The organism is Brevundimonas sp. KH_025 (genome assembly GCF_057839885.1).
In genome coordinates this window covers 2720172-2776991 of record NZ_CM174501.1, presented here as the reverse complement: position 1 = coordinate 2776991, position 56820 = coordinate 2720172, and the positions used below count along the sequence as shown (strand labels likewise).

At 69.1% G+C, this 56820-nt stretch carries 47 protein-coding genes and 1 tRNA gene (2 of these 48 running past the window's edge); 15 read left to right on the top strand and 33 right to left on the bottom strand.

Features of this window, described 5'->3' with window-relative positions; translation table 11 throughout:
* Window positions 1-1184, top strand: partial view of a phosphoenolpyruvate carboxylase gene (gene ppc / locus AC3IS2_RS13715; protein ID WP_489198339.1) — the end only. The gene continues 1513 nt to the left of window position 1, outside the view; the window shows 1184 of its 2697 coding nt (coding positions 1514-2697); the start codon falls outside the window, past its left edge; it ends in the stop codon at window positions 1182-1184.
* Here ppc and corA read toward each other — a convergent pair whose 3' ends face one another.
* Both corA and AC3IS2_RS13705 read right to left on the bottom strand, forming a co-directional pair.
* Window positions 1185-2150 carry a magnesium/cobalt transporter CorA gene (corA, locus tag AC3IS2_RS13710; RefSeq protein ID WP_489198338.1) on the bottom strand — a complete coding sequence of 322 codons (966 nt, stop codon included), beginning with the start codon at window positions 2148-2150 and terminating at the stop codon, window positions 1185-1187. It abuts the gene before it with no gap.
* A 214-nt stretch (window positions 2151-2364) separates the two neighbouring features.
* On the bottom strand, window positions 2365-4464 hold the full coding sequence (locus AC3IS2_RS13705; protein WP_489198337.1) for a M3 family metallopeptidase: 2100 nt from the start codon (window positions 4462-4464) through the stop codon (window positions 2365-2367).
* Between the two features lie 207 nt (window positions 4465-4671).
* On the opposite strand from AC3IS2_RS13705, the gene AC3IS2_RS13700 reads away from it, so the two are divergent.
* A complete protein-coding gene (locus AC3IS2_RS13700) occupies window positions 4672-5535 on the top strand; it encodes a glutamate racemase (protein ID WP_489198336.1) in 864 nt (287 codons plus the stop codon).
* Here AC3IS2_RS13700 and AC3IS2_RS13695 read toward each other — a convergent pair whose 3' ends face one another.
* Window positions 5536-6036 carry an S-type pyocin family protein gene (locus AC3IS2_RS13695; RefSeq protein ID WP_489198335.1) on the bottom strand — a complete coding sequence of 167 codons (501 nt, stop codon included), beginning with the start codon at window positions 6034-6036 and terminating at the stop codon, window positions 5536-5538.
* A 135-nt stretch (window positions 6037-6171) separates the two neighbouring features.
* On the opposite strand from AC3IS2_RS13695, the gene coaBC reads away from it, so the two are divergent.
* Both coaBC and dut read left to right on the top strand, forming a co-directional pair.
* A complete protein-coding gene (coaBC, locus tag AC3IS2_RS13690; RefSeq protein ID WP_489198334.1) occupies window positions 6172-7395 on the top strand; it encodes a bifunctional phosphopantothenoylcysteine decarboxylase/phosphopantothenate--cysteine ligase CoaBC in 1224 nt (407 codons plus the stop codon).
* A gap of 11 nt (window positions 7396-7406) precedes the next feature.
* A complete protein-coding gene (gene dut / locus AC3IS2_RS13685) occupies window positions 7407-7856 on the top strand; it encodes a dUTP diphosphatase (protein ID WP_489198333.1) in 450 nt (149 codons plus the stop codon).
* A 21-nt stretch (window positions 7857-7877) separates the two neighbouring features.
* Here dut and AC3IS2_RS13680 read toward each other — a convergent pair whose 3' ends face one another.
* Window positions 7878-8432, bottom strand: a complete 555-nt coding sequence (locus AC3IS2_RS13680) for an ActR/PrrA/RegA family redox response regulator transcription factor (RefSeq protein ID WP_489198332.1) — start codon at window positions 8430-8432, stop codon at window positions 7878-7880.
* Between the two features lie 80 nt (window positions 8433-8512).
* A complete protein-coding gene (locus AC3IS2_RS13675) occupies window positions 8513-10015 on the bottom strand; it encodes an ActS/PrrB/RegB family redox-sensitive histidine kinase (RefSeq protein ID WP_489198331.1) in 1503 nt (500 codons plus the stop codon).
* A gap of 64 nt (window positions 10016-10079) precedes the next feature.
* On the opposite strand from AC3IS2_RS13675, the gene AC3IS2_RS13670 reads away from it, so the two are divergent.
* The 3 genes from AC3IS2_RS13670 to AC3IS2_RS13660 all read left to right on the top strand — a co-directional run bounded on the left by AC3IS2_RS13670 (window position 10080) and on the right by AC3IS2_RS13660 (window position 12757).
* Window positions 10080-10700 (top strand): SCO family protein, encoded by a 621-nt coding sequence (locus tag AC3IS2_RS13670; protein ID WP_489198330.1) that lies wholly within the window; start codon window positions 10080-10082, stop codon window positions 10698-10700.
* Between the two features lie 97 nt (window positions 10701-10797).
* On the top strand, window positions 10798-12078 hold the full coding sequence (locus tag AC3IS2_RS13665; protein ID WP_489198329.1) for a polyhydroxyalkanoate depolymerase: 1281 nt from the start codon (window positions 10798-10800) through the stop codon (window positions 12076-12078).
* Window positions 12044-12757 (top strand): M48 family metallopeptidase, encoded by a 714-nt coding sequence (locus AC3IS2_RS13660; RefSeq protein ID WP_489198328.1) that lies wholly within the window; start codon window positions 12044-12046, stop codon window positions 12755-12757. The genes AC3IS2_RS13665 and AC3IS2_RS13660 overlap by 35 nt, the downstream gene beginning before the upstream one ends.
* A 168-nt stretch (window positions 12758-12925) precedes the next feature.
* Here AC3IS2_RS13660 and AC3IS2_RS13655 read toward each other — a convergent pair whose 3' ends face one another.
* Entirely contained in the window at window positions 12926-15028 is a 2103-nt protein-coding gene (locus AC3IS2_RS13655; RefSeq protein WP_489198327.1) for a PBP1A family penicillin-binding protein, read from the bottom strand.
* 86 nt (window positions 15029-15114) lie between these two features.
* Window positions 15115-16053: an alpha/beta fold hydrolase gene (locus tag AC3IS2_RS13650; protein WP_489198326.1), complete on the bottom strand. Its 939-nt coding sequence runs from the start codon at window positions 16051-16053 to the stop codon at window positions 15115-15117.
* 120 nt (window positions 16054-16173) lie between these two features.
* On the opposite strand from AC3IS2_RS13650, the gene AC3IS2_RS13645 reads away from it, so the two are divergent.
* Window positions 16174-17316 carry a Rieske 2Fe-2S domain-containing protein gene (locus AC3IS2_RS13645; protein ID WP_489198325.1) on the top strand — a complete coding sequence of 381 codons (1143 nt, stop codon included), beginning with the start codon at window positions 16174-16176 and terminating at the stop codon, window positions 17314-17316.
* A gap of 171 nt (window positions 17317-17487) precedes the next feature.
* On the opposite strand, the gene AC3IS2_RS13640 is transcribed toward AC3IS2_RS13645, so the two are convergent.
* Both AC3IS2_RS13640 and AC3IS2_RS13635 read right to left on the bottom strand, forming a co-directional pair.
* Window positions 17488-18147: a TetR/AcrR family transcriptional regulator gene (locus tag AC3IS2_RS13640; protein ID WP_489198324.1), complete on the bottom strand. Its 660-nt coding sequence runs from the start codon at window positions 18145-18147 to the stop codon at window positions 17488-17490.
* 237 nt (window positions 18148-18384) lie between these two features.
* Window positions 18385-20262, bottom strand: a complete 1878-nt coding sequence (locus AC3IS2_RS13635; RefSeq protein WP_489198323.1) for a cation:proton antiporter domain-containing protein — start codon at window positions 20260-20262, stop codon at window positions 18385-18387.
* Between the two features lie 276 nt (window positions 20263-20538).
* Here AC3IS2_RS13635 and AC3IS2_RS13630 point away from each other — a divergent pair, with 276 nt between their 5' ends.
* Entirely contained in the window at window positions 20539-22677 is a 2139-nt protein-coding gene (locus AC3IS2_RS13630; protein ID WP_489198322.1) for a M13 family metallopeptidase, read from the top strand.
* A 373-nt stretch (window positions 22678-23050) separates the two neighbouring features.
* On the opposite strand, the gene hisS is transcribed toward AC3IS2_RS13630, so the two are convergent.
* From hisS to AC3IS2_RS13605, 5 genes are all read right to left on the bottom strand, one after another.
* Window positions 23051-24544 (bottom strand): histidine--tRNA ligase, encoded by a 1494-nt coding sequence (gene hisS / locus AC3IS2_RS13625; protein WP_489198321.1) that lies wholly within the window; start codon window positions 24542-24544, stop codon window positions 23051-23053.
* A gap of 72 nt (window positions 24545-24616) precedes the next feature.
* Window positions 24617-25840, bottom strand: coding sequence for a DUF418 domain-containing protein (locus AC3IS2_RS13620; RefSeq protein ID WP_489198320.1), 1224 nt, complete (start codon window positions 25838-25840; stop codon window positions 24617-24619).
* A 76-nt stretch (window positions 25841-25916) separates the two neighbouring features.
* Entirely contained in the window at window positions 25917-26477 is a 561-nt protein-coding gene (locus AC3IS2_RS13615) for a hypothetical protein (RefSeq protein WP_489198319.1), read from the bottom strand.
* Window positions 26477-27355: a 3-hydroxybutyryl-CoA dehydrogenase gene (locus AC3IS2_RS13610; protein ID WP_489198318.1), complete on the bottom strand. Its 879-nt coding sequence runs from the start codon at window positions 27353-27355 to the stop codon at window positions 26477-26479. The genes AC3IS2_RS13615 and AC3IS2_RS13610 overlap by 1 nt, the downstream gene beginning before the upstream one ends.
* 132 nt (window positions 27356-27487) lie before the next feature.
* Window positions 27488-27817 (bottom strand): YggT family protein, encoded by a 330-nt coding sequence (locus AC3IS2_RS13605; protein ID WP_489198317.1) that lies wholly within the window; start codon window positions 27815-27817, stop codon window positions 27488-27490.
* Window positions 27818-27939: 122 nt separating this feature from the next.
* Here AC3IS2_RS13605 and AC3IS2_RS13600 point away from each other — a divergent pair.
* Window positions 27940-28015, top strand: a tRNA-Ala gene (locus tag AC3IS2_RS13600).
* Between the two features lie 54 nt (window positions 28016-28069).
* On the opposite strand, the gene AC3IS2_RS13595 is transcribed toward AC3IS2_RS13600, so the two are convergent.
* The 3 genes from AC3IS2_RS13595 to AC3IS2_RS13585 all read right to left on the bottom strand — a co-directional run bounded on the left by AC3IS2_RS13595 (window position 28070) and on the right by AC3IS2_RS13585 (window position 33374).
* Window positions 28070-29092 carry an NAD-dependent epimerase gene (locus tag AC3IS2_RS13595; protein ID WP_489198316.1) on the bottom strand — a complete coding sequence of 341 codons (1023 nt, stop codon included), beginning with the start codon at window positions 29090-29092 and terminating at the stop codon, window positions 28070-28072.
* Between the two features lie 46 nt (window positions 29093-29138).
* Window positions 29139-31025 (bottom strand): M20/M25/M40 family metallo-hydrolase, encoded by a 1887-nt coding sequence (locus AC3IS2_RS13590; RefSeq protein ID WP_489198315.1) that lies wholly within the window; start codon window positions 31023-31025, stop codon window positions 29139-29141.
* A gap of 114 nt (window positions 31026-31139) precedes the next feature.
* Complete coding sequence (locus tag AC3IS2_RS13585) at window positions 31140-33374, bottom strand: TonB-dependent receptor (protein ID WP_489198314.1); 2235 nt, start codon at window positions 33372-33374, stop codon at window positions 31140-31142.
* Between the two features lie 261 nt (window positions 33375-33635).
* Between AC3IS2_RS13585 and AC3IS2_RS13580 the strand changes: the two genes are divergently transcribed.
* Window positions 33636-35015, top strand: a complete 1380-nt coding sequence (locus AC3IS2_RS13580; RefSeq protein ID WP_489198313.1) for a metallophosphoesterase — start codon at window positions 33636-33638, stop codon at window positions 35013-35015.
* Here AC3IS2_RS13580 and AC3IS2_RS13575 read toward each other — a convergent pair.
* The 3 genes from AC3IS2_RS13575 to chpT all read right to left on the bottom strand — a co-directional run bounded on the left by AC3IS2_RS13575 (window position 34992) and on the right by chpT (window position 36962).
* A complete protein-coding gene (locus tag AC3IS2_RS13575) occupies window positions 34992-35807 on the bottom strand; it encodes a CheR family methyltransferase (protein WP_489198312.1) in 816 nt (271 codons plus the stop codon). The genes AC3IS2_RS13580 and AC3IS2_RS13575 overlap by 24 nt on opposite strands.
* The gene (locus AC3IS2_RS13570; protein ID WP_489198311.1) at window positions 35804-36187 is read right to left on the bottom strand and encodes a response regulator; all 384 of its coding nucleotides are present in this window, start codon (window positions 36185-36187) and stop codon (window positions 35804-35806) included. Before AC3IS2_RS13570 ends, AC3IS2_RS13575 begins: the two co-directional genes overlap by 4 nt.
* A gap of 88 nt (window positions 36188-36275) precedes the next feature.
* Window positions 36276-36962 (bottom strand): histidine phosphotransferase ChpT, encoded by a 687-nt coding sequence (chpT, locus tag AC3IS2_RS13565; protein ID WP_489198310.1) that lies wholly within the window; start codon window positions 36960-36962, stop codon window positions 36276-36278.
* 88 nt (window positions 36963-37050) lie between these two features.
* Here chpT and cysQ point away from each other — a divergent pair, with 88 nt between their 5' ends.
* Window positions 37051-37836 (top strand): 3'(2'),5'-bisphosphate nucleotidase CysQ, encoded by a 786-nt coding sequence (gene cysQ / locus AC3IS2_RS13560; RefSeq protein ID WP_489198309.1) that lies wholly within the window; start codon window positions 37051-37053, stop codon window positions 37834-37836.
* Window positions 37837-37847: 11 nt separating this feature from the next.
* On the opposite strand, the gene AC3IS2_RS13555 is transcribed toward cysQ, so the two are convergent.
* From AC3IS2_RS13555 to map, 5 genes are all read right to left on the bottom strand, one after another.
* The gene (locus AC3IS2_RS13555; protein WP_489198308.1) at window positions 37848-38765 is read right to left on the bottom strand and encodes an aldo/keto reductase; all 918 of its coding nucleotides are present in this window, start codon (window positions 38763-38765) and stop codon (window positions 37848-37850) included.
* A gap of 3 nt (window positions 38766-38768) precedes the next feature.
* Entirely contained in the window at window positions 38769-39011 is a 243-nt protein-coding gene (locus tag AC3IS2_RS13550) for a BolA/IbaG family iron-sulfur metabolism protein (RefSeq protein ID WP_114818382.1), read from the bottom strand.
* A gap of 64 nt (window positions 39012-39075) precedes the next feature.
* Entirely contained in the window at window positions 39076-39600 is a 525-nt protein-coding gene (locus tag AC3IS2_RS13545; RefSeq protein ID WP_489198307.1) for a GNAT family N-acetyltransferase, read from the bottom strand.
* On the bottom strand, window positions 39597-40328 hold the full coding sequence (gene radC / locus AC3IS2_RS13540) for a RadC family protein (protein ID WP_489198306.1): 732 nt from the start codon (window positions 40326-40328) through the stop codon (window positions 39597-39599). The genes AC3IS2_RS13545 and radC overlap by 4 nt, the downstream gene beginning before the upstream one ends.
* 26 nt (window positions 40329-40354) lie before the next feature.
* Complete coding sequence (map, locus tag AC3IS2_RS13535) at window positions 40355-41176, bottom strand: type I methionyl aminopeptidase (RefSeq protein ID WP_489198305.1); 822 nt, start codon at window positions 41174-41176, stop codon at window positions 40355-40357.
* A 142-nt stretch (window positions 41177-41318) separates the two neighbouring features.
* Here map and AC3IS2_RS13530 point away from each other — a divergent pair, with 142 nt between their 5' ends.
* Window positions 41319-42077, top strand: coding sequence for a competence/damage-inducible protein A (locus AC3IS2_RS13530; protein WP_489198304.1), 759 nt, complete (start codon window positions 41319-41321; stop codon window positions 42075-42077).
* A 181-nt stretch (window positions 42078-42258) separates the two neighbouring features.
* The gene (locus AC3IS2_RS13525) at window positions 42259-43563 is read left to right on the top strand and encodes an OmpP1/FadL family transporter (RefSeq protein WP_489198303.1); all 1305 of its coding nucleotides are present in this window, start codon (window positions 42259-42261) and stop codon (window positions 43561-43563) included.
* A gap of 77 nt (window positions 43564-43640) precedes the next feature.
* Here AC3IS2_RS13525 and AC3IS2_RS13520 read toward each other — a convergent pair whose 3' ends face one another.
* The 3 genes from AC3IS2_RS13520 to AC3IS2_RS13510 form a co-directional block, all read right to left on the bottom strand.
* Window positions 43641-44249, bottom strand: coding sequence for a DUF998 domain-containing protein (locus AC3IS2_RS13520; protein ID WP_489198302.1), 609 nt, complete (start codon window positions 44247-44249; stop codon window positions 43641-43643).
* Window positions 44250-44415: 166 nt separating this feature from the next.
* The gene (locus AC3IS2_RS13515) at window positions 44416-45906 is read right to left on the bottom strand and encodes a DEAD/DEAH box helicase (RefSeq protein ID WP_489200157.1); all 1491 of its coding nucleotides are present in this window, start codon (window positions 45904-45906) and stop codon (window positions 44416-44418) included.
* 338 nt (window positions 45907-46244) lie between these two features.
* On the bottom strand, window positions 46245-46895 hold the full coding sequence (locus AC3IS2_RS13510; RefSeq protein ID WP_489198301.1) for a DUF1345 domain-containing protein: 651 nt from the start codon (window positions 46893-46895) through the stop codon (window positions 46245-46247).
* Window positions 46896-46987: 92 nt separating this feature from the next.
* Here AC3IS2_RS13510 and ku point away from each other — a divergent pair, with 92 nt between their 5' ends.
* Complete coding sequence (gene ku, locus AC3IS2_RS13505; protein WP_489198300.1) at window positions 46988-47809, top strand: non-homologous end joining protein Ku; 822 nt, start codon at window positions 46988-46990, stop codon at window positions 47807-47809.
* On the opposite strand, the gene AC3IS2_RS13500 is transcribed toward ku, so the two are convergent.
* From AC3IS2_RS13500 to gltB, 5 genes are all read right to left on the bottom strand, one after another.
* Window positions 47806-48267, bottom strand: a complete 462-nt coding sequence (locus tag AC3IS2_RS13500; RefSeq protein ID WP_489198299.1) for a cysteine hydrolase family protein — start codon at window positions 48265-48267, stop codon at window positions 47806-47808. The genes ku and AC3IS2_RS13500 overlap by 4 nt on opposite strands.
* Before the next feature lie 8 nt (window positions 48268-48275).
* A complete protein-coding gene (locus AC3IS2_RS13495) occupies window positions 48276-48458 on the bottom strand; it encodes a DUF3606 domain-containing protein (RefSeq protein ID WP_047413801.1) in 183 nt (60 codons plus the stop codon).
* Window positions 48459-48528: 70 nt separating this feature from the next.
* Window positions 48529-51072: a DNA ligase D gene (gene ligD / locus AC3IS2_RS13490; RefSeq protein ID WP_489198298.1), complete on the bottom strand. Its 2544-nt coding sequence runs from the start codon at window positions 51070-51072 to the stop codon at window positions 48529-48531.
* 70 nt (window positions 51073-51142) lie between these two features.
* Complete coding sequence (locus tag AC3IS2_RS13485; RefSeq protein WP_489198297.1) at window positions 51143-52468, bottom strand: ammonium transporter; 1326 nt, start codon at window positions 52466-52468, stop codon at window positions 51143-51145.
* A gap of 36 nt (window positions 52469-52504) precedes the next feature.
* Window positions 52505-56820, bottom strand: the 3' portion of a protein-coding gene (gltB, locus tag AC3IS2_RS13480; RefSeq protein ID WP_489198296.1) for a glutamate synthase large subunit. The gene runs 196 nt beyond the window's last position; only the last 4316 of its 4512 coding nucleotides appear in the window; the start codon falls outside the window, past its right edge — the gene reads right to left on this strand; the stop codon is at window positions 52505-52507.

Genomic DNA, 56820 nt, shown 5'->3' with positions numbered 1-56820 from the left:
TCGGCCTCTACGACCCCGCCGATCCCGCCGCCTGTCCCATCCAGGCCGCGCCGCTGTTCGAGACCATCGAAGACCTGCGCGCCTCGCAGCCGACGCTGGAGCGGGTGCTGGCCGAGCCGTCGGCCCGCGCCGTCGCTGTCGCGCGCGGGGTGCAGGAGGTCATGATCGGCTACTCCGACAGCAACAAGGACGGCTCTTACCTGACCTCGGGCTGGGAACTGCACGAGGCCTCGCGCGCCCTGCTGGACGTGACCCGCGCGGCGGGGGTCCGTCTGCAGCTGTTCCACGGTCGCGGCGGCGCCGTCGGGCGCGGCGGCGGGTCATCCTTCTCGGCCGTTCTGGGCCAGCCCGCGGGGACGGTGGCCGGGCGCATCCGCGTCACCGAACAGGGCGAGGTCATCGCCAACAAGTACGGCGAGCCGGAGGTGGCGCAGCGGAACCTCGACGCCCTGACCTGCGGGACCCTGCTGGCCTCGCTGGGGCCGCAGACCGACGCCGGCTACAGCGCCGAGCACGGCGCCACGGCGGCGCGGCTGTCGGCCGCCTCGATGAAATCCTATCGCGCCCTAGTCTATGAGACGCCGGGCTTCGTCGACTATTTCCGCGCCGCCACCCCCATCGCCGAGATCGCCGACCTGAAGATCGGTTCGCGCCCGGCCAGCCGTTCGACCTCGACCGCCATCGAGGATCTGCGCGCCATTCCCTGGGTGTTCAGTTGGTCGCAGTCGCGGGTCATGCTGCCCGGCTGGTTCGGCTTCGGCTCGGCGGTCCAGGGCGAGGACCCCGCCGAACTGCGCGACATGGCGGCCGCCTGGCCCTTCTTCCGCACCGTGGTCCAGAACATGGAGATGGTGATGGCCAAGGCCGACATGGCCATCGCCCTGCGCTACTCAAGGCTGGTTCCGGACGCGGCGCTTGCCGAGCGCATCTACGGCGCCATCCACGCGGAGTGGGACCGCACCCGGTCCGCCGTCCTGTCGATCACCGGCCACGACGACCTGCTGGGCGGCCAGCCCGAACTGGACCGGCTGATCCGCCAGCGGATGCCCTATGTCGAGCCGCTGAACCACGTGCAGATCGAGCTGATCCGCCGTCGGCGGGCCGGCGATGACGACCCGCGCGTCCGCAACGGCATCCTGCTGGCCATCAACGGGGTGGCGGCGGGCCTCAGGAACAGCGGCTGATCACAGCCACCGGGTCCGCTTGAAGGTGACGTAGAGGCCGACGCAGATGGCGGCGATCAGCCCCAGCACCATTGGGTAGCCATAGGTCCAGCGCAGTTCCGGCATGTAGTCGAAATTCATGCCGTAGATCCCCGCCACCGCCGTCGGCGTGGCCAGGATGGCGGCCCAGGCGGCCAGCTTGCGGGTGATGACGCCCTGACGCTGCTGCTCCAGCAGGTTGGAGACTTCGAACACCGTCGACAGGATGTCGCGCAGCGACGCCGCCCGGCTGGAGACGCGCCGCACATGGTCGGCCACGTCGCGGAAATAGGGGCGGACCTCGCGGTCGATGCAGGGCAGGTCCAGCGACTGCAGCTTGTTGGCCACCTCCTCCATCGGGCCGAGCACGCGGCTGAACTTCAGCAGTTCGCGGCGCAGCTGGAACAGGCGTTTGATGTCGGCGCGCGACAGGAAGCTGTCCAGCGCCCGCTGCTCCATCTCCAGCACGCTGTCCTCGATGTCATCGACGATGGGCACATAGGCGTCGACGATGAAGTCCAGCACCCCGTGCAGGATGAAGTCGGCGCCGTGTTTCAACTGCAGCGGCGAGGCTTCCAGCTGGGCGCGCAGCTGGGTGTGGGCGCGGGCCGAGCCGTGGCGAATGGTGATGACGTAGCGCGGCCCCACGAAGACGTGGGTCTCGCCGTACCAGATGGCGTCGTCGGCCTTCTGGGCGGTGCGGGCGACGATGAACAGCTCGCTGCCATAGACCTCGATCTTGGGCATCTGATGCGCCGACAGCGCATCCTCGACCGCCAGAGGATGCAGGCGGAAGCGCCGCACCAGCCCTTCGAACTCGTCGGTCGTGGGTTCGTAGAGACCGATCCACAGATACTCGCCGGGCTTGAGGTGCAGCCCTTCATCGGTCAGCGGCGCTTCGCGAACGCGCTGGCCGTCCTTGTAGACATAGGAGGCGACGACCGGCATGCGAACTCATCCTTGTTGGGCCGCGGTCAGAAGGCTCCGCCTTGGCTGCTTCGCGCCGCCCTTCGGGTCTCGACCCGACGCGGCCCGCGACACGGCCAAGGCTACGCCACCTCAGCCGGAATAGAAAAGGGCCCAGCGGATCGCTCCACCAGGCCCTCTCCAACTTTATCGCCCAACGGGCCTCAAGTAGCCCGAAGGGCGGTAGGCCCACCTCTTACGAAGTGGGGAAGCCGCGCACCTTGAGCAGGGCCGTCACGTCTGGGTTGCGGCCGCGGAACTGGCGATAGGCGTCGCCGCGGTCCGTGGTGTTGCCGGGCGCCAGGATGATCGACTTGAAGCGGCCGCCGATGTCCGGGTTGAAGACGTCGCCCGACTCCTCGAAGTAGGCCCAGGTGTCCGCGTCCATCACTTCCGACCACAGGTAGGAGTAGTAGCCGGCCGAGTAGGCGTCCGAGGTGAAGAGGTGGTTGAACTGCGGCAGGCGGTGCCGCATCACCATCTCCTTGGGCATGCCCAGACGCTCCAGCGAGGCCTTCTCGAAGGCGGCGATATCGGTCGGCGGCGTGGCCTGGGTGTGCAGGTCCATGTCGACCATGGCCGAGGACAGGTAGCTGACCGTGGCGTAGCCCTGGTTGAAGGTCGAGGAGGCCTCGATCTTGTCCACCAGCGCCTGCGGCATCGGCTGCTTGGTCTCGACGTGCTTCATGTAGCCGTCGAGGATCGGGCGGCTCAGCACCCAGTGCTCGTGCACCTGCGACGGATATTCCACGAAGTCGCGCGGCGTGTTGCCGAACGAGGGATAGGTCACGACCGACGAGAAGTAGTGCAGGGCGTGGCCGAACTCGTGGAACAGGGTCTCGGCGTCGTCCAGCGAGATCAGCAGGGGTTGACCGTCCTCGGCCTTGACGAAGTTGTTGTTGTTCGAGGCCAGGATCGGCTTGGCGCCGGTCAGGGTCGAGAAGGACCGATAGGTGGTCATCCAGGCGCCCGAACGCTTGCCCGGACGGGCGAAGTCGTCGGCGTAATAGAGGCCGATCAGCTTGCCGCTGGCCTTGTCCGTGACCTCATAGGTGGTCACGTCCGGCTCGAAGGTCGAGACCGCGCCCTTGGCCAGTCGGGTGAAGACGAAGCCGTACAGGCGCTCGGCCATGTAGAAGGAGGCCGCGCGCACCGCGTGCAGTTCGAAGTAGGGCTTCAGCTCGTTCTGATCGAGGTCGTACTTGGCCTTGCGGACCTTCTCGGCGAAGTAGAGGTAGTCCCAAGGCTCGATGTCGAAGCCGGCGATCGCCTTCATGTCGGCGACCTCTTCGGCGACGCGGGCCTTGGCCGGGGCCCAGACGCGCTGCATCAGCTCGGACGCCGCGGCCGGGGTCTTGGCCATGGTGTCCTGCATCCGCCATTCGGCGTGGTTGCCGAAGCCCAGCAGCTTGGCGCGCTGCTGACGCAGGGCGACGATCTGGGCGATGGTCGCCTTGGTGTCGTTGGCGTCGCCGTTGTCGCCGCGCTTGACGAACTTCTTCCAGACCTGCTCGCGCAGGGCGCGATCGTCGGCGAAGGTCAGGAAGGGATCGACGCTGGAGCGGGTGTTGACGATGGCCCAGCCCTGGACGTTGCGGGTGCGGGCGGCGGCGGCGGCGGCCGCCTTGTTCGAGGCGGGCAGGCCCTTCACGCCGGCTTCGCTGGCGATGACGGTCCAGGTGTTCTCGTCGGCCACCACCTTCTGGCCGAAGCCAGTGAAGGCGTTCGACAGGGCGGTGTTGATGCGGCCCAGTTCGGCCTTGCCGGCGGCGTTCAGGGCGGCGCCGTTGCGCACGAAGGCGTCGCGGCTGCGCTCGGCCAGACGCTTCTGCTGGGCGTTCAGGCCCGCGGCGTCGGCGCCGTCGGCCACGGCCTTGATGCGGGCGAACAGCTTCTCGTTGAAGGTGATTTCATCCGAGGCGGCCGACAGGATCGGCGACAGCTCGGTCTCCAGCACGTCCCACTGCTCGCCGCCGATGTTCGACGTCATGACGCTGAAGACGTTCATGGCGCGGTCCAGCGGTTCGCCGACCAGCTCCATCGCCACCAGGGTGTTGGCGAAGGTCGGGGCCTCGGCGTTGTTCGCGATGGCGGCCACGTCGGCGCGTTGCAGCTCGATGCCTTCCAGGATGGCTTGGCGCATCTTGGGCGCGCTCACCTTGTCCCACGGGGGCACGCCCTCATAGGGGCCGGTCCAGGGCTGCAGCAGTTCGGCGCGCGGCGCGGTCGTCGGCAGGACGGCGCGGCCGATGCGGGCTTCGTCGGCGGTCGAGAGGGCCGCAGCCGATCCGGTCATTCCGTTCTCCATGGCGCCGGCGGAGGCGCAGCCCGTCAGGGCGAAGAGGCTCGCGCCTCCGATGAGAAGATGGCGTCTGTGCATCCGGTTCTCCCAACCTTTGAGCAGTGTCGCGCGACCCTAGGCGCGCTTGGCCGGGCCGTCACATGAAGCCGATGTAATCCTAACTATTGGACGACGGAACCCCGGCGGTCTAAAGCCCGCCTCATGGCGATAGGCGTTTTTGACTCCGGCGTGGGCGGACTGACGGTCCACCGCGAACTCACGACCCGCTTTCCGACGCGGGACTTCATCTATCTGGGCGATCAGGCCCACGCCCCCTATGGCGGGCGCGGCGGCGAGGACATCGTCGAACTGACGCGCGCGGGCTGCGAGCGTTTGTTCGAGGCGGGGGCCTCGGTCGTCGTCCTGGCCTGCAACACGGCCTCGGCCATCGCCCTGCGCCGCCTGCAGCAGACCTGGATTCCGGGCATGCGCGAAAAGCTGGGCCGGCCGGTCAACGTCCTGGGCATCATCGTCCCGACCATCGAGGCGGCCACCGGCCTGCCCTGGTCCTATGAGGCCGAGCGCAACGGACGGCTGGAAGGCGAGAAGAAGCAGGCGATCGACGTCACCGGCGTCTTCTGCACCGCCGCCACGGCCATGAGCCGGGTCTATGAGATCGAGATCGACAAGCGCCGCGAGGACCTGGCCGTCTTCACCGAGCCCTGCCCCGGCCTGGCCGGCCTGATCGAACTGGGCGCCCCGGCCGAGGAACTGAAGGTGGTGGTCGACGACCACGTCGACGCCCTGCGCCGCCGCATCGGCCGCCACCCGGACAAGGCCATCCTGGGCTGCACCCATTATGAGATCGTCGCCGACCTGTTCGCCGACGCCCTGCCGGCCGGGGTCCAGGTCATCAGCCAGCCGACCGCCGTGGCCGACTCGCTGGAACGCTATTTCGAGCGCCACCCGGAATATGAGCTGGGCTCGTCGGGCCGCCGCGACTTCCTGACCACCGGAACGCCGGGGCCGCAATCGGACCTGATCGCCCGCTTCTGGGGCGCGCCCCTGACCTTCACCGCCGCCTGACTATTCGGCGGAGCGCGCGCGTCGCTGGCCGAAGGTCGGGGCCCGTTCCTTCTGCTGCGCCCAATAGGCCGGGCCGTCGTCGGGCTTGAACATGGTGCGCGGCACGCCGTTGCGGTCCGTCACGGCGAAGGTGTTGGTCGAGGCCTGGTAATAGAGGGTGTCGCCGTTCGGGCGCTTGACCGTCTCGGTCCCGCGCGGCGCCGCCTCGGTGAAGGTCCGCACCTTCTGCAGATAGTCGTCCGCCGACTTGGCGCCGAAGGCCGCGCCGTTGCGCTCATACAGGCGCTGGACCTTGGCGTCGGCGGTTTCGCGCCGGTTGGCCGTGACCGGGGGCTTGACCTCGGGCGCCGCCTCAAGGGCCTCGCTTTCGGGCGCCGCCGCCGAGATCAGGGCGACCGGCTCGGCCGCCGCCCGTTCACGGGTCTCCACCGCCGAGCCGCCGCTGTCGCAAGCCCCCAGAACCAGCGCCGCGAGCGCCGCCGTCGCCATCTGAATCCGCATGGGTCGTCCCTCCCTGAAAAGCCCGCCGAACGCAGTTAGGCATAAACTATTTGTTCTGGCAATGTTCCAGAATCGCGACATGCCGAAACGCGGCTTTGTCTCGACGGCGTCATGCGGCGCCGCTACAGATTCCCCATGACCGCATCCTCGCTTTCCGGCCGCAAGGTCCTGCTGATCGTCGGCGGCGGCATCGCCGCCTACAAGGCGCTGGAGCTGATCCGCCTGCTGAGGAAGGCCGACGCCGAGGTGATGACGGTGCTGACCAAGGCCGGGGCCGAGTTCGTCACCCCCATGTCGCTGGCGGCCCTGACTGGCCGTCCGGTGCGCCAGGACCTGTTCATGCCCGAGGACGAGACGGCCATGGGCCATATCGAGCTGTCGCGCTGGGCCGATCTGGTGGTGGTGGCGCCGGCGACGGCGGGGCTGATCGCCAAGGCGGCCAACGGCCTGGCCGACGATCTGGCCTCGACCACGCTTCTGGCCACCGACAAGAAGGTGCTGCTGGCCCCGGCCATGAACGTGCGGATGTGGCTGCACCCCGCGGTGAGGGCCAATGTCGAGCGGCTCAAGGGCTTCGACGGCTTTCACGGCGTGGCGGTGGTCGGTCCCGACGACGGGGAGATGGCCTGCGGCGAGTTCGGCCCGGGCCGCATGGCCGAGCCGCCCGTCATCTTTGACGAGATCGCCCGTCTGCTGGCCGGACCTGACGGCCGCCCGCTGACGGGCAGGACCGCCGTCGTCACCGCCGGACCCACGTTTGAACCGATCGACCCGGTGCGCGGCCTGACCAACCGCTCCAGCGGCAAGCAGGGCTACGCCGTCGCCGCAGCCCTGGCCGAACTGGGCGCCGAGGTGACCCTGATCTCCGGCCCGGTGGCGCTCGACGCCCCGGTCGGCGTCACCCGCGTCTGGGTCGAGGCCGCGACCGAGATGAAGGCCGCCGTCGAGGCCCGCCTGCCCGCAGACATCGCCGTGATGAGCGCCGCCGTCGCCGACTGGCGCGTCGACGGGATCGCCTCGGGCAAGATCAAGAAGAAGCCGGGCGGCCCGCCGTCGCTGGCCCTGATCGAGAACCCCGACATCCTGGCCGGCGTCTCGGCCCCCGGTCCGAAGCGTCCGAAACTGGTGGTCGGCTTCGCCGCCGAGACCAGCGATCTGGAAGCCAACGCCCGCGCCAAGCTGTCGAAGAAGGGCTGTGACTGGATCGTCGGCAACGACGTCTCGGGCGAGGTCTTCGGCTCGGACGGCAACGCCGTGACCCTGTTCACCCAGGGCGGCGCCGAACCCTGGCCGCGCCAGTCCAAGACCGAGGTGGCGAGAAAGCTCGCCCACCGCATCGCCGATCACTTCAAGGCCTGAGAGATCCCTTCATGACCACCGTCCGCGTCGAACGCCTGCCCCACGCCGAGGGCCTGGCCCTTCCCGCCTATGAGACGACGGGATCGGCGGGCATGGACCTGCGCGCGGCCCTGCCCGAGTTCGAGCCGGTGATCCTGGCGCCGGGCGAGCGCAAGCTGATCCCGACGGGCCTGAAGATCGCGCTGGAGCCGGGCTATGAAGCCCAGGTGCGGCCCCGTTCGGGTCTGGCGCTGAAGCACGGCGTCACCTGCCTGAACTCGCCCGGCACCATCGACAGCGACTATCGCGGCGAGGTCGGGGTCATCCTGATCAACCACGGCCAGATCGCCTTCGAGATCAATCGCGGCGAACGTATCGCCCAGATGGTGATTGCGCCCTACGCCCAGGCCGTCATGGCCGAGGTCGAGGCCCTGGACGAAACCGCGCGCGGCGCGGGCGGCTTCGGCTCGACCGGAAAATAGGCCGGCCCGTCGGGCGGGCGCCTATCGAGGCGCCCGCTTGGCCAGGATGCGCTGCAGGGTGCGGCGGTGCATGCCCAGGCGGCGCGCCGTCTCCGAGACGTTGTGGTCGCACAGCTCATAGACGCGCTGGATATGCTCCCAGCGCACCCGGTCGGCGCTCATCGGGTTTTCCGGCGGCTCGGGGGCTTCGCCGGTCGAGAGCAGGGCCTTGACCACGTCGTCGGCGTCGGCGGGTTTCTGCATATAGTCGACGGCGCCGGCCTTGACCGCCGCGACGGCGGTGGCGATGGCGCCGTAGCCGGTCAGCATGACGATGCGGGCGTCCTCGCGGCGTTCGCGGATGGCCTCGACCACCTTCAGGCCGTTGCCGTCCTCCAGCCGCATGTCCAGCACGGCGAAGGCGGGGGCCGCCACGCGCAGGGCGTCGCTGGCCTCGGCCACCGAACCGGCCAGGGTCACGGCGAAGCCGCGTGTCTCCAGCGCCCGGCCGAGGCGGGTGCGCAAGGCCTGGTCGTCGTCCAGCAGCAGCAGGGTCTTGTCGGGCAGGGCCGCGATCTGGGTCTCTAGGTCGGACATGAAATTCTCCTGACGCTCAGGTCGTGCCTCTGCGAGGCATGGTCAAGGTCGAAGCTCTCGACTGCGACATCAGGTTCCACCTACGACGCGCGCGGTTCAAGGGCGGGGTCGGCGACTTCCAGGGCCTGTCGCGGCCAGCGGACGGTGACGCGGGCGCCCCGGGGCTGGCCCTTTTCGCCATGGCCGGCGCCGACCGAGACCTTGCCGCCGCTGCGCTCCAGCAGGGTGCGGGCGATGAAGAAGCCCAGGCCCATGCCGCCCTGGCTGGGGGCGATGGGGGCCGTGATCGGCGGCGGCGCGGCCTTGCGCCCCTTGCCGCGCGGCGCGGCGGGAGAGGCGGCGGCCGCGATCTGGGCCGCCAGCGCCCGGCGCGCCTTGGCCTGAGGCCGGCTGGTGACATAGGGCTCGCCCAGACGCGGCAGGATCTCGGAGGCGAAGCCGGGGCCGTCGTCGACGATGTCGATCTCGATCCAGCCGGCGTCGACCACGGCTGTGACCCCCACCCGGCTGTTGGCGAAGTCGGCGGCGTTCTCGATCAGGGTCGACAGGCCGTGGATGACCTCGGGCAGGCGGTGGACGCGCGGCAGGGGCTGGCCGGGCGGGGCCTTCACCGCCGTCTGGAAGTCCAGATCAAAGCCCCGGTGCGGCTCGACCACCTCCTCCAGCAGGGCCTTCAGGTCGACGTCGGCGTAGAGGGCGTCGCCTTCTTCCGGCTGGGCCGACAGCTGTTTCAGGATGTCGCGGCAGCGCTCGGCCTGTTGCAGCATCAGGGCGGCGTCCTCGGCGACAGGACTGTCGGGCGGCGAGGCGCGCAGCAGCTCCTTGGCCACCACCTGAATGGTCGCCAGCGGCGTGCCCAGCTCATGGGCGGCGGCGGCGGCCAGACCGCCCAGCGCCGCCAGCCTCTGCTCGCGCTGCAGCACGTCCTGGGTCGTGGCCAGGGCCAGCTCCAGCTTCTCGGCGTCGGCGGCCACCTTCCACGCATAGCCAGAGGTGAACAGAACGCCTGTGGCCAGCGCCAGCCCCATGCCGAAGCGATAGAGGCCCGGCAGGACCAGATGTTCATGCAGACGCCACGGCAGGGGCAGGGACCAGGAAAAGAGGACGACCAGGGCGATCAGGGCCATGACGCCCAGCACCAGGGCCTGACGCGAGGGCAGGGAGGCGGCCGCGATGGTCACGGGCGCCACCAGCAGCAGGCAGAAGGGGTTGTCCAGCCCGCCGGTCAGGGCCAGCAGGGTGGCCAACTGCAGGATGTCGAAGCCCAGCTGCGCCGCCGTCTGGCGCCCGTCGGGCAGGCCGCCGTCGATGCGTCGCGCCCGCGCCATGGTGGCCAGGTTCATCACCACCCCGGCGCCGATCACGGTCAGGCATTCCCACAAAGGCAGGGGGAAGTGCAGGGCGAAATAGGCGGTCAGGATGGCCGAGGTCTGGCCGAGGATGGCCAGCCAGCGCAGCACGATCAGGGTCCGCAGCGACAGGCCGCGTCCGCGCCGGGGCTGCTCGCGCAGGGCCTCCATCGCGCCGGGGCGACCGGCGACCTTGACCGCCTGCGACAGGGAGGGGGCTTCTGTGCTGCTCACGCCTCTTCTATAGACCGCGACGCTGGCGGCTGCACACCCGTCGCCAGAACCCGAGGAGAAGTCGATGCCGCGTCGTCCCGTCATTCTGTTCGCCGCCGCCTGCGCGGTCATCGCCCTGGCCCTGGGCCTGATCACCATGGTCGTGGTCAAGGGACGCGAGCAGTCGGCTCAGGTGGCCGAGACCGGCACGGGTCAACCGACGGTCGGCGGCCCCTTCACCCTGACCAATCAGGACGGACAGGTGGTCGACCAGACGATCCTGAACGGCAAGTGGACCCTGGTCTTCTTCGGCTTCACCTACTGCCCCGACTACTGCCCGACCACCCTCGGTGTTCTGAACGCCGTGCAGGAACGGATGGGCGACAAGGCCAAGGACCTGCAGATCGTCTTCGTCAGCATCGACCCCGAGCGCGACACGCCCAAGCTGCTGAAGGATTATCTGTCGTCGGACGGCTTCCCTGACGGCGTCATCGGCCTGACCGGCACGCCGGAACAGACGGCCCAGGTCGCCAAGGCCTACCGCGCCTTCTATCAGAAGGTCGGCGAGGGCGAGGCCTATACGATGAACCACAGCCTGACCGTCTATCTGATGGGGCCGGATGGGAAGTTCCGCAGCGCCGTGGCCCACGACCTGGGGCCGGACAAGACCGCCAAGCTGATCGAACGGGCGATGGAGCGCGGCTGATCACCTTTCCCTGATCGGGCGCGACCTTGGTCTGTTTTGCGTCGGAATGCGTTATATGCTGCACTGCCGCATCGGCGGGGGCCGCAGTCGGGGTTTCATGCTCTACGCATTTCACGAGCTCGCCTATCATTCGGCGGCGCCGTTCCGGATCGGGGCCCAGATGGCCCGCCAATTCTGGACGTCGCCGTTCAATCCGGCCTCGGACACGGCCATCGGCCGCACGGCCTATGCCTCGGCCGAGGTGTTCGAGAGCCTGACGCGGCGCTACGGCAAGCCCGCCTGGGGGCTTGAGACGCTGGACATCGACGGCCAGTCGGTGCGCACGACCGAACAGGTCGTCTGGTCTTCGCCCTGGTGCAAGCTGGTGCGGTTCGCACGCCATGCAGGCGATCTGAAACGGGCGGGCAAGCCGACGGCGGCGCCGGCCGTCCTGATCGTCGCGCCCCTGTCGGGCCACTACGCCACCCTGCTGCGCGGCACGGTCGAGGGCTTCCTTCAGGACCACGACGTCTATGTCGCCGACTGGGAGAATGCCCGCCAGGTGCCGATGCTGGAAGGCCGCTTCGACTTCTACGACTACATCGACCACGTCCGGGCGATGCTGACCGCCATCGGCCCGCGCGCCCATGTCGTCGGCGTCTGCCAGCCAGGCCCGCCGGTGCTGGCGGCCTGCGCCGTCATGGCCGCCGAGAACGACCCGAACCGGCCCGCCTCCATGACCTTCATGGGTTCGCCCATCGACGCCCGCCTGTCGCCGACGGCGACCAACCAGCTGGCCGAGGAAAAGCCCTTCACCTGGTTCCGGTCGAATATGATCCACACCGTGCCCTGGCCCTATCCGGGCTTTGGGCGGCGCGTCTATCCGGGCTTCGTCCAGCTCTACAGCTTCATGTCGATGAACGAGGACAAGCACCTCGACGCCCATCATCGCTATTTCGAGAGCCTGGTCGACGGCGACGGCGACGGGGTCGAAAAGCACGAGCAGTTCTACGACGAGTATCTGTCGGTGCTGGACCTGACCGAGGAGTTCTATCTCCAGACCATCGACATCGTCTTCCAGCAGCACCTGCTGGCGCGCGGCCTGCTGCAGTATGAAGGCAAGGCGGTGGACCTGTCGGCCATCACCGACATCGGCCTGGCCACGGTCGAGGGCGAGAAGGACGACATCTCCGGCGTCGGCCAGACCCAGGCCGCGCACGGCCTGACGCCCAACATCCCCGACGAGCGCCGCCTGCTCTACGTCCAGCCGGGGGTCGGCCACTACGGCGTCTTCAACGGCCGCCGCTTCCGTGACGAGATCTATCCGCGGGTGCGCGACTTCATCGCCCAGAACGAGTCCTTAAGTGCAGTACCGGAACGGCCAGCGGCTGCCGCTTGAGGGCGGGGGCGCCCTTCGCCTGTCGGTGAACCCGCGCGCACGAAGGCTGTCGATCCGTATCGACGCCCGCGCCGGCGAAGCCGTGGCCGTGGCCCCGTCCGAGCGCCGCCTGACCGAGGCGGTAGCCTTTGCGCGCACCAAGTCGAACTGGATCGCCGACCGGCTGGCGGCGCGGGTCGCGGGCGCGCCGCTGGAGCCGGGCGCGGCGGTGTCGTGGCTGGGTCGGACCGTCCGTCTGGAAGCCGTCGGCGGGGCCGGGGCGGCGCGGCTGGTCGAGACGGCGGACGGGCCGGTGATCCGCTCGGGCGGCGAGGGCGAGGCCTTCTCGCGCCGGGTCGAAAACTGGTTCAAGCGGGCGGCGCGTGAGTTTCTGGTCGAGCGCACCGAGGTCCATCTGACGGCGCTGGGCCAGAAGCCGGTCAGGGTGTCGATCGTGGACACCCGCTCGCGCTGGGGTTCGTGCAGCCCGCACAACCGCTCGATCCGCTATTCCTGGCGGGTGATCATGGCCCCGGCAGACGTGGCCGACTACCTGGCCGCGCACGAGGTCGCCCACCTGGTCCACGCCGACCACAGCCCGGCCTATTGGGCGGTGGTGCATCGCCTGGTCGGGGACCATCGCCCGTTCCGCCAATGGCTGCGCGACCACGGCGCGGCGCTGCACGCCGTGGGGCGCTGAGGCCTCGGGCGAGGCCGGCTAAGACTTTATCCGTCATCCTCGGCCTCGTGCCGAGGATCCATAAACGCGACGCTGGCGATCCGAGCGTCGTCGCGCGAACGGCCGACCTTGATTCTCTGGATCCCCGGCACAAGGCCGGGGATGATGGCAAGGAAGGTGGGGCGCCCCCTAGAAGAAGACGGCTTCGGGTTTCTTCTCGCTGCGCGGGGCGTCCTTGGGCGACGGTTGGGGCGAGGTCGGGCGGACGACCGGCTGGTCGTTGGGCAGGGGCTTGGGCGCCGGGACGGGCTCGCCGTCGACGATGGCCGGGGCGTTCGGGTCGCCGTCCTGGCCTTGCGCGTAGGGGTCCTGAACCTGTCCCATCATGTCGCCGACCGGATCGGGCGCGACCCAGCCTTCGGGCAGGGGCGGGCCGTTGGGGATGGGCTGGACCGCCAGCTTGGGCAGAGCCGCCTCCATGAAGCCGCGCCAGATGGCGGCGGGGGACGAGCCGCCGGTCACGCCGCGCATGGCCTTGTTGTCGTCCTTGCCGACCCAGACGGCGGCGACGAAGCCGCCAGTGTAGCCGACGAACCAGGCGTCCTTGTAGTCCGAGGTGGTGCCGGTCTTGCCGGCGATGTCGCGACCGCCGATGGCCGCCGAGCGGCCGCTGCCCGAGGTGATCACGCCGCGCAGCATCTGGTTCATGTAGTAGAGCGGCGGGTTGTTGATCGCCTGGCCGTTCTCGCCCGTGCCGTGCTGGTAGATGACGCGGCCCGAGGGGGTGCGGATGCGGCTGATGCCATAGGCCTCGACCCGCTTGCCGCCGTTGGCGAAGGCGTCATAGGCCTGGGCCATCTCCAGCGGGCTGACCTCGACGGCGCCGAGCGCCATGGACGGCTGCAGGCCGATCGCGCCGGTGACGCCCAGACGGCGCGCGGCGCGGGCCACGGCGTCGCGGCCGACCTGATCCGCGACAGAAGCGGCGACCGTATTGGTCGACTGGGCCACGGCCTGGGCCAGGGTCATCTGGCCCGCGAAATTGCCGGAATAGTTCTTGGGCGACCAGCCGCCGATGGTGACGGGCTCATCGACGACGGGCGTCGAGGGCGTGTAGCCGGCCTCGACCGCCGCCAGATAGACGAAGGGCTTCCATGCCGAACCGGCCTGACGGCGGGCGTCGACGGCGCGGTTGAACTGGCTGTCGGCGTAGGAGCCGCCGCCGATCATGGCGCGGACCCGGCCTTCGCCGTCCAGGGCGACCAGGGCCGCCTGTTCGACGCCCCGGCCCTTGTCGCGGTCCAGGATGCGGCGCACGGCGCGCTCGGCGTCGGTCTGCAGCGTCAGGTCCAGGGTGGTCTCGACCACCATGTCCTCGGTCGGTTCGCCGACCAGGCCGCGGATCTGCTTGTCCAGCCAGTCGATGAAATACTGGGCGTGCTGGCTGGCCAGGGTGCGCGAGACGCGGACCGGCTGGGCCACGGCGGCGTCGCGCTGGGCCGGGGTGATGGCGCCGACATCGACCATTTCGTTCAGGACGACATTGGCGCGGGTGGCGGCGCGCTCGCTCTCGGACACCGGCGAATAGCGCGAGGGGGCTTTCAGCAGGCCGGCCAGCAGGGCGGATTCCCCGACCGTCAGCTTGTCCGCGCTCTTGTCGAAATAGCGCTGCGAGGCCGCCTCGATGCCATAGGCGCCGGCGCCGAAATAGACCCGGTTCAGATAGAGGGCGAGGATCTCTTTCTTGGTGAACTTCATCTCCAGCCAGACGGCCAGCATCAGCTCCTGAACCTTGCGCTTCAGGTTCTGGTCCGGCGTCAGGAACAGGTTCTTGGCCAACTGCTGGGTGATGGTCGAGCCGCCCTGGACCACGCGCCCGGCCTTGAGGTTCAGGGCCATGGCCCGGCTCATGCCGATGGGGTCGAAGCCGGGGTGGTGATAGAAGCGCCGGTCCTCGATGGCGATGAAGGCGGCGGGGACATAGTCGGGCAGGGCGTCCAGATCGACCGGCGGGGCCATCTGGGTGCCGCGCACCGCAATCAGGGCGCCGGAGCGGTCCAGATAGGTGATCGAGGGCTGGCGATCGACCTCATAGAGGGTCGAGGTGTCGGGCAGGTCGCGCGCGAAGATGGCGAAGAAGACGACGGCGAAGATCAGGCCCCAGACGGCCAGGACCGCGCCCCAGTAGAAGAGGTTGCCGAGGAAGGACCGACGCGGCTTGGCGCGTCCTTGGCCGCCGTTCGGGGCTCCGCCCTGCTCGTTGCGGTCCGGTCCGCCGTCTCTACGCGCCATGAAAGTCCCTCTTGCCAGCGGCGCGACCCTAGCTGGTCACGCCGCCGCAGAAAACGCCCCGCTTGAGTTCACAGGAGCGTGAGGGCCTATTTCGCCGAAAGAAAGGCGTCGAGCTGGCCATAGAAGGCCGTCGGCTGGTCCAGCATGATGAAGTGGGCGCTGTCGTCGATACGCTTCAGTTTGGCCCCCGGCAGGTTGGCGAACGACATCTGATAGATGACGTCGGTGATGGCGTCGGTCATGCGCGGGTCGTTGAACTTCACATAGAGGACCTCGGTCGGGGCGGTGATCTTGCCCAGTTCCGGACGCAGGTCGGTGACGATCAGTTCGCGGAAGGCGGCGGCCGAGACCTGCTGGTCGCTGGTCTCGACGTCGTGCAGCGGGCCGGTGCGGGCGGCCTCGGTCTTGATCATGCCGGTGACGGCGGCCTTGGCCTGGGTCAGATACTGGTCGCGGGGCGCGGCCGACTGGGCGGCGAAGACCTGATCGGCGACGGGCTTGACGCTCTCGGCCGTGGTTCCGGGCGGGCCGAACATGGCGCCCATGAAGGGGATCATGTCGATGACCATCAGCTTGCCGACGGCGTCGGGATGGCGGGCGGCCAGCATCATGCCCATGGTTCCGCCCATCGAGTGGCCGACGACGGCGGGCTTGGTCAGCCCCTGCTCGCGGATGTAGCGGGCGATCTCCTCGGCCACGGGGGCGGCGACGGGGCCGGTCGCATTGCCCTCGGCCGGCGCGCCGGCGAAGCCCTGCACATGGATGCGGTGGACGCGGTAGGCGCCGTTGAGGTGATCGACCGCGCCCTGCCAGGCGGCGGGCGAGGAGCTGAGGCCGGGGATGAAGATGACGTCCGGCCCCTGGCCCTCGACGGCGACATGGATGCGATCCGAGGCGAAGGCGGCGTGCGCGTGGCCGTGGGCGGCGTGGCCCTCGGCGTGGTTGACGTGACCGTCCTGGGCCAGGGCGGCGGCGGGCGCGGCCAGGATCAGAAGGGCGGCGGCGAGAGCGGAGCAGCGGATCATGGCGAGCTTTCCCGATGTGATGGTCGTCGAATAGGTCATTTGCTTTGCAATGTAAAGTACTTTGACTGCTTTGACGTTCAGCCCGACGACACAGGCGGCGTCTCTTGATAGAGAGGGGGGATGAAGCCAGCCGCCGCCGATCCCGTCCAGTCCCCTTCGTCCGACGCCGCCGAGGCGAAAGCGCCGTCCGCCACTGTCGGGGCGACCGCCTTCGGCAAGGGCTTCGTGCGCGACGCCTGGTATTTCGTCGCCCTGGCGCGCGACGTGCCGGTGGCCAGCCTGAAGCGTTATGAGGTGATGGACGAGCCGGTGCTGATCGGCCGGACCCGCGCGGGCGAGGTCTACGCCATGCGCGACATCTGCCCCCACCGCGCCGCGCCGCTGTCGGCCGGGCGGCTGGTCGAGAAGCCGGGCGAGGGCGAGACGATCGAATGCCCCTATCACGGCTGGCGCTTCCGTCCCGACGGCGTCTGCGCCGCCATTCCGTCGCTGGTCGAGGATCAGGCGTTCGAGGCCAATCGCATCCGCGTGCGCTCCTATCCGGTGCGCGAGAGCCAGGGCATGGTCTTCGTCTGGATGGCGTCGGACGCGCGCACGCCGTCCGAACCGGATCATGAGCCGCCCTTGTTCCCCGGCGCCGAGGGCGAGGCCAAGCTGGTCGAGGCGATGGATTTCGACAGCCATATCGACCACGCCGTGGTCGGCCTGATGGACCCCGCTCACGGTCCCTTCGTGCACCAGCAATGGTGGTGGCGCTCCGAACATTCGATGCACGAAAAGGCCAAGACCTTTGCGCCGCGCGACTATGGCTGGGCCATGGTGCGCCACGCCCCGTCGTCGAACAGCCGCCTCTACAAGATCCTGGGCGGGGCCCCGGCGACCGAGATCACCTTCCGTCTGCCGGGTTATCGCTGGGAGCATATCCAGGTCGGCGCCAAACAGGTGCTGGCCCTGACCTGCCTGACGCCGGTGACGGAAACCAAGACCCGGATCACCCAGATCTTCTGGTCGGACCACTGGGTCTTCGCCATCGCCAAGCCCTTCCTGCGGATGGGCGTGGTCGCCTTCCTGAAACAGGACGGCGGCATGGTGAATCTGCAGAACGAGGGGCTGAAATACGACCCCGCCCTGATCTGGATCGACGACGCCGACAAGCAGGCCAAGTGGTATCAGCAGCTGAAGCGCGAATGGACGAAAAGCCGCGCCGAGGGGCGCGGCTTCCTCAATCCGATCAAGGAAGTGGTCTTGAGGTGGAAGAGCTGAAGCTCTTCTAGGGCGCTATGCTCGGGTCGCGGACCCTCGCGGCTTGAGCGCATTTCGGCTCTTCAAGCGGCGCGACAGCGCCTGATCAGGCGTACGCGAAGCGCCAGGCCGCGTCGGGTCGGGAGGTCCCGGAGGGCCGACGACCGCGGCCCTCCAAGAATGCGGCAGTTCTTACTGTCGCGCGAGTTGGCTGGACAGGATCAGGTCCAGTTGCTTGCGGATGTGCGGCGTCAGCTCCTCGATGCCCCAGTTGTCGTAGGCGGCGTAGCGGAAGTTGGCGATGAAGACGTCCCAGATCATGCGGGCCATGACCAGCTGATCCAGGTCCTGACGCAGCTCGCCTTCGCGAATGCCGCCTTGCAGCACGGCGATGATGGCCTCGACGATCGGCTTGACGAAGGTGCGCGAACGCACGTCGGCGGCTTCGGGCTGGAACCAGGAGCGGGCGATCATGGCCTGCATCAGCGGCAGGTGCTCCAGCGAGCGGTGGTAGCCGGCGGTCAGGCCCTCGGCCAGGCGCTCGGCGACGCGGCCTTCATGACCGGCGGCGGTCTGGATGTCCTGCAGCAGGCCGGCCATTTCCTCGGCGAAGACGCACTCGAACAGTTCCGCCTTGTCCTGGAAGTTGGCGAAGACGGCGCCGGTCGACATGCCGGCGCCCTTGGCGATGTCGCGGATGGTGGCGGCGTCGTAGCCGCGCTCGGCGAACAGGGCGCGCGCGGCGTCCAGCACCTTTTGACGGGTGCGGATCTTGGCCGCCTGACGGCGGTTCAGACGGGGCTGGCCCTCGGCCTCGACGGCTTCAGGGGCGGACAGGGGGGTATCACGCATCAGCAAAAAACTCTGGCAGTTCGGTTAGGGCGAAACGCCCGCCGGTCGTGAAGGAACGGCAGCGCGTCGTCAGCTGTGGTCCAACGCCGCCTCGGCGAGAACCACGAACCAGGCGACGACCGACGTCCCGTGGGGGGAAGGTCGAACTTTCATCACCGAACAATGACCAAAATGGGTCGCTTACCGATCTCAAATCCTGCCCAAGCTTGGCCTTAAGGTCAATCAGGATAAGGGGTTTTACTTAGATTGGTCGTCCGCGGGCGGCGGGGGAGCCGCGGCGCGGAGGGTGCGGAAGGCGCGCGCCGGGCGGGCGCCGCGGCCATCGGGGGCGGCTGTCTGGAAGGCCTTGCGGAAGCCGTCGCGGCGCTCGTGGATCGAGGCCAGCACCAGTCCCATAGGCACGCCCAGATCGACCAGGGTGTTCTCCGCCAGCTGCAGGCTGGCCTCGGTGGTTTCCGGCACGGCGTCGGTGACGCCCAGGGCGTAGAGGCGCGCCGCGTGCCGATCGTCGCGGGCGCGGGCGATCAGGATCAGGTCGGGACGCAGGGCGCGCGCCGTGCGGACGACCTCGTCCACCTTGGACGGCGCGTCCATGGTGACGATCAGGGCGCGGGCGGTGGCCAGGCCGCAGGCGTTCAGCAATTCGGGCCGGGCGGCGTCGCCGTAATAGACCTCGCGGCCCTCGGCGCGGCCGGTCCGGACCGAGGCCGGATCGGCGTCCAGGGCGATGAATTTCTGATCGTGCTCGGCCAGAAGATCGCCGACCAGACGGCCGACGCGGCCGAAGCCGACGATCAGTACGGCGCCGTCCGGCGCCAGCACCGAGGTCGAGGTGGGCGACAGGTCCTCGGTCTGGACGTCGGGCGGAGGCGCGATACGTCCGGTCAGGGTGCGCGCCAGGACCGCCATGATGGGCACGGTGAACATGCTGAGCGTCGCCGCCAGCATGGCCTTTCGCGTCAGATCGGGGGCGGCCAGGCCCTCGACCAGGCCGGTGGACAGAACGACGAAGGCGAACTCTCCCGCCGGACCCAGCACCAAGGCGGTTTCGATGGCCGAGCGCCCCGCCAGACCCCAGGCCCGGGCCAGGGCGAAGATCACCAGGGCCTTGAGCAGGATCAGCCCCCCGGCCATGCCCAGCACCGTCACGGGGTCGGCGGCCACGGCGTCCAGATCCAGGCTGATGCCGACGCCGATGAAGAAGACGCCGAGCAAGAGGCCCTTGAAGGGGTCGATGGCCACCTCGACCTCGCGGCGGAACTCGGTTTCGGCCAGCAGGACCCCGGCGACCAGGGCGCCCAGGCTCATCGATAGACCGACCGCCTGGGCCGCCAGCCCGGCGGCGACGACGACCAGAAGCGACGCGGCGACGAACAGTTCGCGGCCTTCGCCCCGGTGCTGGGCGCGGGCCACCGAACGGAACATGGGGCGCAGCACCAGCCGTCCCAGCAGGACCATCAGGAACAGGCCGCCGGCCGCCGGCGCCAGGGTGAAGAGGGCGCGGCCCAGTTCGGCGGGTTCGATCTCCGCGCCGCCCATTCCGCTCCCCTGGGCGAGGGTCGCCAGGACGGTGACGGTGATCAGGATGGGCGCGACGGCCACGTCCTGGGCCAGCAGGACGGCGAAGGTGGCGCGGCCGGTCTCGCTGTTGATCCGGCCCTGCGCCGCCAGCACCGGCATGACCACGGCGGTGGATGACAGGGCCAGGCCCATGCCCAGGACCGCCGCCCCGGCGAGCGGCTGGCCCAGGATCATGAAGACGACGGCGATGGCCCCGGCGCAGATGGCGATCTGCAGCATGCCGAGGCCGAACACGAGCCGCCGCATGGCCTTCAGCCGCTCCCACGACAGCTCCAGCCCGATCATGAACAGCAGGAAGGCGACGCCCAGTTCCGACAACTGGCGGATCTGCGCCTGATCGCCGATGGTCAGCCAGCTGAGCCAGCCGTCCGACTGGGCGAACCGGCCCAGGCCGTCGGGCCCCAGCAGGACGCCGGCGGCGAGGAAGCCCAGCACGGGGCTGATCTTCAGGCGGTTGAACAGGGGCACGACGACCCCGGCCGCCGCCAGAAAGACCACCAGGTCCCGATACTCGCCGCCGTGCGCCTCGCCCATGAATCCTCCCTGAGCCTGATCGGTTGAGGTGGGATCGCTTCGCGATTCCACCGATGTCGTGAATCAGGCTCCAGATTGATGCTGGAGCGAAGATCTGGGTTCAGATGTGATCGCACCTGAACCGATTTCGCTCTAGCGCCGCACTGTGGCGCAGGCGATCACGTTCTGGCGATAGCGCTCGCGTCTTTCATGAACTTTTTTTAAGACGCGCCGACGCTCACGGCGGGATTAGGGTCCGCGCCGAACCTGAGCACAGGCTGATCGAGGGAAACGCTGATGAAGAAACTGCTGATCGGGGCCGCTGTCGGCGCCCTGCTCCTGCCTGCGGGCGTCGCGGCTGCGCAAGACAGCCATGACCACGCCTGCGTCGACGATGCCTGCACGGTCGTGGAGCTGTTCCACGGCGCCTCGGCGCCCGAAGGCGGCGCAGCGCCGGCCGGCTGGGTCGGCACGGACGCGCCCAAGTACGGAACCTGGGGCTTCGACCTGACGGGTCGCGACACCTCGGTGACCCCGGGCGACAGCTTCTTCCGCTACGCCAACGGCGCGGCCTTCGACAAGCTGCAGATCCCGTCGGACCGCACCTCCTACGGCTCCTTCCCGCTGCTGCGCGAACTGTCGGACAACCGCATGAAGGCCCTGATCCAGGGTCTGGTCGCGCGCACCGACCTGAAGCCCGGTTCGGACGAGGCCAAGATCGCCGACGCCTATCGCAGCTACAGCGACGTGGCGCGCATCGAGGCGCTGGACGCCCAGCCGCTGCAGCCCTTCCTGGCCGCCATCCGCGCCGCCGACACGCACGAGAAGATCGCCGCCTACATGGGCCAGACGCAAGGCCGCGTCGGTTCGTCCTTCTTCGGCACCGGCATCACGATCGACCAGAAGAACCCGACCCGTTACGCCGTGACGACCGGCCAGTCGGGCATCGGCCTGCCCAACCGCGACTACTATCTGGACGCCCGCTTCGCGGACAAGAAGGACAAGTATCAGGCCTATGTCGAGCGGATGCTGAGCAACATCGGCTGGGCTGATCCCGCGGGTCACGCCGCCGCCATCGTGGCGCTGGAGACCAAGATCGCCGAGGCCCACTGGACCCCGATCGAGAACCGCAACCGCGACAAGACCTACAACGAATCCAGCATCCGCGCCCTGGCCGCCGAGGCGCCGGGCTTCGACTGGAACGGCTATTTCAACGCCGCCGGCCTGGGCGCGATCGACCGTCTGATCGTGCGCCAGAACACGGCCATGCCCAAGATCGCCGCCATCTTCGCCGAGACGCCGATCGACACCCTGCAGGCCTGGCAGGCCTTCCACACCACGGATGAAGCCGCCGGCAGCCTGTCCAAGCGCTTCTCGGACGCCCAGTGGGAGTTCCGTTCGCGCGACCTGTCGGGCCAGCCCGAGCAGCGCACCCGCGAGAAGCGCGCCATCAGCTTCGCCGAAGGCGCGCTGGGCGAGGCGGCGGGCCGTCTGTACGTCGCCGAATACTTCCCGGCCGAATCCAAGGCCAAGATGGAAGAACTGGTCGCCAACCTGCGCACCGCCCTGTCGCACCGCATCGACAACCTGACCTGGATGGGCACGGAGACCAAGGCCGCGGCGCAGGAGAAGCTGCGCAAGTTCACCGTCAAGATCGGCTATCCGGACAAGTGGCGCGACTATTCGGCCCTGGAAATCCGCGCTGACGACCTGTTCGGCAACACCCAGCGTCTGGGCCAGTTCCAGTGGAACTATCAGCTGAACCGCCTGAACCAGCCGGTCGACAAGGCCGAGTGGGGCATGACCCCGCAGACGGTCAACGCCTACTACAACTCGGCCAATAACGAGATCGTCTTCCCGGCCGCCATCCTGCAGCCGCCCTTCTTCGATCCGAACGCGGACCCGGCGGTCAATTACGGCGGCATCGGCGGCGTGATCGGCCACGAGATCGGCCACGGCTTCGACGACCAGGGCTCCAAGTCCGACGGCGACGGCGTGCTGCGCAACTGGTGGACCGATCAGGACAAGGCCAATTTCGAGGGCCTGACCAAGCGTCTGGGCGCCCAGTACGACTCCTATGAGCCGCTGCCGGGGCACCCGGTTCAGGGCGGCCTGACCATGGGCGAGAACATCGGCGACGCCGCCGGCACGGCGGTGGGCCTGGACGCCTACCACCTGTCGCTGAACGGCCGACCGGCGCCGGTGATCGACGGCACGACCGGCGACCAGCGCTTCTTCTACGGCTGGGCCCAGGTCTGGCAGTCGAAGTACCGCGAGGAGGCGCTGAAGCAGCAGATCGCCACCGACCCGCACAGCCCGGCCGAGTTCCGCGTGATCGGCCCGGTGCGCAACGTCGACGCCTGGTACGAAGCCTTCGGCGTCAAGCCGGGCTCGAAATACTACCTCGCGCCGGAAGACCGCGTCCGCATCTGGTAAGGCGCGGCGTCTGACGATGAAGAGGGCCGGAGCGACGACGCTCCGGCCCTTTTTTCATGGGCGGACGGCTGTTGTTGAAGGTCTTTCGACAATGGGGCGTCGGGCCGGGCGGCGCGAACCGTCGATCAGGATTTCAGGCAAGAAAAAGCCCGCTGCGGGGGATACATCGCAGCGGGCTTTCTCGCTCTCTAAGGAGCGGACGTTTCCTCCCCGAAACGCCTCCAAGATGTCGCTGCGGCAGACCGCTGCGCCTCTTGAGTGAGGCCAATTGACGCGAAGCCCGGGGGCAAGTCAATCGCATCCATGTCTAAAGAATGGTCTTTCGTGACTGAACGTCGATAATACACGTTCAGCCGCAAAGGTTAATCGAAGCCTATTCGATAATGGCGCGGACGGCTGCGACCAGTTCGCTGCGGGCCACCTTCTGCTGGCCCGGACGCTCGGCTTTCCAGGCCTCGTTGTCGGCGATGGCGGCGGCGCGGGCGCGTCCGGCATCCAGATCCTTGATGGTCACTTCGCCGGCGGCCAGTTCGTCGCCGCCTAGGATGACCACGGCGGGCGAACCGCGACGGTCGGCGTACTTCATCTGGGCCTTCATGCCGGCGCGACCGAGGTAAAGCTCGGCGGCGATGCCGGCGGCGCGCAGTTCGGATACGGCGTCGAGGTAGTGCTGCATGTCGTCCTCGGAGAAGACGATGACCACCACCGGGCCGCGCACAGCGTCGTCGGCGCCGCGACCGGCGGCGCGCAGGGCCGAGGCCAGGCGCGACACCCCGAACGAGAAGCCGGTGGCGGGAACCGACTGGCCGGTGAAGCGCGCCACCAGATCGTCATAGCGGCCGCCGCCGCCGATGGAGCCGAAGCGCACGGCCCGGCCCTTGTCGTCCTTGGTGTCCAGCAGCAGCTCGGCCTCGAACACGGCCCCGGTGTAGTATTCCAGACCGCGCACGATGGTCGGGTCGAACTTCACCTCGGCCTCGCCGACGCGCATGGCGGTCAGCGCCCGGTCGATGGCGGACAGTTCGGCCAGGGCCGCTTCGCCCGCGGCGCCCAAGGCTGCGCCTGCGTTGGCCACGGCGTCCAGCACGCCCGCGCGGCTCAGGCCGGGCGTCTCGGCTGAAACCAGGAAGGCCTCGACCGCGCCGATCACGGCGGCGGGCAGGCGGGCGCCCTTGGTGTAGTCGCCGGATTCGTCCAGTCGGCCCTCGCCCAGCAGGGCGCGCACGCCCTCCAGACCCAGGCGGTCGTATTTGTCGACGGCGCGCAGGGCCGTCAGGCGCTGGACCGCATCGGTCACGCCGCCGGCGTCGAACAGGCCGTCGAACAGCTTGCGGTTGGAGACGCGGATCACCGACTGGCCGTCGCCGAGGCCGGCGGCGCGCAGGCCCTCGCAGCCCATGGCGATGATCTCGGCGTCGGCCTCGGGCCGGTCCGAGCCGACGGTGTCGGCGTCGCACTGCCAGAACTCGCGGAAGCGGCCGGGGCCGGGCTTCTCGTTGCGCCAGACCGGGCCGTAGGCGTAGCGGCGGAACGGCTTGGGCAGGGTCTCCCAGTTCTGCGCGGCGAAGCGGGCCAGGGGGGCGGTGTGGTCGTAGCGCAGGGCCATCCACTCGCCCGGCTCGTCCGAACCGGCGTCGTCCTGCAGGGCGAAGACGCCCTCGTTGGGACGGTCGGCGTCGGGCAGGAACTTGCCCAGAGCGTCGGCGTACTCGAACGCCGAGGTCTCCAGCGGCTCGAAGCCCCAGCGCTCATAGACCTCGGACACGCGCGCGACGATGCGGCGCTCGGCGGTCAGGTCGCGGCCGCGACGGTCGGCGAAGCCCCGGGGGGCGCGGGCTTCGGGGCGGATGGGGGCTTCGTCGGTCATGCCGCGCGATTAAGCCATCGGCGGACCGGCTGCAACTTGCCGCCCGAAACCTTGCCGCCCGAAACCTTGCCGTTAGGCCTCGCGGCGCAAGGGCAGGCGCCGACCATAGGACAGCGACCGCCACAGCCACTCCAGCGGCCCCATGCGGAAGCGGCTCAGCCACAGCGGCGACCAGACCAGTTGCAGGGCCCAGACGGCGACGACGATGGCCCACTGCTCCGGATAATCGACCTGTCCCATCAGCCGCGGCCCCCACGGCATGGAGAAGAGGGTCGTCATGATGAGCGTCTGGCTCAGGTAGTTGGTGAAGGCCATCTGCCCGACCGGCGCGAAGATCCGGCGGAGCCAGGTCACGCCTCGCGTGGTCATGAGGATCAGGCCGCTGGCGTAGGCCAGGGTGACGAAGATCGGATAGGAGGCGACGATCTCGGCCCAGCCGCCGGTGGCCTCGACATCCGGCCCGGCCATGGCTTCGCGCCACTCCAGCACGCCCAGCAGGGCCAGGACCGCGCCGCCGATCGCGATCAGGGCGACATAGACGCGGGTCGGCATCCGGCCATGGAAGAAGCCGGCCTTGAACAGGCCCATGCCCAGCATCATCAGGGCGACGGTGGCGAAGACATAGCCGAACAGGCTGGCGCTCTGCAGGATGCCCCAGGCCTTGAGGTTCTCGATCAGGGCGCCCGGCCAGCCGCTGCGATAGGCGGCGATGCTGGCGGTCACGGCCCCGTCAGCCAGGGCCATGGCGTCGTCGTTCAGGGCGTCGGTCAGGGCTGCGGGACCATTAACCGTCAGCCACATGGTCGCTGCTTGCATTGTGGCCAGCCCGAGCGTGGCGGCGGCCCCGAACAGGATAAGCGAGCGCGCCGACATCGAGCGCATCAGCATGACGAACAGCCCGGACCAGGCGTAGAGCAGCAGGATGTCGCCGTACCAGAAGGCCGCGCCGTGGATCAGGCCGAACAGGGCCAGCCACAAGAGGCGGCGACGCAGCACCCGCCCGCGTCCCTCATCCCGACGCTCGCCGCCGACCAGAAAGATCGACACCCCGAACAGCAGGGAAAACAGGGTGACGAACTTCTGATGGAAGAAGACCTCGACGGCCCACAGGGCGACGGCCGAGGACCCGATCTGGGCGAAGGGCGACTGTTCGGGCGCCATGGCCGCCGACATGGGCAGGGCGAAGGCGGCGGCGTTGACCGCCAGAATGCCCAGAACGGCCACGCCGCGCAGCACGTCCAGGGTCTGGATGCGGGCGTCCGCGGCCACGGGCTGAAGGATGGTCTGGTCGGTCACGGCGTCGGCCCTCCCCAAGCGAGCGGTCTGCTCATACGGCCTTGGGCCGGTCGGGGCGCCTTAAATCGCGGTAATGTCAGCCCGCGCCGTTCTGCATCAGCCCCATGCGGTCCTTGACCACGGGGGCGGGCGCGAAGGCGATGAAGGCGGCGCACAGCCCGGCCCACAGGGCGTAGCTGACGCCCACCAGCACCGCCAGCGGTAGACCCGCGACGCCGAAGATCAGCAGGGTGGTCTCCAGCGCGCCCAGGCCCTGAACCAGGCTTTGCGAGGCGATCAGCGACAGCAGGGACATGACCAGGGCGATCAGCGTCTGCACGGCGGCGGCCAGCAGTCCGCCGAACACCATGAAGCGGCACACCACGCCCAGGCGGGTCGAGGGGCGGCCGGTGTCGGCGTGGCTGCGGTGCATCAGCCACAGGCCGATCGGCGCGGCGGCCATGCCGACCACCAGCAGCACCAGACGCCAGTCCGTATCGACGCCCGACGCCCAGTTCTCGGGCGGCCAGACGGCCAGGGTGAGGATCAGCGGCGGCCAGGCGGCGGCGGCCAGGCCGGCCAGCACAAAGGCCCGGGTCGTGCGCCGCGGCGCGACGCGCTTGAGACCCGGCAGGTCTTCGATCCGGTCGAAACGCATCAGCGGGTCGGGACCGGCACGGCGCCGGAATAGTCGTAGAAGCCGCGGCCGCTCTTCTTGCCCAGCCAACCGGCCTCGACATACTTCACCAGCAGCGGGCAGGGGCGGTACTTGCTGTCGGCCAGGCCGTCGTACAGCACGTTCATGATGGCCAGGACCACGTCCAGACCCATGAAGTCGGCTAGTTCCAGCGGCCCCATCGGGTGGTTGGCGCCCAGCTTCAGCGCCTTGTCGATCGAGGCGACGTTGCCGACGCCTTCGTACAGGACATAGATGGCTTCGTTCATCATCGGCACCAGGATGCGGTTGACGATGAAGGCGGGGAAGTCCTCGGACTCGGTGGTGATCTTGCCCAGGCTCTCGGCGAAGGCGACGGCGGCCTCATAGGTGGCGGCCGAGGTGGCGATGCCGCGCACGATCTCGACCAGCTTCATCGTCGGGGCCGGCTTCATGAAGTGCAGGCCGATGAAGCGGTCGGGCCGGTCGCTGACCGAGGCCAGTCGGGTGATCGAGATGGACGAGGTGTTGGAGGCCAGCAGGGTGTCGGGACCCAGGTGGGGCAGAAGGTCGATGAAGACCGATTTCTTGACCGCCTCGTCCTCGGACGCCGCCTCGATGATCAGGTCGGCCTGGGCGGCCTCCATCAGCGAGGCTGCGGGCTGGATGCGGGCCAGGGCGGCGTCGGCCTCGGCCTGGGTCGTCAGGCCGCGCGCGGCGCGGCGCGCCAGGCTGGCCGCGATCTCGCCCTGGGCCAGCGGAATGCGCTCGGCCGACAGGTCGTAGAGCCGCACCTCGTAGCCGCCGGTCGCCACCGCCTGAGCGATGCCCGAACCCATTTGTCCGGCGCCGATGACGGCGACTGTCCTGATCGTGGTCATGAATACGCGCAATCTGCGGTCCCGTCGGGACCAATCGCGGGCACCTTAGGAGCCCGCCCGCCGGGCGCAAGGGGCGGAATGGGGCGGGATTAAGATTCCTGACCGCCCGTGTCCCCGCCTCAACGTTTCGCCTCAGTAACCGCCGGTCAGGCCCAGCGCCGCCAGATGCAGCGGCGGCAGCAGATAGCCCTGCACGCCCTGGATGATCAGCAGGGCCACGATCGGCGTCAGGTCGATGCCGCCCAGCGGCGGGATCACGCGGCGCAGCGGCGCCAGGATCGGCCCGGTGAAGCGGTCCAGGAACTCGGCCACATGGGCCACGAAGCGGTTGCGGTAGTTGATCACGTCGAAGGCGAACAGCCAGCTCAGGATCGCATTGGCGATGATGGCGAACAGCAGCAACTGCAGCAGCGCGCCCAGCACGAAGAAGATGAAGCCGATGACGCCGGCGCCGATGCCCATTGCGGAAATTCCCTTGAAACCCGTTCGCTTCTAGCGGCGCCGCAGCCGAACGCCAAGGATTCCTCGGCGCCCCGTTGACACTCCCCCGACGCCCCGCTTATCTCCGCCCCTGCCTGTCGGTCGGGGCCGTAGCTCAGTTGGTAGAGCGCGTCGTTCGCAATGACGAGGTCAGGGGTTCGACTCCCCTCGGCTCCACCAGGGCATCTCCAGACAATCTGACGAGAGACGACGGACGCGGCGAGCGTCCGCGCGTCAGTTCTCGCGGTAGAAGTTGCAGTACCAGTTCACGAAGCGGCCGACGCCGTCTTCCACGGGGGTGGAGGGGGCGTAGTCGAGGGCTTTGAGGGTGTCGGTGACGTCGGCCTCGGTATTGGCCACGTCGCCGTCCTGCATGGGCATGAGGTTCAGCCTGGCCTTGCGGCCCAGTTTCTGCTCCAGCACCTCGATATAGCGCATCAGGGCGACCGGGCGGCCGGCGCCCAGGTTGAGGATGCGCCAGGGGGCGACGCCGCTGGTGGCGGGGTTGGGGGCGGTGGCGTCCCAGGTCGGGTCGACGGCGGCGGGGCGGTCCAGGGCCGCGACCACGCCGGTGACGATATCGTCCACATAGGTGAAGTCGCGCGACATCTTGCCCTGACCATAGACGTCGATCGGCTCGTCCTTGAGGATGGCGCGGGTGAATTTGAACAGGGCCATGTCCGGGCGGCCCCACGGTCCATAGACGGTGAAGAAGCGCAGGCCCGTGGCCGGGAAGCCGAACAGGTGGGCGTAGGAATGGGCCATGGCCTCGTTGGCCAGCTTGGTCGCCGCATAGACGGTCAGCGGGTGGTCGGCCGGGTCGCGCACCGAGAACGGCAGGGCGGCGTTGGCGCCGAACACCGAACTGGTCGAGGCGAAGACGAGGTTGGTCGCCTGAACCGCGCGGCAGCCCTCGAGGATGCTGAGGAAGCCGACGACGTTGGAATCCACATAGGTCTCGGGCGCTTCGAGGCTGTAGCGGACCCCGGCCTGGGCGGCGAGGTGGACGACGCGGCGCGGCGAATGCTCGGCGAACAGGGCGGCGACGCCGGCGCGGTCGGCCAGATCGAGGGTGTGGTGGTGATAGGCGGGGTAGGCTTGAAGCTGGGCCAGACGGGCGTGTTTGAGCGCCGGGTCATAATAGGCGTTGAGGTTGTCGAGGCCGATGACCGTCTCGCCGCGCTCCAGCAGCCGCCGCGCGGTGTGGAAGCCGATGAAGCCGGCCGAGCCGGTGACGAGGACGGGATCGTGGGACATCAGGCTCCGATAGACGTTCAGCCGGGTTTTCGCCAGCGGGCCGCCGCTATGGCAGGACCTCGGCGACGGCGGGCGTCGGCTCGGCGAAGCGGGCGGCGAGGCTGAGGCCGCAGGCGAGGATCAGGCAGGCCGCCGCCCCGATCAGCACCGGACGGGCCACGGCGACGGGCGGGCTGAGCGGGCGCAGGAACAGCAGGGCCAGCAGGCCGATCATGGCCAGGGCGCCGGGCAGGTCCATGCCGATGCCGAGGAAGACGAAATGGCCGATCGCCATCAGCCAGGCGCCGCCGAGGACGCCGGCGGCGGCGGGCGGGATCAGGCCTATGGGCCGCGTCAGGTCGGGGCCGATCAGGGCGGACAGGGCCGCGGCGGCCGCGGCTAGCAGGGCAGGCCAGACAAACAGGAGCGCGGCCTCGGGCGCGGCGCCCTGAACGATGCCGCCGAGCAGGAAGACGAGGGCGATCAGGCCCAGCCAGCCGCCCCAGGTCGACGTCGGCGCCTTGACCGGCCAGAGCGACAGGGCGGCGGCGATCAGGCCCGCGCCGAGCATGAGCGGGCTGAAGCCGCCGATCAACAGCACGAGAAGGGTCAGGACAGCGACGACACAGGCGACCGTGCGCGGCCGCTGGCGACGCGCGCCGGTCAGCAAGAGCAGGGCCAGGGCCAGGATGCTCAGGACGGCGCCCGCCTCCATCCACGGCAAGCGACGCAGCAGGACGTAATAGGTCTCGGACGAGGCGGCGCGGCTCGACATCGGCCCGGCCAGCAGGCGCACGGCCTGGGCCAGCACCAGTCCGGCGGACGCGAACCACAACCCGTCCAGCAGGCCGCGACCGACCTGTCCGGTGGTCAGGCCGACAGCGCGACGGGCGCGCCAGGCGGCGAACCCGCCGAACAGAGCCGTCAGCCCCAGCAGGAGCCAGCCCGTCGCCGCCGAATGGCTGAGCATCAGGCGGCCGAAGACGTCGGCATAGACGGTGTTCGGTCCCTTGGCGGGCAGGGCGGGGGCCCGCAACAGGGCGTCGGCGGCTTCCAGCGCTTGCGATCCGATATGCTGCAAGCCGCCCTTGTCGAGGTTGGCGGGGGTGGCGTCGGCGGAGTGGTACTGGGCCGGGCGGCCGATGAAGGCGAAGTTCAAGCCGCCGATGCCGCGATCCTTGGGGATGGTGAAGTCGGTGCCGTTGGGCATCTGCTCGTACATGAAGACGGCGAGCGAAGTGGCGGTGGTCCCGCCGTCGGCGCGGGCGGCGGCGCGGCGGAACAGGTCGACGCTTGGGCCGGCGTCGCGCCCGGTCTCGAACATGGCGGCGCGGCCGCCGCCGCCGCGCGCCTCCAGATTGACCACGGCGCCGATGCGGTCGCGCAAGGGATGCCCGCCGAAGAAGATGCGGGCGCCGTCCAGGTTCAACTCCTCGGCGTCGGTCAGCAGGACGACCAGGTCACGCTCGACCGGACCCCGCGCCTTGATGGCGCGCACGGCTTCCAGCACGGCGCCGACGCCGGTGGAATCGTCGGCCGCGCCGGGCGAGCCGACCACGGTGTCGTAGTGGGCCATCAGCATGACGGCGGGTTGGCTGCGGTCTTTTCCAGGCAGGACGCCGATCAGGTTGATCGCCTGATTATTGGCCGCGTCGGGATCGCCGCCCGCCTTCTTCAGCCGCTGGATCGAGCCCGGCGACAGCGGCCCCGCCTGCTCCTGCGGCGACAGGCCCAGCTGGGTCATGCGGGCGGTCAGATAGGCGCGGACGCGGGCGTGTTCGGCCGAGCCGACCGGGTGCGGGGCGCGGGCGATCTGCTCGATGTCGGTCATGGCCCGCGCGGCCGAGAAGGCGGCGGCGGGCGCATCAATGGGGCGAGGCTTGGGGACCTGGGTGGTCCACACTGCCAGCAGGAAGGCGAGCGTCAGCGATCCGAACAGCAGGGCCAGCCGCATGTGAAAGATCCTCCCCGATCCGGGAGGCAGTAGGCGGTCAGAGCGCGCCGGATGGCAAGAGGGCGGCGCCGGGTCTCCCCGCCGCCGCCCTCCGATGTGCTCAGCCTGAACGGCTTAGAAGCGCTTCGACAACTCCACGCCGTACATGCGCGGCTCGTTGACGAAGGCGGTCAGGTTGTTGAAGTCGATGGCGCCGATGACGTTGGCTTCGTCCGTGATGTTGCGGACATAGGCCGCGGCTTCCAGGCCCTGGTTCAGGTCGCGCCAGCCCGCGCGCAGGCCGCCCTCGAAGGCCGTGTCCTGCATGAACTCGACCGATTCATAGAGGAACAGGTTGAAGTCCTTCTGCACCACCCAGTCCGTCGAGGCGAACAGCTCCTGATCGTCGCCGATGGGGCGGACGTAGGAGAGGGTCAGGTTGGCGGTGTATTCCGGCGCCTGGGGGAAGGGGTTGCCGTCGACCTTGGCGCGGCGGGCCGTGCCGACCATGACGATCGGGTCGGTGACGGTGCAGCCGGCGCCGCAGACGGCCACCAGCAGGTCGCTGTCCTTGATCTCGGTGTGGTTCCAGGCGGCGCCGGCGGCCAGGCTGAAGCCCGCGCCCAGATAGACGTCGCCGTCGATTTCCAGACCATAGCCCTCGCCCTTGTCGGCGTTGATCAGGCGGTTGGAGTTGTCGGCGCCGCCGATGGCGGTGAACTGCATGTCGCTGACCTCATAGAGGTAGGCGGTGGCGTTCAGGCGCGCGCGGCCGTTCCACAGGCGCGACTTCAGGCCGGCCTCATAGGACATGACGGTCTCGGAATCGGCCGTGGTCAGGACCGGCAGGTTGCGCCCCTGGATCGACGGGCCGCGATAGCCGCTGGCGACGCGGGCGAACAGGTTCAGGCTGTCGTTGACCTCATAGAGGGCGCTGACGTCCCAGCTGACCTGTTCGTCGCCGACCGAGATCGTCGCGCTGGCCGGGGCGCCGATGACGCGCTGGCCGCGGTAGTCGCGGCTGTCCTCGGTGTAGCGCACGCCCGCCGTCAGCTTGAAGGCGTCGGTCACCTGATAGCGGCCCTGGCCGAACACCGACCAGGCGTCCGACTTCTGCACCACGTCGGTGGCGGCGACGGGGAAGAGGCCGCCGGTGCCGTTGAAGGTGCCGGACACCAGATTGATGCGCTCGTCCCAGTAGAAGGCGCCCACCTGCCAGCCGAGGCGCGCGTCGCCGTTCGAGGCCAGGCGCAGCTCATAGGTGTTCTGCAGCAGGTCGCTGGACAGGGTGCCGCTTTCCGAACGGAACGGGATGGAGCCGCTGTTGACCGGATCGTTCAGGACGCCGCCGTCGATGTCGCCGTCGCCCTGGCTGGAGCCTTTATAGGAGCCGATCACGCCGGTCAGGGTGGCGGGACCGAAGTCATAGGCGACCTGCAGCGACTGCGAGGTGGTCTGCTGCTTCTGGAAGTTGTTGCGGCCGCCGTCGTAATAGACGGTGTCGCGGTCGAAGCGGTCGTTCAGCTTGTTCGAGCCCTTGGTCAGGACGTTGGCGCGGTTCATCGTGCCCGTGCCCTTATAGTCGCGGGCCTGCAGGGTCAGCAGGGCCGACAGGCGCTCGGTCGGCGTCCAGGCGACGTGGACGCGGCCGGCGATGTCGTCGAAATTGCCGAGGTCCTTGCCGTCCTTCTTGGCGAAGGGGGCGTCATAGGCGTTGTCGACCCAGTCGTCGCGGTGGTTCCACAGGCCGGCGACGCGCACCGACAGGGTGTCCGTCAGCGGCAGGGTGACGCCGCCCTCGGCGCGGCTGGAGCCGTAGACGCCGTAGGTCAACGAGCCGTAGCCGGTGAAGTCCTGGCCGGGCTTGGTGGTGTCGATCTTGACCACGCCGGCCGGGGTGTTGCGGCCGAACAGGGTGCCCTGGGGGCCGCGCAGCACCTCCAGCTGCTTGACGTCGAACAGGGGGAAGCCCTTCAGGTAGACGCTCTCCAGCACGATGTCGTCCATCACCACCGAGACCGGCTGCGAGGCGGTGAAGTCGAAGTCCACGTTGCCGAGGCCGCGGATGTAGAAGCGCGGAGCGTAGCGGCCGTTCGAGCTTTCGACCTGCAGGCTGGGCACGCGGCCCGACAGGCTGAGGATGTCGGCGCCGCCGGCCGAGACGGCGTTCAGGGTCTCGGTGTTCATCGCCGTGACGGCGAAAGGCACGTCGCGGATGTTTTCGCTGCGGCGCTGGGCGGTGACGACGATTTCGTCGACGCCGACGGCCGGATCGGCGGCCGCAGCAGCGGTTTGCGCCATGGCCGGGGCGGCGATCAGAAGGGCGAGGCCGCTGGCGGAGGCGGCGAGGGCGGCGAGACGACGGGACATGGGGGAGGATCCTCGTTGAGATTGGGCGAGGGCCTAGGTCCACGGCGACGCTTTTTCCAGCGTCGAGGATGCGTGGTCGATGAAGCTTTCGCGACACGGACACGGTGGGGGAAAACTCGACGTTTCGCCTGACGCCAAAGGGGTTCTCGGGCGCATCGAGGGATTGTGCGCCGCAATATGTCGTGCGAAACGACAGGGCTGCGCCGCTGTTTCGGCGAGGGTCTCTCGACGCGCCGGGCGCGGTCTGACAGGGACCAGGGCATGACGATCACCCCGCTGCACCGCCGCCGCCTCTTCCAGCTTCTGGCGACCGCCGCCGCCGCGCCGGGCCTGAGCGCCCTGGCCCCGTGGCGCGAGCCGCAGGTTCTGGGCCGGGTCCTGGCCATGTCGGACCTGCATTCCGCCTATGAGCGCACCGGGCAACTGCTGGCGGCGCTGGAGGCCGAGGTGGCCGGATCGGACGTCCCGCACCTGATCGCCGTCGACGGCGACAGTTTCGAGCACGGCAATGTCGTCTCGGTGCGGTCGGGCGGGGCCATCGACTGGGCCTTCCTGAGCGAACTGCCGAAGCTGGCGCCGACGGTGGTCAACCTGGGCAACCACGACAACGACCTGACGCCGGACCTGCATGAGGTCGTGGCCCGGATGCGGGGGCTGGGGATCGTTGTCGTCAGCAACATCCTCGATGCGCGCTCCGGCCGGCCCTATGCGGACGCCGCCGTGACCGTGCCGCTGGGCCAGCGCTCGCTGCGCATCGTCGGGGCGGGAACGGATTCCCTGAACACCTATCCCAAGGCCAGCCGCGACTGGCTGTCGATCCCGGCGCCCGGCGACTGGGCGAAGGCGAACCTGGCCCGGTTGCTGGACGGCGCCGACCTGATGCTGGTGATGAGCCATGCCGGGGTGGCGGGGGACCGCGACATCCTGCCCCAGCTGCCCGACGGCGCCCTGATGATCGGCGGGCACAACCACCTTTTGTTCCAGCACCAACAGGGGCGCAGCGCCTATGCCCACACCGGGTCGTGGAGCAACGCCTATACGGCGGCGACCCTTTACGACGACGGCCGGATCGCGGTCGGCTCGACGGCGGTGGAGCTGAAGGCCGCGCCGTCGCCGCGCCTTGCCGACCTGATCGCCTCGACCCTGGCGGCGCATCTGACGGACGAGGAGAGGGCGGTGCTGGGCGTCAGCCCGCGCGCCTTGACCCTGGGCGAGACGGGCCGAGCGGTCGCCGCCGCCCTGGCGCGGGCGGCGGGGGCGGACGCCGGCTTCATCGGCCACACCACCTTGGGGACGGGCCTGCCCGCCGGGCCGGTGACGCGCTACGCCTTCGACGCCGTGGTGCGGTTCGACGGCCGGCTGATGGTCGCCGAGGTGACGCGCGAGCGGCTGGCGGGTTTCATGGCGCGGGCCAATCAGGACCGGCGCATGCCCCTGGCCGAGCGTAGCGGCGACTTTCTCTACGGGGCGTCGGAGAATGCCGCGGGCAAGTCGACGGCGCGTCTGGTCACGACTGACTGGTGCGCCATGAACCAGGCCGAGTATTTCGGCACGACGGATCTGGTCTTCGCCGAGGTTCCGCAGGCGCGGGTCAAGGCGACGGCGGTCGCCGGTCTGCTAGGCGGCGCGGCGCAGGGCTGACGGCGCCTTGACGTAGAGGCCGGGGCGACCGGCCACGGGGCGGAAGGCGACGCTGTCGCCTTCGGGGCGTTCGTCCACGCCCAGGAACAGGCAGCCGTCGTCGACCAGTCGCCGCTCCAGCCCGTCCAGCACCCGGGCGCGGCGCGCGGGCTCCAGATCGCTGAGGACGTGGCGGCAGAAGATGACGTCGAAGCGGCCGTCGTCGACGGGCTCGTCCAGCAGATTGGCGCGTTCGAACGTCACGGCGGCGCGCAGTTCGGGGCGGGCGCGCCATTGGTCGTCGGCCTGCTCGAACCAGCGCAGCATGGTCCGCGCCGACAGGCCGCGCTGGATCTCGAACGAGGTGTAGAGGCCCGAGGCGGCCTTCTCGACCGACAGGCGCGACAGGTCGGTGGCGACGATCTCGACGTCGGCGCGGCTTTCCAGCGCGGCGATGGCCAGGGAATAGGCTTCCTGGCCGGTCGAGGCGCCCGCGGACCACAGGCGCACCTTGCCGCCGGGACGGGCGGCCGTCAGGGCGGGCATCAGTTCGCGGGCGAAGCTGTCGAAGACGGCGCGGTCGCGGCGGAACCAGGTCTCGCCGTTCAGCAGGGCCTCGATCACGGCCCAGCCGAGCGAGGCGACGGGCTTGCTCCACAGCGAGGCCAGCATGGCCTCGACGTTGTGATAGCCCTCGCGCCGGGCCACCGGACCCAGTCGGTGTTCGGCCAGATGCATGCGGTCGCGCGTCAGCCGGAAGCCGGCGCGCGTCGCCAGCAAGGTCTGAAGGCGATCGAAATCTTCCGGCGTCATGACGGCGACTGAACAGCTCCCACTTCGGCGAGTTTGGATTGCAGGATCTCGCCGTCGAAAGGCTTCATAACATAATCGTCGGCCCCTGCGGACAGGGCTTCTGCAATCCGGTCGGCGCGGGTCTCGATGGTGCAGAACAAAACCTTGGGGCCGCGGCCGCCGGGTAGGTCGCGCAGGCGGCGCAGGAAGGTCAGGCCGTCCATCACCGGCATCTGCCAGTCCAGCAGCACCACATAGGGCATGGCGCCCATGCAGTAGGTCAGGGCCTCGGCGCCGTCGGCGGCCTCGTCCACCTCGAAGCCCAGGCCCTCGACGATGCGTCGCGCGACCTTGCGGATGATCCGGCTGTCATCGACGATCAGGCAGGTTCTGGGGTCCAAGGGTTTTGTCCCGTTAGGCGCGAGCGGCGATCGCCGTTCGCGTCATGATCATTCGTGGCGGTTAACGGACGGTTGGAGGCGTGTAAACTCAAGCGGGCGTGTGGGCCGGCATCCGCGCGACCAGGCCGACGCGGCCTTCCTCGGTCGCCAGATCCAGCCGGCCGCCGGCGTCGCGCACCGTCAGCCACAGCCAGTAGGGCTGGATCCATTGACCCGCCAGCCCCTCGGTCAGGCGTTCGCCCTTCAAGCCGACGACGGCCTCGGCCTTGAGCCGCGCGCGCGCGCCCTCGGCCGATCCGATCAGCAGGACGCGGCCGTCCTCGCGGCGCGTGGTGACAGTGGCGGTTCCGCCCATCGGCAGGGCCGACAGGGTCATCCAGGCCAGATTGATCAGGGCGCGGGCCTCGGGCTTGGAGAAGACCTCGTCGGTCATGCGCCAGTCCAGGGTCGCGCGGCCGCCCTCGGACAGGCCGGCGACCAGGCCGTGCAGTTCGGCGGCGGTGAACTGTTCACTGGTGGTGGCGGCCCCGAAGGCGACGCGGGCGAAGTGGACCAGGGCGACCATCTTCTTGGCGCTCTGGCGGATCAGGCCCATGGCGTCGTCGCGCATGTCCTGGGCGGTCGGGTCTTCCAGCAGGTCGAGGCCCGACATGATGGCGCCGGCCGGACTGATGAAGTCATGGCACAGCTTGCCCGCGATGAAGGCGGCCAGATCGGCGCTCTCGACCGGCAGGTCGGCCACGGAGAGGTCGGTAGAGAGATCGGAAAGGGTCATCGGCCGGGCGTCTGAAATCGGAAGTGTTCAAGGCTGACCTGATTTGCCGGTTCGTGAAACCGGGCGCATGGGCTATCGGGAGGTCGACATGACGCACGCTCTTGAGACCGACCTCGCTTCCGGCGCCCTCGCCGAGATCATCGCCGACATCGCCGAGGAGGCCGCGCGGGTCATCCTGCCCTACTGGCGGGCCGGCACGGCGGTCGAGACCAAGTCCGACGCCAGTCCCGTGACCGAGGCCGACCGCGCCGCCGAGGCCCTGATCCTGACGCGTCTGGCCGAGCGCTGGCCCGAGGTCGAGGCCGTGGCCGAGGAGGCCGCCGCCGCCGACGGCGTCCCGGTCTCGGTCGGAGACTGGTTCTGGCTGATCGACCCGCTGGACGGCACCAAGGGTTTTGTTCAGGGCCGCGAGAGCTTCACCGTCAACATCGCCCTGGTCCGCGGCGACGCCCCGGTGGCGGGCGTGGTCACGGCCCCGGCCTCGGGCGTGACCTGGGCCTCGACGGTTCCGGGCAAGGGCGCCGTGCGGCGCGCCTTCGGCGAGACCTGGCGCCCGATCAAGGTGCGTGACCGTCCGGCCGAGGGCATCGCCCTTTTGAGCCACAGCATGACCGACGAGGAGGCCGCGCGTCTGGCCGCCCGCCACGGCTGCAGCCAGTGGCAGGGCACGGATTCGTCCTTGAAATTCTGCCTCATCGCCGAAGGTCGTTTCGACGCCTATCCGCGCACAGGCCCGACCTGCGAATGGGACACGGCGGCGGGGCAGGCCGTGCTGGAAGCCGCCGGGGGGCGGGTTCTGGGCGCGGACGGGGCGCGGCTGGCTTATCGCAAGCCGGGCTTCCTCAACGGGCCGTTCACGGCGATGGGCGGCTAGGAGGCCGGCCTTCAGGCCGCCGCCGACCCGACGCGGGCCATTTCGATCTGGGCCGACAGGCCGGGCGGCAGGTCGCGCTCGGGCACGGCGGCCAAGGCCTCCATCCGCTCGGGATTGATCGCGTGAACCAGGACGCTGGCGACGGCCGGGTCGGTCAGGGTGAAGGCCAGACAGATTTCCTCGGCCTTCCAGTTCGGCGTCTGGTGCAGGAAGGCGAAGGAGCCGGCGTTGGCCAGGCCCTGTTCGACAGGCTTGGCGCCGAAACCGAACAGACCCTTCTTCTTCGGGGCCGCGCCGACGCCGGCGGCCTTGCGCTCGGTCGACAGGCTTTCGGGGAAGTAGTCGTAGGTGAAGATGGCCATGTCGCGTTCGCGCGCGGCCCGCATCCGCGAGCGGATGCGCCATTCCACATTGGCGTGGAACGGGGTGTAGAGGACGTCGAAGGCGCCGGTCGAGACATAGATGTCCATCACCGGAGAGTCGCCGGACACGCCCAGCAGCCGCACATGGCCCGCCTTGCGCTGGGCCTTCAGCGCGATCAGCGAGGCCTGGGGCAGTTCGTCGTCGGCGGGTTCGTCCAGCACGGCCACGTCGAACCAGCCCAGGCCCGAGGCGTGCAGGCCCCGGTCGATGGCGCCGTTCAAAGCCTCGGCCGAGAAGTCGCGGAAGCCCTTCCTGCGGCCGTCGCCGACGCCCAGGGTCACGGCGACGCAGACCAGCCGCCGCTCGACATGGCCCAGGGCCTCGCCGACGATCTCGGCCAGGACCGGGTCGGCGTTCTCGAGGTGGTAGCTGTTCACCCCGGCTTCCAGCGCGGTGAAGATCAGTTCCTTGAGGGCGGACGGACCGCGCGCAAGGGCGTCGACGCCCAGGCCGAGGGTCAGGTTGGACACCGCCGCGCCGGACGCGCCGAACGGACGATAGCGCATCGGTCAGCCCGCCTCGGCGGGGGCTGACGTCTCGAGCGCCAGGGCGTGCAGCTCGCCGCCCATCTGCCCCTTCAGCGCTCCATAGACCAACTGGTGCTGGCGCACGCGCGGCAGGCCCTTGAAGGCGGTCGAAACGATCCGGGCGCGATAGTGGTCGCCGTCGCCGGCCAGGTCCTCGATGGCGATGTCCGCATCGGGAAACGCCTCGACCAGATGGGCGCGCAGGACGTCGGCGGACATGGGCATGGGGCTACTCTCGAAACAGGCGGACAGTCTGAACTGTAAAACTTAATGAGGGGCGCACGGTCTGTCAGCCCACAACCGCGCGCGGCCGCTCATACAGGACGACGGTCGAGCCCTTGTAGTCGGTCTCGGCGTAGGGGCGATAGCCGACCCGTTCGGCCAGCTTCACCGAGGGCGTGTTTTCGGGGGAGATCATGCAGACGGTGCGCGGCTCCAGCCGATAGGCGTCGGTCCAGGCCAGGGCCGCCTGCAGCGCCTCCAGGGCCAGGCCCTGGCCCTGAAAGGCGGGGGCGACGCCCCAGCCCAGTTCCGGGGCGTCGAAGGCGGGCGTCATCTCGCGGCGATAGTCCAGCACCCCGACGCTGCCGACATAGACGCCCGTGTCCGTCTCGCGGATGGTCCAGTTGCCGTAGCCCTTGGCCTGCCAGTGGCCGAGGTCGCGCAAGAGCCGGAACCAGACCTCCTCCTCGGACAGGCCGCGGCCTATGATGTGGCGGGTGAAGTCGGCGTCGGCCCACAGGGCGGTCAGGTCGTCCATGTCGCTGACCGCGACGGGGGCCAGGGTCAGGCGGTCGGTGCTCAGAACAGTCACATCAATCCCAATTGCTTGAAGCTGGCCACGCCCTCGCGGCCGACGATGAGGTGGTCGTGCACCTGAACGGAGAGGGAGCGGGCGGCCTCGATCACCTGCTTGGTCATGTCGATGTCGGCGCGGCTGGGGGTCGGGTCGCCCGAGGGGTGGTTGTGGACGATGATCATGGCGCTGGCCGACAGCTCCAGCGCCCGGCGCACCACCTCGCGCGGATAGACGGGGGCGTGGTCGACCGTGCCCCGGTTCTGGATCTCGTCGAGGATCAGCTGGTTCTTCTTGTCGAGGTAGAGGACGCGGAACTGCTCGCGCGGCTCATGCTGCAGGCTGAGACGGACATAGGCCAGCAGGGCGGTCCACGACGAGATGACGGTGCGCTTGTTGGCCTCTTCCTTGGCTAAGCGGCGCGAGACCTCGTGCAGGGCGGCCAGGTCCAGGGCGGTTTCGGCGCCGACGCCTTTCGAGCGGCCGCGCGAGTCCTCGGACCGAACGGTCATCAGGTCCTCGACCGAAGCGGCCAGGACGGCGGCCAGGGAGCCGAAGCGAGTCAGCAGGGCCTTGGCGATCGGCTTGACGTCGCCCTGAGGCTGGCTGCGGAACAGGAACAGCTCCAGCAGCTCATAGTCGGGCAGGTGATGCAGCCCCGCGCCGCGCGCGCGCTCGCGCAGCCGTTCGCGATGACCGGCGTGGTGCGGCTTGGCCTTCGGTTTTTCCGGCGGTTGATCGAGCATCAGCCTCCCCCGGAGGGGAGACTAGCTCAGAATTTCGGGCGGAACAGGCCCTTGGGCGAGGCCGAGAAGATTTCCAGCCCGTCTTCCGTCACGCCGATGGTGTGTTCGCACTGGGCCGACAGGGACTTGTCGCGGGTCACGGCGGTCCAGCCGTCGGACAGGACCTTCACCGCCGGCTTGCCCAGGTTCACCATCGGCTCGACGGTGAAGAACATCCCCGGCTTCAGCACCGCCCCCTCGCCGCGACGGCCGTAGTGCAGGACGTTGGGGCTGTCGTGGAAGACGCGGCCGATGCCGTGGCCGCAGAAGTCGCGCACCACGCTCATGCGCTGGGCCTCGACGAATTTCTGGATGGCGAAGCCGATGTCGCCAAAGGTGTTGCCCGGCTTGACCTGGGCCAGACCCAGTTCCAGGGCGTCATAGGTGACGTCGATCAGCTTCTTGGAGCGGGCGTTGATCTCGCCGACCGGGAACATGCGGCTCGAGTCGCCGTGCCAGCCGTCGACGATGACCGTGTGGTCGATGTTGACGATGTCGCCGTCCTTCAGGACCTTGTCGCCGGGAATGCCGTGGCAGACGACGTGGTTGATCGAGGTGCAGATCGTCTTAGTGTAGCCCTTGTAGCCTAGGCAGGCGGGCACGCCGCCGCGCGCCAGGGTGAATTCGCGCACCAGATCGTCCAGTTCGCCGGTGGTGACGCCGGGCTTCACGTGCTCGCCGATCATGTCCAGCGCCTCGGCGACCAGACGGCCGGCCTTGCGCATGCCCTCGAAGGCCTCCGCGTCGTGGATGCGGATTTCGTGGCTGCGGACGAAGGCGTCGTTATCCAGGTCGGGAGTCTCGTACATGATCTGCTTTCGGGCGCGCCGCGACAAAGGGGGAGGCGGCTGGGCTGTGGTCTTGGGCGTCAGATGGCGAGACTAGCACAAAAGCTCAACCCCGTCAGGCGGGGCCGATGACGCGGCGGAAGGCGGCGCCTATCTGAAACCCATGACCGTTCAAGCCGCTCCCACCGCCGCCGTCCTGATCATCGGGGACGAAATCCTGTCGGGCCGGACCCAGGATACGAACCTGAACACCATCGCCCGCTTCCTGGCGACGCTGGGGATCGACCTGCTGGAGGCGCGCACGGTCGGAGACCGACAGGATCAGATCGTGGCGGCGCTGAACGCCCTGCGCGCGGCCCATGACTATGTCTTCACCACCGGCGGCATCGGTCCAACCCATGACGACATCACCGCCGACGCCGTGGGCGTCGCCTTCGGCGTGGCCGTCCCCGAGCACCCCAAGGCCCTGGCCGTTCTCGAGCGGCGCTACGGACCGGGCGAGTTCAACGCCGCGCGTCGGCGCATGGCGCGCATTCCTGACGGCGGGACGCTGATCGCCAATCCGGTGACCGACGCGCCGGGCTTCCAGATCGGCAACGTCTTCGTCATGGCGGGCGTGCCCAAGATCATCGAGGCCATGCTTCAGGACGTGGCGCCGCGTCTGCGCGCGGGAGCGGTGGTTCATGTCCGCACGATCCGCATCGTCGGCGTCGGCGAAGGCGCGATCGCGGAGGCTTTGAGGGCCGCAGCCGAGGCCCGCCCCGACCTGTCGTTCGGCAGCTATCCGTTCGGTTTCGGCCGCGACGGAGAGGCCGGAACCCAGCTGGTGATTCGTGGTCGCGATATCGCCGAAGTTGACCTTGCGGAACACGATCTTTCTCGCGAACTGCGTTCTGCGGGCATTGATATTGCCGTAACGTAACCTCACCAAGGTGTGAAATTGTGCGACTTCATCGCCACGGTTTCGCCGATTTGCGGTCCGACAGGGGCCTTGGAGGCAACGCTTTCATGACATGGGCGCTGTGGCTGTTAGCGTCGCCTTTCTCCCCGGACAACGACCCGCCGCTCAGTAAGGACGGGTCGACTTACATAGGTGAAACAGTATGAACTCCAGGAATATGGCTCGCTTTGGCGGTCTCGCCCTGACCACGGTCCTGATGGCCGGCGTCGCGGCCCCGGCCTTCGCCGGCTCCTTCTATCTGCAGGAACAGTCGGTGCGCGGCGTGGGTCGGGCCAATTCGGGCGAGGCCGCGGATCGCGGCGTCGGCTCGATGTGGTGGAACCCCGCCGCCATCGCCCGCAGCGGCCGTGAACTGTCGTTCGGCCTGCACGCCATCAAGATCGATTCCGAGGTCAAGAACGACGGGTCGTTTGTGACCTATCCGGGCGGCGCCAACGTGCCGGTGGTCAACCCGCGCAACACGACCGTCGATCCGATCGAAAGCGGCCTGGTTCCGAACTTCGCCTTCGCCACGCCCATCGGCGACCGCTTCGCCGTCGGCGTCTCGGTGGCCGCCCCCTACAACTTCACGACCAAGTACGAGCAGGGCTCCTTCACCCGCTACGACGCCCTGACCTCGGAGCTGCGCTCGGCCAACGCCGGCCTGACCGTGGCCATGAAGGTCAACGACTGGCTGGACGTGGGCGCGGGTCTCGACGCCCAGTTCGTCAAGGCCAAGCTGACCTCGGCCCTGCCCAACCTGTCGCCGCTGCTGCCGGACGGCTCCAACACGCTGGAAGGCGACGGCTGGGGCTATGGCTGGAACGTCGGCGCCCAGGCGCACAAGGGGCCGTGGGATTTCGGCCTGAGCTACCGCTCCAAGATCGAGCATGAGCTGGAAGGCGACATCGCTATTTCGGGTCTGCTGGGGCCGTTGGCCGGCGGCAATGTCGCGACCGCCGGCAAGGCCAGCTTCAACACGCCGTGGTTCGCTTCGGCCTCGGTGCGCTATGCGGTCAACGACAAGCTGACGCTGAACGCCCAGGTCAACCGCATCGGCTGGAGCGAATTCCAGGCCATCGACGTCGAATACGCCGGCGGCGGCGACTCGATCCATCAGAACTACAAGGACGTGACCACGGGCGCGATCGGCCTCGACTACGCCCTCAGCGACAAGACCACGCTGCGCGCCGGCGTCGGTTATGACCCGACCCCGACCCGCGATAGCCTGCGTACGGCCCGCATCCCCGACGCCGACCGCTGGCTGTTCTCGGTCGGCGGCTCGACCGAGGTGACGCCGGGCGTGACCTTCGACGCGGGTCTGACCTACGTCGCCTTCAGCGATACGGACATCTTCGACGACCGGACCTTCTACGCCGGCACCCCGGCGGCGACGACGGCGCACCTGCGCGGCACGGCCACGGGTTCGGCCCTGGTCGCCTCGATGGGCGCGCGCTGGGCCTTCTGATCCGGCGACAAGCTGACATCTAGGCGGATACGGAAACGGCGGCTCCCTCTCGGGGGCCGCCGTTCTTCTTTTCCATGCTAGGCGAAGCGAGGGCTCAGTCGGACAGAAGGACGCATCAGGCACAGGGCGGTCACGCCGATCCATGGATAAACGGCCAGGCCATAGAGGCGCTGCCACAGGCCGAAATTGTCGGGGCTGACCAGATTTCCCACCCCGAACATCACGGCCAGGGCCAGATTGACGGCGATCAGGTTGAAGATCAGGAAGCCCTTGAGCCCCGCATGGCCGGGCGTCTTCCAGAGCGCCCAGAGCGTCAGCAAGGGGGCGATCTGCGCGGCGTAGCCCAGACCCCAGGCCATGTGGCGCGGGTCAGGCAGAGCAAAGGCCCCGCCGATCAGGATGGAAGTCCCGAAGGTCGCGATCGCCAGGGCGGCCAGCAGGGCGCCTAGCCATGTCCCGCCGCGCAGCCGCAGAAACAGGCCAACGGCGCTCAGGACGGTCAGGGCGCCCGCCGCCATCAGGCCGAGGTTGAACACCATGGGATGCGGAGCGTCCGGGCCGCCCAGTTCGCTGATGACCTGGGTGGCGTGGTTGTAGGCGGGGAACAGCAGGCCGCCGCTCGCCGCCAGGCCCACATAGATCAGGGGCGCGGCGACGCCGCATCCCAGCAGGATATTTCGGTTCATAGGATTCCCCTCAATGGGCGCGAGCATCGCGCCCCATGCTCGACTGAGCCTTCGAACGGCGTCGGCGGATGCGGGCGGGGGGATTAAAACTTGTCCATGCGGGCAATTGAAAACGGCGGCCTCCTTGCGAAGGCCGCCGTTGTCGTGGCGTTGTGTCGGGCTGAAATCAGCCCTGCGAGCCGTAGCCCTTGCCGCCGTTCGACGGGCGACGGCGCGGTCGGCGCTGCATTTCGCCGACCGGCTTGGGCTCGGCCGAGGGGTTGGCGCGCGGCGACGACTTGGGACGCTCGCCCGCCATCGGATCATAGACGGCGGCCGGACGGTCGGCGTGGTGGGTGCGGTCGCGGTTGGCGCCGCCCTTGCGCTGACGGTGCGGCTGACCGCCGCCCTCCGGCTTGACGCCGTCGCGACGCGGGTTGCGGCTGCGGTTACGGCCTTCGCCGCCCTCGCCGCCGCCGCGTCCGCCGCGGCCTTCACGCTCGGGCAGGGTGGCCTTCTGCTTGACGCCGGCAGCCATGATCGAGGCGTCGAGCATGCCCAGGGCCTTGTCGTTGCGACGGTCGACGGCCGGGATCTTCTGGCGCGTGACCTTTTCGATGTCCTTGAGCAGCTTCATCTCGTCGCCGGCGACGAAGCTGATGGCCGTGCCGTCGGCGCCCGCGCGGGCCGTACGGCCGATGCGGTGGACGTAGGCTTCCGGCACATAGGGCAGCTCGAAGTTGACCACGTGCGTGACCTTGTCCACGTCGATGCCGCGGGCGGCGATGTCGGTGGCGACCAGGACGCGCAGCTTGCCCTGCTTGAAGGCTTCCAGGGCGCGTTCGCGTTGCGACTGGCTCTTGTTGCCGTGGATGGCGCCGGCTTCGACGCCGCCGGCTTCCAGATAGGCCGCGACCTTGTCGGCGCCGTGCTTGGTCTTGGTGAAGACCAGGCAGCGCGTATAGGCGGCGTCAGAGAAGAGCTCGGTCAGCAGGGCGCGCTTTCGGCCCTGTTCGATGTGGACGACCGACTGCTTGATGCGCTCGACCGTGGTGGCTTGCGGCGTGACCTGGACCTTGACCGGGTCCTTCAGCAGCTCGCCGGCCAGCTTGCCGATCTCCGACGGCATGGTGGCCGAGAAGAACAGGTTCTGACGCTTGGCCGGGATGCGGCTGACGATCTGGCGGATCGGCTTGATGAAGCCGAGGTCGAGCATCTGGTCGGCTTCGTCGAGGACGAAGATTTCCGTCGACGACAGATCCAGCGTCTTCTGTTGCAGGTGGTCCAGCAGGCGGCCCGGGGCGGCGACCAGGATGTCGAGGCCCTGTTGCAGCGCGCGTTCCTGCGGGCCGTACTTGACGCCGCCGAAGATGACGGCGACGCGGAAGCCCAGGTGGGCGCCGTATTGCTTGAAGCTGTCGGCGATCTGGGTGGCCAGTTCACGGGTGGGCGACAGGATCAGGGCGCGCGTGGTGCGCGGCTTGGGCGCGATGCGGTTCTCGGCCAGGCGATGCAGGATCGGCAGGGCGAAGGCGGCGGTCTTGCCGGTGCCGGTCTGGGCGATGCCCAGCAGGTCCTTGCCGGCCATGACGTCGGGGATGGCCTTGGCCTGGATCGGCGTCGGCTTGTCGTAGCCGGTCGACGCCAGGGCCTGGAGGAGGGCCTTGTTCAGGCCCATGGATTCAAAAGTGATGTTGCTCACGGAGCGTCTTTCGCTTGCGGCGGACGCTTTAGTGGGCGCGCGGTCAGAAGGCTCCGCCTTCTCGACCCGACGCACACAAGAGAGCGCACCGCCAGTCCCGATAGAGCTTCGGAATGAAGCCGTCGGGGTGGATCGGGGCGCCGCCCCGCGTGTCCGGACGACGTAATGACTCTGAGGTCTGGCCGGCTGCGTCTGCAATCAGGTCTTCGAGGAGGAAGACCCACACGCGTTGCAGGAAACCGGATACCGCGATTGTGCGGTGCAGCGCAGATGGGCCTCAATAGCGGCCAAGTCAAGGCGAACCGGCCGAAAGTCTAGAGCAGGCTGACCGCCATATTGACCGCCAGGGCCAGGATCACCGTGTTGAAGACGAAGGCGATCAGGCTGTGCAGGGTGGCGATGCGGCGCAGTCGGCGGCTGCTGATCTGGATGTCGGCGGTCTGGCTGGCCACGCCGATGATCAGGGCGAAATGCAGGAAGTCCCAGTAGTCGGCCTCGCTTTCGCCAGGGAAGATCAGCCCCTTGCGGTCGCCCCTGCCCTTGGGCGCCGGGGCGTAGAATTCGTGGGCGTAGTGCAGGGCGAAGATGACGTGGGTGAACAGCCAGGACACGGCGATGGTGCCGATGGAGAACAGGGCCTCCGCCGTCGTCGGCTTGCCGCCGTCCGCCGTCTCCATCACGATCACGAAGACGCTGGCCGTCGCCGCCAGCAGGCTGAGCGGCAGGACGGCGCCCCCCGCCTGATCCAGCGCCGCCGCGCGCCGCCGGATGGCATCGGCCGTCCGGGCCCGCCGCAACCGCGCGAAAGTCAGCAGCAGGAAGACGGTCGCGCTGGCGTCCCAGGCCACGGCGACCCGCATCTGCCAGTCCCAGGCGGGGGGCGTCGTCGCGATCGCCACGGCCAGAACCCCCAGGCCCAGCCACAGGGCGGCGTGCAGTCGGAACGAGCGGACGATCCAGGTCATGGGGCGGATGATTACGCCGTTCTTCGCCTTGGGCCAGTCTGGCTGAACGATTCCGCGCCGGACCCGTTCGATCAGGCGCAAAGGAACGGATCATGGCCGTACGCCCGACATGGCAGGGACATCTGAAGCTGTCGCTCGTGACCTGTCCGGTCGCCCTCTATACGGCGACGAGCAGCGCCAGCGACGTGCGCTTCCACCTGATCAATCCGGCCACCAACAACCGCATCCGCATGGTGACGACCGACCCGGACACCGGGCCGGTCGAGCGGTCGGAACTGGTCAAGGGCTATGAGGTGTCCAAGGACGAGTACGTCCTGTTCGACGAGGCCGACTTCGACAAGGTGAAGCTGGAAAGCACCCGCACCATTTCCATCGACCAGTTCGTCGACGAGGCCGAGATCGACCGGCTCTATTGGGACGATCCGTACTATGTGGTGCCGGAAAAGGGCGTGGGCGTCGAAGCCTTCGCCGTGATCCGCGAGGCGATGAAGAGCGCGGGCAAGATCGCCCTGGGCCAGCTGGTGCTGCGCGGCAAGGAGCGGCAGCTGGCCCTGGAGGTCCACGGCAAGGGGCTGGTCGCCTACACCCTGCGCGCCCACGACGAGGTGCGCGCCGCCGACGACTTCTTCGACGACATTCCCGAGGTGAAGGCGGACGCCGACATGGTCGAGATCGCCGCCCGCATCATCGGCCAGAAGGAGGCGGAGTTCGACCCGACCCGTTTTCACGACCGCTACGACGAGGCTCTGCGCGAAATGATCGCGGCCAAGGCCAAGGGCGGACAGGGCGTGGTCACGGCGCCCGAGCCGGACGATACGAACGTCATCGACCTGATGGCGGCGCTGAAGGCCAGCTTGAAGGGATCGGCCCAGCCTGTCGCCAAGAAGGCCGGGCCGAAAAAGAAGGCGGGCTAGAGGTCCGCCGTGCTGACCACATGCCTGAAATGGTGCCGCCACAGCCGGGCGCCCAGTTCGCCGGAGCGGTCCAGCGACGAACCGACGGTCAGGTCGGTGATCAGGGTCGGGGTCAGCCCCGCGTCGAACAGGGCGAAGCCGGCGGCCAGGACGCAGGTGTCGGCCTGGATGCCGCAGACCAGAACCCGCTCCGGGTTCAGGCTCCTCAGATGGGCGACGGTCTCGGACGTCGGCGCATAGCCGTGCTTCACATGGACGACGTCGGCGTTGATGAGGCTGTCGTCGTCGGGGCCGGGGGTCCAGCCGAGCTGGCGCGCGAAGGGGGTGACGGCCTCGTCGTGGCGCTCGACCGTGGCCACCGAGGGCATGGTCCCGATCAGCCGGTTGATGCCTTCGATCAGCCAATCGGGCGGGCTGAAGCTGGGCTGGACGTCGATGATCAGCAGCGCCTGTCGCATCGTGCCGATCAGCGCTTCTTGCCCAGTTCGGCGGCGATGTCCTTGGTCATGCGGCCGACCTTGCGGTGGGCGGCGGTGATCTGGTCGCGGGTCACGCCCCAGCGCTTCATCCAGTATTCGACGGCCTGACGTTCGGACAGGTCCAGCCGGTCCTTGTCGATGAAGCCGCGCTTGTCCTTGAGGCCCGCCATGGGGGTGTCCTTCCTTGTTCGAACAGCAGGTTAGCACGGCGGGCGCCGGGAAGGGCGCCCCGGGCCTGGCTCAAACGCCCGCCTTCTTCATCGCCGGCTTCAGCGACGCCTCGGCTCGGCGGAAGTCGGCCCAGGGGTCGGGGGCTTGCAGCAGGGCGGCCGCGGTCAGGAGGTTGAACGCAGTCGGGTCCAGTCCCGGCTTCGCCTGACCCCAGGACAGGGGCAGGGCGAGGCCGGCGCCGGGGCGGGCGCGGGGCGACCAGGGGGCGACGGCGGTGGCGGCGCGGCCGTTGCGCAGGTAGTCGAGGAAGATCTTTCCGCCCCGCGCCGACTTGGCCATCGTCGTGGTGAAACGGTCGGGACAGTCGGCTTTCAGCGCCTCGCAGACGGCCTTGGCGAAGGCCTTGGCGGCGTCCCAGTCGATGCGGCTGCGGGCGTCCGAGCGGATCGGGACGACGACGTGCAGGCCCTTGCCGCCGGTGGTCTTGACGAAGGGGGTCAGGCCGAGGGCCTCCAAGCGCGGTTTCAGCAGGTTGGCGGCGGCGACCACGGCGTCGAAGGCGAGGCCCTCGTCGGGGTCGAGGTCGAAGGTGATCTGGTCCGGGGTCTCGGGATCGCCGGGCCTGCAGCCCCAGGGATGCAACTCCAGCCCGCCCGACTGGCCGATGGCGATCAGGCCGCTGAGGTCGGTGACGGCGACATAGGGTTTGCCGGCCCCCGCCTCGATCGGGCGCAGGCCCGGATGGTGGCCCGCCAGGGCGTGGCGCTGGAAGAAGCGTTCGCCCGCGATGCCGTCGGGGGCGCGGATGATGGAGACGGGGCGGTCGAGGATATGGGGCAGCAGGCGGTCGGCGGCGGCCTCGTAATAGCGGATCAGATCGGCCTTGGTGACGGCGGCGTGGCCGTCGAGCGCGGGCCACAGCACCTTGTCGGGATGGGTGATGGTCACGCCCGCGACGGCCAGCTTGCTTGGCTTGGCGGCGGGCGGTTGGGGCGAGGCGGTGACGTCGGCGGGGGCCTTGTCTTCGCGCAGGCCCTTGAAGGCGGCCTGGCGCAGGATGCCGGCCTCGGAATAGCCGGCGTGTTCGATCTCGGCGACGAGGACGGGGGCGACCCAATGCAACTGTTCACCCAGGTCGGCGCTGGCCTCGGGGGCGGCGGCGCCGACGAAGGGCGAGCGGTCGGCGGCGGCGGCTTTCAGGGCGGGCAGCAGGGTTTTCGTCAGGGCCGCTGAATAGCCGGTTCCGACGCGGCCGAGGTAGCGCAGGCCGCCCTTGGTCTTCACGCCGACCAGCAGGGAGCGGAAGCGAGTTGCGCCCTCCGAAGACCAGCCGCCGATCACCACTTCGTCGCGGCCCCGGCATTTGGATTTGACCCAGGTGGCCGAGCGCCCGGCGCGATAGGGGGCGTCGAGCTTCTTGGAGATGACCCCCTCCAGCCCCATCCGGCAGGCGCTTTCCAGAACGGCGGAGCCGCTGGCGGCGAAATGGTCGGTGTAGCGCAGGCGGGCGGCGTGGCCCTTGGCGACGCGGTCGCACCAGGCCTGCAGCCGGGCCTTGCGATGCGACAGGGGCAGGGGGCGCAGGTCCTCGCCCCCGTCGAACAGCAGGTCGAAGGCGAAATAGACCAGGGCGTCGGTCTTCTCGTCGGCTATGGCGGTCTGAAGCGCCGAGAAGTCGGGCAGGGTGTCGGCGTCCAGCGCGCACAATTCGCCGTCGACCACGGCGTCGGGCCAGTGGGCGGCGTCGGCGGCCAGTTCGGGAAAGCGCTCGCTCCAGTCCAAACCCTTGCGGGTGCGCAAGGTCGCGCGGCCGCCGCCGGTGGCGACCTGAATGCGGTAGCCGTCGAACTTGATCTCATGCACCCAGCCGAGCGCCGAGGGCGGGCGGTCGGCGACCTGGCACAGCTGGATGGGGACGAAGGCGTGGGGCTTGGCGAGAGGTTTGGCTGCGGGCTTTGACGGCTTGGGCGCGGCCTTGCGGGCGGCGGGTTTGGAGGAAGTCCATTCGGTCTCGTCGTCAGCGATTTCGGCGAGGGTTCTGCCGGTGGTGATGGAGGCGTCGATCTCGGCCAGGGCGTCGCCTTCGCCCTCGACGGCGTAGGCGTCCTTCTCCTTGAGCAGCAGCCAGTTGGGGCGCTGCTTTCCGCTTCCTGGGGGCTTGCCTCGGTTGGATTTGAGCCGGACCAAGGCCCAGCCGCCCTTCAGCCGTTCGCCGTCGAGGGTCAGCTTGATGACGCCCTTTGCGAAGGCGGCGTCCAGATCGGCGTCCTGGGGCGTCCACCCGCCGACGTCCCACAACTGCACCGTGCCAGCGCCATAGTTGCCGGCGGGGATGGTGCCTTCGAAGCCGCCATAGTCGAGGGGGTGGTCCTCGACTTCGACCGCCAGACGTTTGACGTGAGGATCGCGCGACGGGGCCTTGGTCACGGCCCAGGACTTCAGCACGCCGTCATGCTCGATGCGGAAGTCGTAGTGCAGACGCGTCGCGGCGTGGCGCTGGATCAGGTAGCGCAGGGCGGTGGTGCGCGGCCTGGCCTTGCGCCCCTTCGGCTCGGGCGTGAGGCCGAAGCTACGCTTGGCCTGATAGGTCTCCAGTTCGCCGCGCGCCGTCATGGGGACGGAACGCGGCGGGGCGGCGAAGGCTTCATCGGCCCATGCCGCCCCTTTGGCCGCCCCGATGGGCCTAGTGCATGGCCTCGCCGTGCTGGCTGTAGTCGAGGCCCTCGATCTCGGCCTCCTTCTCGACGCGCAGGCCGACGGTGTATTTGCAGATCATCAGCACCACGAAGGTGCCGACGGCGCTCCAGATCATGGCGCCGCCCAGGCCGACAGCCTGCTTCCACACGCTTGCCCCCTCTGCCAGGGGATTGATGGCGGCGTTGGCGAAGACCCCGGTCAGCAGGGCCCCCGCGATCCCGGCGATGCCGTGCACGCCGAAGGCGTCGAGGCTGTCGTCGTACTTGAGTTTGTGTTTGAGCCAGACGGCCCCGACATAGGCGACCGGACCCGAGATCAGGCCGATGAAGAAGGCGCCCTTGGGATCGACGAAACCGGCGCCGGGGGTGATGGCGACCAGACCGGCGACCACGCCGGTCAGCAGGCCCAGCAGGGTCGGCTTCTTCTTCAGCGTCCACTCCACCGCGATCCAGCCGACGGCGGCGGCGGCGGGGGCCAGCAGGGTGTTGAAGACGGCGACGGCGGCGATCTCATTGGCGCCCGCGGCCGAGCCGCCGTTGAAGCCCATCCAGCCGACGAACAGCAACCCCGTCCCAATGGCGGTGAAGGCCAGGTTGTGCGGGGCCATGTTGTCGCGGCCCCAGCCGTGACGAGGACCCAAAACGATGGCGCAGACCAGACCGGCGACGCCCGCATTGACGTGGACCACGGCCCCGCCGGCGAAGTCGAGCACGCCCAGCTCGCCCATCCAGCCGCCGCCCCAGACCTGATGGCAGATCGGCGCATAGACGATCAGGTGCCACAGGGTGAAGAAGAGGATGCTGGCCGAGAACTTTATGCGCTCGGCGAAGGCCCCCGCGATCAGGGCCGGGGTGATGATGGCGAAGGTCAGCTGATAGCTGATCCACAGGAACTCGGGCAGGCCGGGGGTCAGGGCGTGGGCGGTCTTCACCCCGACGCCGTTAAGGAACAGGCCCTGCAGGCTGCCGATGAAGCCGTCAGCCGGACCGTCGCTGACGCCGAAGGACAGGGTGTAGCCGGCGACGAACCACAGGACGGTGACGATGGCCATGGCCGCCGTCGAATGGGCGATGGTGGCGATCAGGTTCTTCTTGCGAACCATGCCGCCGTAGAAGAGCGCCAGACCCGGCAGGGTCATCATCAGCACCAGGGCCGTCGAGGTCAGGATCCAGGCCGTACCGGCGCCGTCCAGCGCCAGCGGAACCTGATGCGTCAGCAGGTTCGGCGCCGCCGCCAGGGCAGGCGCCGCAAGCACAAAGGCGAAAAGGCCGCAACAGAATGCTGCGGCCCTGGTGATCGTCGGTGATGTCATGAAGGTCTCGGGGAGAAGACGCGGCGGAAGGGAAGGTCAGGCCGGTTGGGCCAGCCTGACGTCGGTGTTCGCGGCCTCGGCGGCCAGGACGGTCTTGGGCACGATGCGGACGAAGCGGGGCGCGAACGTCGACCAGTCGGCCAGGATACGCCTGGCCAGAGGCGAGGCGGTGGCGGCGGCGTGGGCCTCGATCAGGGCCTTCAGCCGGGCTTCCGCCTCGGCGTCGATGGCGCCGATGCCGGCCAGGTCGCCGTTCAGCGCCCGGGCCGCGCGACCGTCGGCGTCCAGCACGAACAGCTCGCCGCCGCTCATGCCCGCCGCCAGGTTCCAGCCGACGGCGCCCAGGACGACCACACGGCCGCCGGTCATGTATTCGCAGCCGTGCGCGCCCAGACCCTCGACCACGGCCTCGGCGCCCGAGTTGCGGACGGCGAAGCGTTCGCCCGCCGCCCCCGCCACGAACAGACGCCCGGAGGTGGCGCCATAGAGGGTGGTGTTGCCGCAGACCTGCTGGTCCGCGCGCCACTCATAGGGACGGACATGGATGTCGGCCCCCGACAGGCCCTTGCCGACGTAGTCGTTGACCTCGCCGACGACGTCGAGGATCAGGCCCTTGGCCCCGAAGGCGCCGAAGCTCTGACCGGCGATGCCTTCCAGCTTCAACGTCAGGCGGCCCTGCGGACCCTCCGGGCCGAACTTGCGCACGATGGCGGACGACACGCCCGCGCCGGCGGTGCGCTGGGTGTTGTTCAGCGGATAGGACAGTTCCAGCGTCTGGCCGCGCTCCAAGAAGGCCTGGGCGTCCTTCAGCACCTGGGCGTCCAGGCTCTCGGGGACGGGCTTGCGCACCTTGTCGGCCCAGCGGCCGGGACGGTCGACGTCGACCTTCATCAGCAGGGGGTTGAGGTCCAGGTCGTCCAGATGCGAGCCGCCGCGCCGTGTCTGACGCAGCAGGTCGGTGCGGCCGACGATTTCATCAATGGTGCGGGCGCCGATGGCGGCCAGGATTTCGCGGACCTCCTCGGCGATGAAGCTGAAGAGGTTGACCACCTTCTCCGGCGTGCCGGTGAACTTGGCGCGCAGGCGCTCGTCCTGCGAGCAGACCCCGACCGGGCAGGTGTTGGAATGGCACTGGCGCACCATCAGACAGCCCATGGCGATCAGGCCCGAGGTGCCGATGCCGTATTCCTCGGCCCCCAGCAGGGCGGCCAGGACCACGTCGCGGCCGGTGCGGATGCCGCCGTCGGCGCGCAAGCTGACCGACGAGCGCAGGTGGTTCAGGCTGAGGACCTGATGCGCCTCGGCCAGGCCGATCTCCCAGGGCATGCCGGCGTGCTTGACCGAGGTCTGGGGCGAGGCGCCGGTGCCGCCGTTGTGGCCGGCGATCAGGATGGCGTCGGCCTTGGCCTTGGCCACGCCCGAGGCGATGGCGCCGATGCCGGTGGCGGAGACCAGTTTGACCGTGACCTTGGCGTCGGGATTGATCGCCTTCAGGTCGTAGATCAGCTGGGCCAGGTCCTCGATCGAATAGATGTCGTGGTGCGGCGGCGGGCTGATCAGGGTGGTGCCGGGGACGGCGTGGCGCATCCGGCCGATGAACTCGGTCACCTTGAAGCCGGGCAGCTGGCCGCCCTCGCCGGGCTTGGCGCCTTGCGCCACCTTGATCTCGATCTCGCGGCACTGGTTCAGGTATTCGGCGGTGACGCCGAAGCGGCCCGAGGCGACCTGCTTGACCGCCGAGTTGGCGTTGTCGCCGTTCGGACGCGGGACATAGCGGGCCGGGTCCTCGCCGCCCTCGCCGGAGACGGCGCGCGCGCCCATCCGGTTCATGGCGATGTTCAGGGTCTCATGGGCTTCGGGCGACAGGGCCCCCAGCGACATGGCCTGGGACAGGAAGCGACGGCGGATGTCGGAAACGCTCTCGACCTCGTGCAACTGCACCGGGGTCAGGCCCTCCTTGAAGTCCAGCAGATCGCGCAGGGCCAGGTCCGGCTGCTCGCGCACGGCGGCCGAGTATTGCTTGAAGCGCTTGTAGTCGCCGCGGTTCACCGCGTCCTGCAGCAGGTGGATGGTCCTGGCGTCGTGGGCGTGGGCCTCGCCGCCCGCGCGGATGCGGAAGAAGCCGCCCATGGACGGGGACGGCACCGCCGGACCGAAGGCCACGGCATGACGCTTGAGCGCCGCCTGCTCCAGGCCAGCCAGACCGATGCCCGAGATGCGCGAGGGGGCGCCGGGGAAGAACTCGGCGGCCAGGGCGCGGGACAGGCCCAGGACCTCGAACTCGCAGCCGCCGCGATAGGCGGAGATGACGCTGATGCCCTTGCGCGCCAGCACCTTCAGCAGGCCGGCCTCGATGCCGTGCTTGTAGTTCAGGCAGGCGTCATGAAGCGTCAGGCCGGGATAGGCGCCGCGATCCAGACGTTCCTGGAACAGCTCCTGCGCCAGCCACGGATTGACGGCGGTGGCGCCGACCCCGACCAGAACAGCGAAGGCGTGCGGGTCCAGGGTCTCGGCCGAGCGCACCACCAGCGAGCAATAGGTGCGCAGGCCCGCCTCGATCAGGCGGCCGTGGGTCCCGGCGACAGCCAGGATCATCGGCGCGGCCAGACGCTCGGCCGAGGCGTGCTCGTCGGTCAGGACGATCAGGGTGGCGCCCTCGCGCGCGGCGGCCTCGGCCTCGTCGCGGATGCGGTCCAGGGCCTGACGCAGGCCGGCGCCGGAACGGTCGCCCTCGGCCGGGACCGGATAGGTGCAGTCGATCACCGTGGTCGAGCCGTCGGCGATGACGCCGAGCAGGCGCTGGTACATGCCGGTGGTCAGGACCGGGCTATCCAGCACGAAGACCTCGGTCTGGGCCTCGTCCTGGGCCAGGATGTTGCCCAGGTTCTTGAAGCGCGTCTTCAGGCTCATGGCCCCGGCTTCGCGCAGGGGGTCGATGGGTGGGTTCGTCACCTGGCTGAAGTTCTGGCGGAAGTAGTGGGCCAGCGGGCGGGGCAGGCTGGACAGGACGGCGGGCGGGGCGTCGTCGCCCATCGAGCCGACCGCCTCCTTGCCGTCGCGGACCAGGGCGTCCAGCAGCAGGTCCAGATCCTCGCGGCTAAAACCGGCGGCGATCTGGCGGCGGATCAGGGCCTCGCCGACAGCGGCGCGCGGTTCCGGTCCGGGGCCGATGATCGGCTCTAGATCGACCATGTTTTCCAGCCACTGTTCATAGGGCTGGGCGGCGGCCAGGGCGTCGACGGCCTCATGCTCGTCGTAGAGGCGGCCGTGCTTCAGATCGACGGCGATCAGCTTGCCGGGGCCGATGTGCAGGCGGCGCTTGATGCGGCCCTCGGGCAGGGGGACCAGGCCGGCCTCGGAGCCGGCCAGCAGCAGGCCGTCCACGGTCTCGACGGCGCGCAGGGGACGCAGGCCGTTGCGGTCCTTGCCGGCCACGACCCAGCGGCCGTCGACGGCGCAGAGGGCGGCGGGGCCGTCCCACGGCTCCATCACCGCATTGCAGTAGGCGTAGAGGGCGCGGTGCTCGGGCTTCATCACCACGTCGTCCGAGGACCAGGCTTCGGGCGCCAGCAGGGCCTTGGCCAGGGGGGCGGGGCGTCCGGCGCGGACCAGGACCTCGAAGACATTGTCCAGCGCCGCCGAGTCCGAGCCGCCCGGCTGGACCACCGGCTTGACCTCATGGTCGCGGTCGCCGAAGGCCGAGGCCGCCATGCGGATCTCGTGGGCGCGCATCCAGTTCAGGTTGCCCTTCAGCGTGTTGATCTCGCCGTTGTGGGCCAGCATGCGGAAGGGCTGGGCCAGTCTCCACTCGGGGAAGGTGTTGGTCGAGTAGCGCTGGTGGAAGACGGCGTAGCCGGCGACGACCGTCGGGTCGTTCAGGTCGTGATACAGCCGGCCCAGCAGCTCGGCGCGGACCATGCCCTTGTAGACGATGGAGCGGGCCGACAGGGAGCAGAGGTAGAAGCCGTTCAGGCCCGAGGCCTGCACCGCCTTTTCGATGCGGCGGCGGCACAGGAACAGCTCGCGCTCCAGTTCCTCGATCTCCATGCCTTCCGGCGCGGCCAGCATGATCTGCTCGATCTCGGGCCGGGTGGCGTCGGCGCGCACGCCGACGACGGACAGGTCCATCGGCGTCTGGCGCCAGCCGTAGATGTAGAAGCCCGAGCGGATGGCCTCGGCCTCGACGATGGCGCGGGCGTGGTCCTGGGCGCCCAGGTCGGTGCGCGGCAGGAAGACCTGGCCCACAGCGATGGGGCCGGCGCGCAGGGTCTGACCGACCGCGCGCACCTGGGCCGCGAAGAAGGCCTGGGGCAGTTCGATCATGATGCCGGCGCCGTCGCCGGACAGGCCGT

Bases quoted from the DNA above. Each gene is read 5' to 3' on its own strand.
- corA (WP_489198338.1), bottom strand. From the start codon at position 2,150: ATGCCGGTCGTCGCCTCCTATGTCTACAAGGACGGCCAGCGCGTTCGC.
- AC3IS2_RS13705 (WP_489198337.1), bottom strand. From the start codon at position 4,464: ATGACCGGATCGGCTGCGGCCCTCTCGACCGCCGACGAAGCCCGCATC.
- AC3IS2_RS13700 (WP_489198336.1), top strand. From the start codon at position 4,672: ATGGCGATAGGCGTTTTTGACTCCGGCGTGGGCGGACTGACGGTCCAC.
- AC3IS2_RS13695 (WP_489198335.1), bottom strand. From the start codon at position 6,036: ATGCGGATTCAGATGGCGACGGCGGCGCTCGCGGCGCTGGTTCTGGGG.
- coaBC (WP_489198334.1), top strand. From the start codon at position 6,172: ATGACCGCATCCTCGCTTTCCGGCCGCAAGGTCCTGCTGATCGTCGGC.
- dut (WP_489198333.1), top strand. From the start codon at position 7,407: ATGACCACCGTCCGCGTCGAACGCCTGCCCCACGCCGAGGGCCTGGCC.
- AC3IS2_RS13680 (WP_489198332.1), bottom strand. From the start codon at position 8,432: ATGTCCGACCTAGAGACCCAGATCGCGGCCCTGCCCGACAAGACCCTG.
- AC3IS2_RS13670 (WP_489198330.1), top strand. From the start codon at position 10,080: ATGCCGCGTCGTCCCGTCATTCTGTTCGCCGCCGCCTGCGCGGTCATC.
- AC3IS2_RS13665 (WP_489198329.1), top strand. From the start codon at position 10,798: ATGCTCTACGCATTTCACGAGCTCGCCTATCATTCGGCGGCGCCGTTC.
- AC3IS2_RS13655 (WP_489198327.1), bottom strand. From the start codon at position 15,028: ATGGCGCGTAGAGACGGCGGACCGGACCGCAACGAGCAGGGCGGAGCC.
- AC3IS2_RS13650 (WP_489198326.1), bottom strand. From the start codon at position 16,053: ATGATCCGCTGCTCCGCTCTCGCCGCCGCCCTTCTGATCCTGGCCGCG.
- AC3IS2_RS13645 (WP_489198325.1), top strand. From the start codon at position 16,174: ATGAAGCCAGCCGCCGCCGATCCCGTCCAGTCCCCTTCGTCCGACGCC.
- AC3IS2_RS13640 (WP_489198324.1), bottom strand. From the start codon at position 18,147: ATGCGTGATACCCCCCTGTCCGCCCCTGAAGCCGTCGAGGCCGAGGGC.
- AC3IS2_RS13635 (WP_489198323.1), bottom strand. From the start codon at position 20,262: ATGGGCGAGGCGCACGGCGGCGAGTATCGGGACCTGGTGGTCTTTCTG.
- AC3IS2_RS13630 (WP_489198322.1), top strand. From the start codon at position 20,539: ATGAAGAAACTGCTGATCGGGGCCGCTGTCGGCGCCCTGCTCCTGCCT.
- hisS (WP_489198321.1), bottom strand. From the start codon at position 24,544: ATGACCGACGAAGCCCCCATCCGCCCCGAAGCCCGCGCCCCCCGGGGC.
- AC3IS2_RS13615 (WP_489198319.1), bottom strand. From the start codon at position 26,477: ATGCGTTTCGACCGGATCGAAGACCTGCCGGGTCTCAAGCGCGTCGCG.
- AC3IS2_RS13610 (WP_489198318.1), bottom strand. From the start codon at position 27,355: ATGACCACGATCAGGACAGTCGCCGTCATCGGCGCCGGACAAATGGGT.
- AC3IS2_RS13605 (WP_489198317.1), bottom strand. From the start codon at position 27,817: ATGGGCATCGGCGCCGGCGTCATCGGCTTCATCTTCTTCGTGCTGGGC.
- AC3IS2_RS13595 (WP_489198316.1), bottom strand. From the start codon at position 29,092: ATGTCCCACGATCCCGTCCTCGTCACCGGCTCGGCCGGCTTCATCGGC.
- AC3IS2_RS13590 (WP_489198315.1), bottom strand. From the start codon at position 31,025: ATGCGGCTGGCCCTGCTGTTCGGATCGCTGACGCTCGCCTTCCTGCTG.
- AC3IS2_RS13585 (WP_489198314.1), bottom strand. From the start codon at position 33,374: ATGTCCCGTCGTCTCGCCGCCCTCGCCGCCTCCGCCAGCGGCCTCGCC.
- AC3IS2_RS13580 (WP_489198313.1), top strand. From the start codon at position 33,636: ATGACGATCACCCCGCTGCACCGCCGCCGCCTCTTCCAGCTTCTGGCG.
- AC3IS2_RS13575 (WP_489198312.1), bottom strand. From the start codon at position 35,807: ATGACGCCGGAAGATTTCGATCGCCTTCAGACCTTGCTGGCGACGCGC.
- chpT (WP_489198310.1), bottom strand. From the start codon at position 36,962: ATGACCCTTTCCGATCTCTCTACCGACCTCTCCGTGGCCGACCTGCCG.
- cysQ (WP_489198309.1), top strand. From the start codon at position 37,051: ATGACGCACGCTCTTGAGACCGACCTCGCTTCCGGCGCCCTCGCCGAG.
- AC3IS2_RS13555 (WP_489198308.1), bottom strand. From the start codon at position 38,765: ATGCGCTATCGTCCGTTCGGCGCGTCCGGCGCGGCGGTGTCCAACCTG.
- AC3IS2_RS13550 (WP_114818382.1), bottom strand. From the start codon at position 39,011: ATGCCCATGTCCGCCGACGTCCTGCGCGCCCATCTGGTCGAGGCGTTT.
- radC (WP_489198306.1), bottom strand. From the start codon at position 40,328: ATGCTCGATCAACCGCCGGAAAAACCGAAGGCCAAGCCGCACCACGCC.
- map (WP_489198305.1), bottom strand. From the start codon at position 41,176: ATGTACGAGACTCCCGACCTGGATAACGACGCCTTCGTCCGCAGCCAC.
- AC3IS2_RS13530 (WP_489198304.1), top strand. From the start codon at position 41,319: ATGACCGTTCAAGCCGCTCCCACCGCCGCCGTCCTGATCATCGGGGAC.
- AC3IS2_RS13525 (WP_489198303.1), top strand. From the start codon at position 42,259: ATGAACTCCAGGAATATGGCTCGCTTTGGCGGTCTCGCCCTGACCACG.
- AC3IS2_RS13520 (WP_489198302.1), bottom strand. From the start codon at position 44,249: ATGAACCGAAATATCCTGCTGGGATGCGGCGTCGCCGCGCCCCTGATC.
- AC3IS2_RS13515 (WP_489200157.1), bottom strand. From the start codon at position 45,906: ATGGGCCTGAACAAGGCCCTCCTCCAGGCCCTGGCGTCGACCGGCTAC.
- AC3IS2_RS13510 (WP_489198301.1), bottom strand. From the start codon at position 46,895: ATGACCTGGATCGTCCGCTCGTTCCGACTGCACGCCGCCCTGTGGCTG.
- ku (WP_489198300.1), top strand. From the start codon at position 46,988: ATGGCCGTACGCCCGACATGGCAGGGACATCTGAAGCTGTCGCTCGTG.
- AC3IS2_RS13500 (WP_489198299.1), bottom strand. From the start codon at position 48,267: ATGCGACAGGCGCTGCTGATCATCGACGTCCAGCCCAGCTTCAGCCCG.
- AC3IS2_RS13495 (WP_047413801.1), bottom strand. From the start codon at position 48,458: ATGGCGGGCCTCAAGGACAAGCGCGGCTTCATCGACAAGGACCGGCTG.
- ligD (WP_489198298.1), bottom strand. From the start codon at position 51,072: ATGACGGCGCGCGGCGAACTGGAGACCTATCAGGCCAAGCGTAGCTTC.
- AC3IS2_RS13485 (WP_489198297.1), bottom strand. From the start codon at position 52,468: ATGACATCACCGACGATCACCAGGGCCGCAGCATTCTGTTGCGGCCTT.